The following is a 54,202-nucleotide window of genomic DNA, read 5'->3' as shown; positions in this document are numbered from 1 at the left end:
GACATGTTTGGTGGCCCGACCATCCGCCCGGTGCGTGTCTTCAACATGTGATCGAGGAAGGACCCTCCGATGTCGATTTCGCCCGAGCGCAAGACCGCGCTGGTTCAGGAATACGCCACCCACGAAGGTGACACCGGTTCGCCGGAAGTTCAGGTCGCCGTTCTGTCCGAACGGATTTCCAACCTGACCGAGCACTTCAAGACCCACAAGAAGGACAACCACTCGCGTCGTGGCCTTCTGATGCTGGTGTCGCAGCGCCGCCGCCTGCTGGACTATCTGAAGTCCCGCGACAACCAGCGCTACACCACCCTCATCACCCGCCTCGGCCTGCGCAAGTGAGCCTGCGGGCGGACGTCCGTCGCGTCGCTCCGCCCTTCGGCATTCAGGGGGCTCGGCAGGACACGCCCGCATCGTCGGGCGTGACCGTCGGGCCCCTTTCTCATTCCGGGGGGATACCCGGAACGCCCCGCGCGGAAGGTCCGGCGCGGTCATCGGGCAGGCGGCAGGGGCCGCAGGCCCAGGGTCCCGGCGCAAGGGCGCTCGCGACCCCGTAGGAAGGATAGAGAGATGTTCACCATTCACCGCAAGGAACTGACCTGGGGCGGCCGCAAGCTGGTTCTGGAAACCGGCCGGATCGCGCGTCAGGCCGACGGCGCCGTGTTCGTCCAGTATGGCGACACCACCGTGCTGGTCACCGCCGTCGCCGCCAAGTCCGTGAAGCCCGGGGTCGATTTCTTCCCGCTCACGGTGAACTACCAGGAGAAGGCCTATGCCGCGGGCAAGATCCCCGGCGGCTTCTTCAAGCGCGAAGGCCGTCCGACCGAGAAGGAGACCCTGGTCTCCCGCCTGATCGACCGCCCGATCCGCCCGCTCTTCGTCGACGGTTTCCGGAACGAGACCCAGGTCATCGCCACCGTGCTGTGCCACGACCTCGAGAATGATCCCGATATTCCGGCCCTGATCGGCGCCTCGGCGGCCCTGACGCTCTCGGGCGTGCCCTTCCTCGGCCCGATCGGCGCCGCCCGCGTCGGCTATATCAACGGCGAATACGTCCTCAATCCGCAGCTCGACGAACTGCCGACCTCGGACCTCGACCTCGTGGTCGCCGGTACGGGCGACGCGGTGCTGATGGTCGAATCCGAAGCCAAGCAGCTCAGCGAAGAAGTCATGCTGGGCGCCGTGATGTTCGGCCACCGCGAGATGCAGCCGGTCATCCAGGCCATCATCGAACTGGCCGAAGCCGCCGCCAAGGAGCCCTGGGCGCTGCCGGAAGAGGCGGACGAGACCGCTCTCGTGGCCCGCCTGAAGGACGCGGTCGAGGCCGACCTCCGCGCCGCCTATGGCATCCGCCAGAAGCAGCAGCGCTACGACGCCGTCGGCGCCGCCAAGAAGAAGGCGATCGCGGCCCTGGAAGCCGAAGGCTTCGACACCGCCCGCGTGATCGAGCAGTTCAAGAACCTCGAATCCTTCGTCGTCCGCAACGACATCCTGGACAAGGGCACCCGCATCGACGGCCGTGACCTGGTCACCGTGCGCCCGATCGTGGCCGAGGTCGGCGTGCTGCCGCGCGCCCATGGTTCCGCCCTGTTCACCCGCGGCGAGACCCAGGCCCTGGTCGTGGCGACGCTCGGCACCGGCGACGACGAGCAGATGATCGATGCCCTCGAGGGCACCTATCACGAACACTTCATGCTGCATTACAACTTCCCGCCCTTCTCGGTCGGTGAGACGGGCCGCATGGGTGCCACCGGTCGCCGCGAGATCGGCCACGGCAAGCTGGCCTGGCGCGCCGTGCGCCCGGTCCTGCCCAGCAAGGAAGCCTTCCCCTATACGCTCCGCGTCGTCTCGGAAATCACCGAGTCGAACGGCTCGTCGTCGATGGCGACGGTGTGCGGCTCGTCCCTCGCCCTGATGGATGCCGCCGTGCCGCTGGCGACCCCGGTGGCGGGTATTGCGATGGGCCTGATCAAGGAAGGCGATCGCTTCGCCGTCCTCTCGGACATCCTGGGCGACGAGGATCACCTCGGCGACATGGACTTCAAGGTGGCCGGCTCCGAAACCGGCGTCACCTCGCTCCAGATGGACATCAAGATCACCGGCATCACCGAAGAGATCATGAAGGTGGCGCTGGGCCAGGCCAAGGCCGGCCGCATCCACATCCTGGGCGAGATGGCCAAGGCGCTGACCGGTGCCCGCACCGAAGTGAACGCCTTCGCGCCGCGCATCGAGACGATCACGATCCCCAAGGACAAGATCCGCGAAGTGATCGGCACCGGCGGCAAGGTGATCCGCGAGATCGTGGAAAAGACCGGCGCCAAGATCGACATCCAGGACGACGGCACCATCAAGGTCGCGGCCTCCGACGCCAGTGCGATCGAAGCCGCGATCAAGTGGATCAACGGCATCGTCGCCGAAGCCAAGGTTGGCGAAGTCTATGACGGCAAGGTCGTCAAGGTCGTCGATTTCGGCGCCTTCGTGAACTTCATCGGCTCGAAGGACGGCCTCGTCCACATCTCGGAACTGGCGCCCAAACGCGTCGCCAAGGTGACCGACGTGGTCAACGAGGGCGACGCCGTGAAGGTGAAGGTCCTCGGCATCGACGAACGCGGCAAGATCCGCCTGTCGATGAAGGTCGTCGACCAGCAGACCGGCGCCGAGATCGTCCCCGAGAAGAACAAGTCCGAAGCCGATCAGCCCGTCTGATTGCGCCCGATCACTTTTCTGGAAAGGCGGCCCTCGCGGCCGCCTTTCTTTTGACTGGAACAACAACTATAAGTAGATTCCGTCCCGACTTATGCAGCGGTAGCGTCGATGAGCAGCAGTCTGTGGCGCAAGCTGGGCTTCGCCCTGCGTCAGGTGGCCAGCCTCGAAACCCTGGGCTGCGCGATCGCCTTTTGCGTGCCGGACATACTGATCTACGCCTTCATCGCGACTCCCAACGACCGTCTGCTCTGGAACGCCGGCACTCTCTCGCCCGAAATCGCCCATTGGCTGACGATCTCGCCGCTGGTCGCCGTGCCGGCCGTCGCCTTTCTGCTTTCGCGCTTGAATCGGCGCTGCTTCGCACGGCCGTTTCCGGTCGGGCTGGCGACGTCCGTTCTGCGTCTGATCAAGGCGAATATCCTGAGCGGCTGCACCCTGCTCGTCCTGACTGCCGTTCCGACCGCGCTGGCGATCGTCCTTCTCCGCCAGACCGGTTTCGATTCCCGGCTCGCGATGGCCGCCGTCATCTACGCTGCCGCCGCCGCGGCAGCCGTCCTGATCTTCCTTCACGTCTTCTATTACCATGAGATGGTCTATCAGGGCCGCGCAGGCTTCCATCGGGTCCGGTCCCTGTTGCGGGGCCACCGGCTGCAGCTGCTCTTGGCCATGCTCCTGTTGGCGGGCGCCGTCTTCGCCGTTGTCATCGCGCTGGGCGCCCTGTGGTACGGGCTGTTCCCCGAATGGCGATGGCTGCTCCCGGCGCTGTTGCAGGGACCTCTCCTGCTACCGGGCTTCGCCCTTATCAGCAGCTATTACTTCGACGCGCTGGCGGCCGAGGCCGCCGCCACCGGCAAACCCGTTTCTCGCCCGGGGACCTGATCGAGCCGCCCCAATGCCGATCCGCGGCCGCGCCGACGTGATCCGGAGCCGAGCTGAAATGAGCTTGCCGGCCCAGTCACCCCGATGTGTCGAGCGTGAAATGGCGGTGCAGGCGGAGGGGCCGGTGCACCCCCCGCGGGTCGCCGACGAACGGCAGGGCCAGGGTCGGGCGGGCCAGGACGGCGAGGTGCCAGCGCCTCTCGTCGATGAAATCGAAGCTGAGGCGCCCCGGGCCGTCGATCCGGGGGGCACGGAAGGTGCCGGTCACATAGGGCGCACCGATCCGCGCCCGGTCGAGCGGGCGAAGCCCGGCGTCGGTCAGGGTGATGGTCAGCATGTCTTCATAGGGCACGTCGTCCGTCATGAAGAAGAGCCAGCCCTGTATCGGGTCCTCGGCCTCGAGGACGACGGCGGCTTCCAGCACCACACCCTCGACGCGACCGGAATGGCCGTCCACGGCGATCGCAGACGAGCCCGCCGTGGCAGGTGCGACGCCGAGCTGCCGGTGATCGAGAAAACGCATCGCTCAAAAGACCATGGAAGCACCGAAAGCGGCCAGCGTGCCGCCCACGAAGGCGCCGATGGTGACACAGACCGGCGCCCCGGGGCCACAGGCGAGACCGGCCAGCGCCCCGGATGCCATGCTGCCGGCGATGCCGGCGCCGAGCACGGCGCCTTCGTGGCGGGCTGCCGCCGCCGGATCCTTCGCCGTCGCCACGGTGTAGACGGTGACCGCGATCGAGACCACCAGCAAGGCCCGGCCGGCCACCGAAAGCCCGCGCATCATGGCGGTGACGCGCGGATTGGACTTGCCCGCCGCCTCGACGATCGCGGCGAAGACGCGGTCGCGCTGGGCCGGCGACAGTCGGCCGAAATCGGCATCCGCGCCGAACAACTGCAGGGTCTTTCGGGCGATCAATTCGTTGAGACTGCGCCCCTGTGCCTTCAGTTGTTCCGCGAAGGCGCGGCCGACCGCGGTGCTGCGGCCGCGGATCGCATCCAGCGCCATATTGCGCAGCCGGTGCGCCCGATCCGCCGCCTCCGTCCAGGTCAGGCCACCCCGCTCGACCTCGAGGCGGGTCTGTTCGGAAAAGCCGCGGATCAGGCGGTCGTAGGTCGCGCGGGCAGCGCCGTCCAACGTCATGTGGGAAGCAGCGGCGGCGACATCGGCCCGCAGTATTTCGACCGTCCGATCGAATTCGCTACGAGCCGCGTTCTGGTCTGTGGTACCCGGGGCGACTGCCAGTGTCGACGCCATCGACCCTCCAAAAGCAATTATTGGTAATCAATTGATGAACAATACCATTGCAAGTGGCACACCGCAACGCTGCCCGACCCCCACCGGCCATTTCCTTTGTGCCCGCACAGACCGATTTGTATGATTGAGAGACACGAAGCCCATCTACCGGTGGCTGCCATGCGTGTCAGCAGCCTCGAGCTCGTAGCTTTCGCCCTGCGCCAAGCCTTCACCCTCGAAGGCATCGGCCTTGCCGTCGTTTCGGCTGTGCCGCCGCTGCTGACGCTGCATCTCCTGGAAGACGTGGCCGACCGCGTGCTGACGGGGCTCGGCGACACGCCGCAGCAGCATCTCGTTCTGCTGCAGACGCTTCTGTCTTTCCTGCTTCTGCCGCTCGTCGCCGCCCTCTATTCCCGCCTGAACAGGCGCCTGTTCGACCGCCCGCTGCCGGACGGTCTGTTGACGGCGACGGCGATGCTGATCAAGGCGCCGCTGATGGGCGGATTGATGTTGACCTGGGCGGTCGGCCTTCCGGCAGCCGTGGCCGCCGGTATCCTGAAACTGGCCGGTCTGCTCGACCTGACGACCGGCACCATCCTCGGCCTGGCGGCCGGCGGCACGGCGATCTGGCTGATCACCGATCACGGCTTCTATTTCCTCGAAACGCTGTACCGGCACCGCGCCCCCTTGGCCAGGGTACGCCGCATGACGCGGGGCAACCGGCTGCGCCTGTTCGGTGCGATCCTGCTGGTCACCCTTGCCTGGAGCCTCGTCGTTTTTGCCTTCGGGCTGCTGTGCCTCGCCGCCGAGGCTCCCCGAGCGACCTGCCTGCAGATCGGCCAAGCGATCTTCGGCCTCGTCCAGGCCCCGCTCTTTGCCGTCAGCAGTCGCATCTACTTCGAGGCGGAAGCGGCGCTCGCACTGCCGGTGCCGGATGCTTCGTGGTTGTGATCCGCCGCCATCCGGGTTAGCACGGGTTTCCTCGTTCGTTTACCGCCCGTGATCATGCCGCCCAACCTCCTCATCCTGATGTTTCAAAGCGCCTTTCGCGTCACTTTCGAGCGCGAGAGTCTGCGGCTGGCGGCATTGTTCGGGGTGGCGCCGGCACTGGCTGGCCTGGCGGGCAGCATGGTGGGCGCCCATGTCGCTGGGGCGACCGACGTCTGGATCATGGTCTGGGGCCTCGGCGGCGCCCTGGTCGGCGGGCTCACCATGGTGCCCTTCGCGGTGAGGGCAGCGGGCGATCTGCTGGCCCGTCTGCTGGACCGTGCCCCCATCGTGACGCCCGGCCGCGCCACTCTCCGCGCCTATCGCCTGTTGGGCGAGGCGGCGATCGTCATGTTCGGTTTCGGCCTGATCGTTTTCGCGGTCGGCCAGCTCCTGCCGGAGAACCAGGCTGCCCCCTATATCGGACTGGCGCTCGCCGTGATCGGCCTCTACTTGGCCCTGGGCATGACATTGCTGCCGCAGCTCGCCTTCTACGAGCCGCTGCCGGGCATCCGCCAGTCCTTCACCCTGATGAAAGGGGAACGACTCCGTGTCTTCCTGTTCATGCTGCTGGTCGCCCTGCCTTTCACCGCAGTGGCAGGCGTGCTGGACAATCTGGCCGGCGCCCAGCCCGATTCGTCGCCCCTGATCGCCCTCGCCGTCTCGCTGGTGGCGGGCTTCGTCAACGGCCTGTCGACCGGACCGCAATTGGTCGGCCTGACCCAGTTCTATTTCGCCAAGCTGGGCGAGGCGCCGCCCACGCTGCGCCTCCCGGAAGCCTGAACCCTACTGGTCCGGCTGGGCCCAGAAGCGGGCGACCTTCCAGGTCCCGCCGTCGCGCTTCAGCCAGACCTGCTCTGTCACCCTGGCGTCGGTGAAGTTTCCGTCGAACTGGACGTAGACATAGTCGCCCACCTGCCCCTGCAACTCGGTGAAGGGGAAAGTGGCGACCAGGCTGCGCCCGGTGAGGTCGCCGCCCCGCATGCTCTGCACCGTGTCGGCCCATTCGGTCGTATCGGGCGCGGGCGAGACCAGCAGCGCCTTGTTCACCGTGCCGTCGTCGAGGCCCTGGAACAGCTTGGTCGCGACGCCGACGGCGGCTTCCCGGTCGGCCGCCGAGAGCGGCTTGGCCGCGGCCTGGGTCTCGATGTCGGCGAGGACGTAGGAGCCGTCGCCGGTGTCGCGGAAGAACAACCCGTCGGCCACCGTGCCGCGCGACAGCCGGGTCTCGACCTGGACGTAGTAATAGGGTCCGCGCGACGCGGGCTGGAACGGCAATTCGGCCAGATGGACCACCGCGGTCACCACATGGTCGCCGCCCCCCGGGCCGAAGCGGGTCGCCCGATCGGCATAGAGGGCCAGGACCTGGGCCCGGTCCACCTTGTCCTTGGTGTCGGCGTCGAGCAGCTGGTCATAGACGGCGCCGCCGTTGCCCTGGTCGACGAAAGCGAAATAGCGCTGGAACACCGGCTGGATGTCATCCGGCAGATCGACCGCGGCCGCCGACGGTGAGGCCGGGGGCGGCGGCGGCGAGGCCGGTGCGACCGGCGGGGAGGCCGGCGGCGACGCGGGTGGTGATGCGGGCGGCGAGGCCGGTGGCGAGGCCGGTGGCGAAGTGGGCGTCGCCTGCGGCCCTTCGGCCACCACGGCGGGCGGCGTCGGGCCCGGGCCCACCGGCTTGTCCTCCAGCATGGGCAGGACGACGAAATAGGTCAGCGCACCGGCGGCCCCGGCCAGAGCGATCAGGCCACCCGCGACCAGGCCGGCATTGCCGCCCCCCTTCTTGCCTTCGCCCTTGGCCGCCGTGTCGGCGACCGGCGGCACCGGCTTTTCCACCGCGGGGCCGATTCGATAGTCGCCGCGGGGCGGCGGCGGGGGCGCCGGCGGCGAAACGGGAGGAGCGACCGGCGGCGCCGGCGGCGGTGCCGCGGGGGGCGAGGCTGGCGGCGATGCGGGAGGGGCCGGCGGCACCGTGGCCGCAGCGGGCGGCGTGGTGGCCTGGCCGCGCGGGGCGAAGACCGTCTGGTCCGCCTCGGGCGGGGCCTTCAGGGCGATGTTCAAGGTCGCCGCTACACCTTCGGCCAGGCGGTCGAGATATTGGGTGATGGGCGGCCGCCAGGCGTCGATCCATTGTTCCGACGAGACGAAGAGTTCGAGCGCGCGGGCCGGCGTGACCTCGCGGATGCGCACGGTGAAGACGTTCTTGCCCTTGGAGACCGAACGCTCGATCTCTTTCCGCACGAAGATCGACTTGTTGGAATTCTCGGACAGCAGGAAGACGATGGCGCCGGCGGCGTCCAACCCGTCGATGATCTGCTCGGCATAGTCGGCACCCGGGCGGATGTCTCGAGGCGCGATGAAACAGCGCACGCCCCGCTGCTCCAGATAGCTGGTGATCCGCTCGGCGAACTCCCGATCCTCGGATGCGTGACTGATGAAGATCGGCGCGCTCATGCCGTCTCGCCTCTTAACCTACCCTCGACGACGGGCAGTCTAGCGTGCACGAGCCGGCTTACCAGTGTCGAAGCGCACAGCACTCCGTGAATTTTTTTTCGGCGCAAAATGAAATTCTGCGGCGATTCGCCCCCCGAATTGATCTAGCCACCCTTTATTGATGATACCGATCCGCTATATGTAGGCATGGACAAAAGCGTCAAGGATCCGTCATGCGGGCGGGTTGACGCAGTACGACAGGAATTGGCAAGAGATGAAGGCGCTGAACGCGGTTCGTATCCAGGGTGTCGAGGTGCTGCCCCTGCTCGAGGGGGGCAAGGGCGTCTCGGCCACGAACGGCCAGTCGTCGGGCGCCTGGGCCGCTGCCGGCGGGATCGGCACCGTGTCGGCCGTGAATGCCGATTCCTATGATGCGAACGGCGACGTCATCCCGCAGATCTACCGCGGCAAGACCCGGCGCGAGCGGCACGAGGAACTGGTCGAATACGGCATCCACGGCGGCATCACCCAGGTCCAGCGCGCCCACGACGTCTCGGGCGGCAAGGGCCGGCTGCACATCAACGTGCTGTGGGAAATGGGCGGTGCCGAACGCGTGCTGAAGGGCGTGCTCGAAGGCGCCAAGGGCTTGGTGCACGGCGTCACCTGCGGTGCCGGCATGCCTTACCGCCTGGCCGAGATCGCGGCCGGCTTCGGCGTCAACTACTACCCGATCGTTTCTTCCGGCCGCGCCTTCCGGGCGCTGTGGAAGCGCGCCTATCACAAGTTTTCGAATTTCCTCGGCGGCGTCGTCTACGAGGATCCCTGGCTGGCCGGCGGCCACAACGGCCTGTCCAATTCCGAAGATCCGCTGACGCCGGAAGATCCCTATCCGCGCGTCGTCCAGCTCCGCCGCGACATGAACGAGGCGGGCCTCACCGACACGCCGGTGATCATGGCGGGCGGCGTCTGGTACCTGCGCGAATGGCAGCATTTCATCGACAACCCGGAAGTCGGGCCGGTGATCTTCCAGTTCGGCACCCGTCCCCTCCTGACCAAGGAGAGCCCGATCCCCGAGAGCTGGAAGCAGCGGCTGCTGAAGATCGCCAAGGGCGAGGTCGCGCTGCACCGCTTCTCGCCCACGGGCTTCTATTCCTCGGCCGTGCACAATCCCTTCCTGCGCGAGCTGGAAGAGCGTTCGGATCGCCAGATCGCCTATTCGAGCGAGCCGGTGGGCGACCACATGGCCGCCCTCGCCATCGGCGCCCGCGGCCGTCTCGTCTATGTCACCTCGCACGACAAGGAACGCGCGCAGGCCTGGATGGCGGCCGGCTTCACCGAAGCCATGCGCACGCCCGACCACACGCTGATCTTCGTGACGCCTGAAAAGGCGCACGAGATCCTGAAGGACCAGATCAACTGCATGGGCTGCCTGTCGGCCTGCAAATTCTCCAACTGGTCGCAGGGCGAGGAAGGCTCGACCGGCAAGAAGGCCGATCCGCGCAGCTTCTGCATTCAGAAGACGCTCCAGGATATCGCCCATGGCGGCGATCCCGAGCACAACCTGATGTTCGCCGGCCATTCGGCCTATCGTTTCGCCAGCGACCCCTTCTATTCCAACGGCTTCGTGCCGACCGTGCGCCAGCTCGTCGAGCGGCTGGTCACGGGCGATTGATCAGGGAGTAACGTCATGAGCAGGCCTGCCGGGCTCGAACGCCCCTTCCGCGACGCTCTCCAGCGGCTCAAGGCCGCCGGTCTGCGGCCGACCCGACAGCGCCTGGCCCTGACTCGCATCCTGTTCGAGGCAGGCCACCGCCACGTCACGGCCGAAACGCTGCACGCAGAGGCGAAGACCGCCGGCGTCGACGTCTCGCTCGCCACGATCTACAACACGCTGCACCAGTTCACCGGCGTCGGCCTGTTGCGCGAAGTGGTGATCGACACCGGCAAGGCCTATTTCGACACCAATACCGACGAGCACCACCACTTCTTCTATGAAGACTCGGGCAAGCTCTGCGACATTGCCGGCGGCGAGATCGCCATCGCCAACCTGCCGACAACGCCGCCGGGCATGGAAGTGGCCCGGGTCGACGTCGTCATCCGGCTCCGCGAGACGGCCGCCAGGGATCTTTGACGGCCTTCCGCAACGCACAAATTGTTATTATTCTTGTGTGACTTGTAACTGACATTCAATCAATTCCAATCTGTTGACGTGGACACCCGGCGAGCGCCATACTGTGCGCGGCCGGGTGTTCCGTTATCGGGGGGCGCCCGGCCCCAAAGGGGCCGGTCCCCACCGGGACTGACCCAGACCCGAAGCCCGCATCCGGGGAAGGAGTGACGCCATGTCGCTTGCTGGGACCAAGACTTGTGACAACCTGAAGGCCGCCTTCGCCGGCGAGAGCCAGGCGAACCGCCGCTATCTCTATTTCGCGCAGAAGGCCGACGTCGAAGGTTACAACGACGTCGCCGCGGTGTTCCGCTCGACCGCCGAGGGTGAGACCGGCCACGCCCATGGCCACCTCGAAATTCCTCGAGGAAGTGGGCGACCCCGCGACGGGCGAGCCGATCGGCCCGACCGACGCCAACCTGAAGGCCGCCATCGCCGGCGAAACCCACGAATACACCGACATGTATCCGGGCATGGCCAAGACGGCGCGCGAGGAAGGCTTCGACGAGATCGCCGACTGGTTCGAGACCCTGGCCAAGGCCGAGAAGTCGCACGCCGGCCGCTTCCAGAAGGCGCTGGACACGCTCGACTGAGGCTTTCGACGGGCTCGGCCTGCCCGGCCGGGCCCGCGTAATGCCGGGGGTGGCCGCCACCCCCGACTGCGCATCCGTTTCGGCAATGGGGGGACGGCATGAGGGAAGGTTCGCTCGGGGCGCCGACGCGCCATCCGCTGGCGTGGAACGACCCGGATTTCTATGACGAGGCCAAGCTCGACGCCGAGATCCGCCGCGTCTTCGACATCTGCCACGGCTGCCGCCGTTGCTTCAACCTATGCGACTCCTTCCCCCGCCTGTTCGATCTCGCCGATTCCTCTGAAGACGGCGAACTGCACGGGGTGAAGTCCGAAGCCTTCAAGCCGGTGGTGGATGCCTGCACCCTGTGCGACCTCTGCTTCATGACCAAATGCCCCTATGTGCCGCCGCATGAATTCAACCTGGACTTCCCGCATCTGATGCTGCGCTACCGCGCCGTCGAACATGCCAAGGGCAAGACGCCCTTCGTCCAGAAGCAGCTCGCCAAGACCGACCGCAACGGCAAGCTGGCCGGCGTGATGCCCGGCGTCGCCAATTGGGCGAGCAGCACGGAAAACCACTTCACCCGCAACCTGATGGAAAAGGCGGCCGGGATCGATGCCCATGCCGTGCTGCCCAAGTTCTGCGGCGACACGCTGAAGCGCCAGGCCGCCAAGACCCCGGCCGAGCCGAACCGCGACGCCCCCGCCTTCGGCCGCAAGGCGGTGATCTATGCGACCTGCTTCGCCAATTACAATGCGCCCGAGATCGGCATGGCGGCGCGCGCCGTTCTGGCCAAGAACGGCGTTTCGACCGAGGTGGTCTATCCCAAGTGCTGCGGCATGCCGATGCTGGAACACGGCAATCTCGAAGGCGTCGCCGCCAACGCCAAGGCGATCACGGCCGAACTTCTGCCCTGGGTCGACAAGGGTTACGACGTGATCGCCCTGGTGCCGTCCTGCGCGCTGATGATGAAATTCGAATGGGCGCTGCTGCTGCCCGGTGATGCCGAGATCAAGCGCCTCGCCAAGGCGGTCTACGACATTCCGGAATATGTCGTCGACATCGCCAAGAAGGAGGGGCTGGCGCCCGGCCTCGCCCCCCTCGAAGGCGGCATCGCGGTCCATATCGCCTGCCACGCCCGGGCGCAGAACATGGGCCAGAAGGCGGCCGAGATGCTGAAGCTGATCCCCGGCCAGGACCTCCAGGTGATCGAGCGCTGCTCGGGCCACGGCGGCTCCTGGGGCGTCTTGAAGGAATTCCACGAGGTCGCCCTCAAGGTCGGCAAGCCGGTGGCGCGCACGGCTGCCAAATCGGGCAAGGCCCATGTCGCCTCGGAATGCCCGCTCGCGGGCGCCCATATCATCGAGGGGATGAAGGCGCTCGGCCCCGCGGAAGCGGAAAAGGCGCCGGCCAAGGCGCCCCATCCGATCGAGCTTTTCGCCCGCGCCTACGGGCTCTGAACGAGGAAAATGCCATGCCCAAGGCGGCCCGGCTGATCACCGCCGACGACATCTTGCCCCTCGCCACCTATGCCGCCGAGCGGAAGGCGCGGCGGGCCGCCATCGTCGAGCTGAAGCGCCGGCGCCGGCTCGCGGTCGGCCCCTATGCCACCCTGCATTTCGAGTGTTTCGAGACCATGTGGATGCAGGTCCAGGAAATGCTCTACATCGAGAAGGGCGGCGACGCGCAACTGGCCGACGAGCTGGCGGCCTACAACCCGATGATCCCCAAGGGGGCCGAACTCACCTGTACCCTGATGTTCGAGATCGAGGACGAATTCCGCCGCGCCCGCATCCTGTCGCGCCTCGGCGGCATCGAGGACAGCCTGGTGATCCGGCTCGGGCCGATCACCGTGCGCGCGGTGCCCGAAGGCGACGTCGAGCGGACCAAGGCCGACGGCAAGACTTCCGCCGTCCATTTCCTGCATTTCCCCTTCACGCCCGAAGCGATCGCCGCCTTCAAGTCCCCCGTAGTCGAAGCCCTGATCGCCTTCGAGCACCCGGACTACGGCCACCTCGCCGTGATCCCCCCCGTCACCCGCGCCGCCCTGGCCGAGGATTTCGCGGGGTGACCAAGGGCACCACGACCGACGATGCCGGCGGGCCCGAATCACAGCGTCCGGCAAACGACGAGTCGAGGCTGAAGGCCCTGCGCGACGCCCTGCTCGAAGGCGAAGAGAGCGGCCCACCACGAGCGCTCGACATCGCGACGTTTCTGGCCGAACGACGGACCGAGAGTATCCATCCGGTGAGGACCGCGGGTTTCTCGGTCCATGATGAGGATCGCGTAGCGCGGTGATAATTCTATACGTCGAAGGCGGCGCGAGTTGCAGCCGCGGCGGCTCGGCGAAATCCCTCCTCTGACGAATTGATCTCGTCCCATTCAATCTGCGTCAGTATAACGAGGGTCGTTTCTATATGCCCCTGAAGTTCTAATAGAACCTTCTCTACGGCTTCGTGGATTGCGTTTTCATAATTTTCATTGTCTGGCCACTGAACGCGACTGATAAAGGCGTAAGGTCTAGGCGATTCGAACTGTAACGTCAGACCACCATGCATGAACATAGGACCAATGTGTCGTAAGTAGCCAAAACTGATCTTGACTTGCCCTGGGCCTTTTCGGTTGGTCATGCTCCCTCCTATCCACATGCCCTCGGTACCCAGTAGATGAATCTGGCGACGCTTGGCCATGACGGTGTTGGGCTACCGCAGTTTCGTTTAGCCTTCGCCATTTCCACGGCAGAAGCCCATTCTGTCAGCTCGCAGAATTTGCCTCAGCTATGGCTCCGGCACGCGGCCATTCAGTCCTCCCGGGTCAGGGCCATGATCTGATCGGTGGTCAGCCCGACGTCGCCCCTGCCCTTCAACCGCTCGATCAGGCGGGCGCCACGGGTGTCGGCGCGCCGTCCCGCGGCCTGCACGATGCGGACCGAGGTGCCGTCGAATTCGAAGGCGACTTCGGTATGGGGCAGCAAGCCCGCCTTCTCCCGGATTTCGACCGGGATGGTCACCTGTCCCTTGGCGGTGATGCGCATGGCGACCTCCGAATTCTCACGTCCCAAAGTAAGAATTCGCCGCCACCCCGGCAAGCCCTCAGCCCCCGCGGAGCCGGCCGAGCAGGCGGCCGGCGAGGGGCAGGGCACGGCTGCGGAAATGGCGTTTGGGGTCGTGTTCGCGCTCGGTCAGGAGATCGTCGAGGCCGGCCTCGACCGCTTCCTCGACCTCACGGCGAAGCGTCCAGGCATTGTCGTCGGTCACCTGGCCGTGGAAACGGGCGGTGTCGATCGCGGGGGCGAAGCGGAAATAATAGCGCTCGGGCCTGGGCAGGGCGGTGAGCCCGAGGCCGCGGTAGAGGCCCATGTAATCGGTCTTCAGCTTGAGACGCCTGGCCAGGGCTTCGGCGCCCGGGATCTTCATCAGGTCGTCGGACCCGGCCAGGATCGAATAGCTGTCGTCGGCGCCGACCGAGGCGAAGGGGATGACCGGGCAGCCGGCCTCGATGGCGAGGCGGGCGAAGCCGAGGCGCTGTTTCCAGCGCAGGCGATAGCGCTCGCCCCGGCGCTTGAACACTTCACCGGCCCCGCCGGGGAAGACCACGACATGGGCACCAGCCGCGATCAGGCCGCGGAAACCGTCCGGCGTGCCCTCGACGGCACCGGCGGCGGCGAAGATGTCGCGCCAGGCCGGCACCTTGAAATGGACATGGTCGGCCAGGCCGCGCGGCCAGATGCCGAGCCTTTCCTTGAGGCCGAAGACCATGACAGAGGCATCGAGCGTGCCCATCAGCCCGTGGTTGCCGACCAGCAGCGCCGGCCCCTGCAAGGGGATGTTCTCCAGCCCCTGGAAGACCGGATCGGTCAGCGCCGTCCAGAGATCGACCACCGGCCCGATCAGCTTGCGCAGCCTGGCGAAATCCGCCTCCGTATAGGGCTTCACCGGGGGGCGCGCGGCATCGGTCATGGGCGAGGGGTCCTATCCCCCGCTGCACACCGGGCAGGCAGGGTCGCGATGGAGACGGAGGGTCCGGAAACGCGCACTCAACGCATCATAGAGGACCAGCCGTCCGGCCAGCCCGTCACCGATGCCAAGCAACTCCTTCAACGCCTCGACCGCCATCAGGCTGCCGACCACGCCGGTAACCGCACCGAGAATGCCCTGGGCGGCGCAATTGGCCGCCGCCTGGGTGCCCTCGGGCACGAAGCAGTGGTAACAGGGATGGTCACCGGGCAAATGGCCCTTGAAGGTGGCGACCTGCCCTTCGAACTGCGCAACGGCACCGGATACCAGCGGCTTGCCCGCGGCCACGCAGGCGCGGTTCACCGCATGGCGCGTGGCGAAATTGTCGGTGCCGTCCAATATCAGGTCGTAGTTGTCCACCATTGCCCGGGCCGACGCATCCTCCAAATGCAGGGCATGGGCCTCGACCCTGATGCCGGGATCGAGCCGCGCCAGCGCTTCCCGGGCCGCCTCGACCTTGGGCCGGCCCACGTCTTCGGTCCGGTAGAGCACCTGGCGCTGGAGATTGGAGAGCGCGACCGTATCGGCATCGACGATCCCGAGGGTGCCGACCCCGGCCGCCGCGAGATAGAGCGCCACCGGCGCGCCGAGCCCGCCGGCCCCGACGATCAGCACGCGCGAGGCGAGCAGCCGCGCCTGCCCCGCCCCGCCTACTTCGCGCAGGATCAGGTGGCGGGCGTAACGGTCGAGCTGGTCGTCGGTCAGCATGCGTGGCACCTCCGGTCGGACGCCGAAGATGCCCCCGCTTCGCCGCCGTGAAAAGCGTCAGGCGGCGAGTGCCGTGCCATAGGCATCCATGGCCAGGATGCCATAGGTATAGGACTGGTGCTGGAGCAGCACCGCCTCCCCCGGCTCGGCGGCGCCCAGCACGGTGAAGAGGGGCAGGAAATGCTCCTCCGTCGGGTGGTTCTGGGGGCCGTAGGGCGCCTTGGCGCGGTAGTCGAGCAGGCTCTCGATGTCGCCCGCGGCGATCTTCTCGTGCACCCAGTCGGCGAAGGCCTTCACCCAGGGCTTGACCGGCTGTTCCTGCACCGGGCTCCGGAACTCGTAGAGATTATGGGTGAGCGAGCCTGAGCCGATGATCAGCACGCCCTCGTCGCGCAAGGGCCGCAGTGCCTGGCCGAGGGCGAGGGCGCCCTTCGGCCCGTCCGGAGTCTGGACCGAGAGCTGGGTCACCGGCACGTCGGCCGCCGGATAGGCCAGCTTCAGCGGCACCCAGGCGCCGTGGTCGAGGCCACGGGCAGGGTCGATCGTGGCGCCGGGCACCAGTTCCGCCACCCGGGCAGCGAGATCCGGGGCGCCCGGGGCTGGATATTGCATCTCGTAGAGGGCGCGGGGGAAACCGCCGAAATCATGGATGGTGCGCGGCTTTTCGACCGAAGAGACGCGGGGCGTCGCCGCTTCCCAATGGGCGGAGACCACCAGGATCGCCTTCGGGCGCGGCAGATGGCCGGCGAGGCCGGTCAGGAAGCGATGCGCCGGGCCATCGTCCAGCGCCAGCATGGGCGAACCGTGACCGACGAAAAGCACAGGCATGCGAGACATGATCCGATCCTCGAGGGGCCCCCGCGACCACCGCGGGGGCCTTTCAGCTTAGAGGGAGGCGAGCCGGCCGGGCAACTTCCGGCCGAGGGCGAAGGCGCCCGGGCCGATCAAGGCGGAGGCGACCAGCAGCACCGTCCAGACCACCGGGAATTCCCAGCCGCCGCCGGTGCCCGAGAAGAGCCAGCCGTTGCCGACATGCTGCAGCGTGGCGCCGATCAGGATGGGCAGCATGGCGATGGCGGCGAGGCGGGGCAGCACGCCGAAGATCAGGCCGAGGCCGCCCGCGATCTCGCCGATGATCACCAGATAGGCGAAGAAGCCGGGGTAGCCGATCGATTCGAAATAGCCCGCGGTGCCGGCGAAGCCGAAGGTCAGCGCCTTCAGGATGAAGCCGTGGGAGAAGGACAGCACGCCGAGGGTAACCCGCAGGATGAAGGCGCCGAGGGCGGCCGAGCCCACCTGTTCGGACGCGGCCGGAACGGCCAGGGAGGATTGAACGCTCATGATGGAAACTCCGTGAGGGATGATCCCTTCGCGTCCTCAAGATGCGTCCGGCTCGCACATTCTTGAAGTTGATATTTCTGAAATGCATTATTCACGATTATGATATTCCAGCAACTCGACCTCAATCTCCTCCGCCTGTTCGAGGCGGTGATGCAGTCCGGCAGCGTCACCCGCGCCGCTTCCCAGCTGGGCCTGACCCAGTCGGCCGCCTCCAACGGCTTGGCGCGGCTCCGTGATGTGCTGGGCGATCCCCTGTTCCTGCGCCGGCCGGGCGGTGTCGAACCCACGGCACGGGCGCGCGAATTGGCCGGCCCGGTCTCCGAAGCCCTGGCCGGGCTCCGTGCCGTGCTGGACGGCAGGGGCGATTTCGACCCCAAGGCGGCGACGGGCGAAGTGGTGATCGGCACTTCCGACCATGCCGAGCTGGTGCTCGGCCCTTGTCTCGCCGCCTTCTTCGAGGCGGAGGCGCCGGGCCTCGCCCTCACCTTCCGCCATTGCGACCGCTCCGATGCGCTGGATCTGGTCGATGCCGGCAAGGTGGAACTGGCCATGGGCGTGCTGCCGGAGCCGCCGGCCCGCATGGTGCGGCAATTCCTGCTGCGCGAGGGCTTCACCGTGCTGATGCGGGCGAGCCATCCGGCCGCGGCGGAGCCGGGCCTCGGCCTCGACTGCTACCTGCGCCATCGCCACCTGCTGGTCTCGGCGGTGGCGAGCCGGACCGGGGCGGTCGACCGCCTGCTGGCGGAGAAGGGCCTAGTCCGGCGCCTCGGCCCGGTCGCCTCCCACCATCTGGCGGCAGGCGCCATGCTGGCGGCGAGCGACCTCTTTCTGACCGTGCCGGACTCGGTCGGCCGCGTGCTCGCCGACGCCTTCCACCTGGTGGCACGGGCGGTCCCCCTCGACCTGCCAGCGGTGCGCCTGGCCGCGACCTGGGCCCGACGGAACGAGGAAGCGCCGCAGCACCGCTGGCTCCGCCATGCGCTGGCCCGGCTGGCGCAGCAGGTCCCCAAGGGATAGGATCCGCCGCCATGACCGAAACCACCCTGACCCAATTGGGCCATGCCGCCACAATACCGGAGAGCCCCGAGGCCGCGGTGCTGGAGCGGATCCCCAATCCGCACCCCGACACCCATTACCTGGTGCGCTTCGTCTGCCCGGAATTCACCTCGCTCTGCCCGGTGACCGGCCAGCCGGATTTCGCCCATCTGGTGCTCGACTTCGTGCCCGACCAATATCTGGTCGAGAGCAAGTCGTTGAAGCTCTTCTTCGGTTCCTTCCGCAATCACGGCGCCTTCCACGAGGATTGCACGGTCGCCATCGGCAAGCGGCTGGTCGACCTGCTGGCGCCGGTGTGGCTGCGGATCGGCGGCTATTGGTACCCGCGCGGCGGCATTCCGATCGACGTCTTCTATGCGACCGGGGCGCCGCCGGCCGGCCTCTGGCTGCCCGACCAGGGCGTGGCCCCCTACCGCGGCCGGGGCTGACATGCCCCGCCCCGCCGAACGCGCCGCCCCCTCGGCCGACGAGATCGAAGCTCGCGTCCTCTACAAGGACAGCCTGATCCTGGTGATCGACAAGCCGGCCGGCCTGCCCGTGCACCAAGGTCCCGGCGGCGGCCCGAACCTGGAGCAATCCTTCGTCCACCTCCGCTACGGCCTGCCGCGGGCGCCGGCCCTGGCCCATCGGCTGGACCGCGACACCACGGGCTGCCTCGTGCTGGGCCGCCACCCCAAGGCGCTGGCCAAGCTCGGCAAGATCTTCGCGGGCGGCCGGGCGGAGAAAGTCTATTGGGCCATCGTCCACGGCCGCCCGCCGGCCGAGGAAGGCCGGATCGATCTGCCGCTCGCCAAGCTGACGCCGAAGCGCGGCTGGCGCATGGCGGTGACACCCGACGGCCAGCCGGCGGTGACCGACTACAAGCTGATGGGCAGCAGCGCCGACGGCACGATCTCCTGGATCGAGTTCCGCCCGCACACCGGGCGCACCCACCAGATCCGCGTCCATGCCGCCGAGATCGGCTGCCCGCTGGTGGGCGAGCCGATCTATGGCCGGCCGGAAGGGGCGGAGCCGCCGGACGAGCCCCTGCACCTGCTCGCCCGCCAGATCACCCTGCCCCTCTATCCCAGCCGCGAGGCGGTCGAGGTGACGGCGCCGCCGCCCGAACACATGCTGGAAGCCCTGAAGGCCTGCGGCTACCGCGGCTGATCGGCGCCGGAGAGCAGGGCGGCCGCGCCGCCCACCCCGGCCCGGAAGGCGTCGTCGAAAGAAACCCCGGCGAGAGACCAGGGCGCAGCCTTGGAATCCGCCAGGGTCCAGGTGGCGCGCCAGCCGAGTGCCGCATCGTCCCAGTCGAGCGTGCCGGTCAGCAGCGCGTCGGCCCCGAGCTTTGCGGCCAGATCCGCCGGCAGGGGCGCCGCCGGATCGAGGCCGAGGCTCACGAGCGCAGCCTGTTCGGGCAGCGCCAGGGGCATGGCGAAGCGCCGCCCGGCATCGTCCAGCGCATCGACCTGGGCCCCCTTGGTGACACCCGGGATCCCGCGGGCGACGATCCAGGCCTGGCCGTCGCGCTTGCTCACGACGACGACACCCAGCACCGGCCGGTCCGCCCCCCAGGGCTTCAGGCCGAGTGCGGCCAGCATGTCCACCACGGTGCCGGCGCGGAAGGTGACGCGAAGGTAATAGGGCCGGTCCCGCGTGCCCTGCTCGTCGCCCACCGGCAGGTCCTTCATACGGTCTTCGTAGGCGATCGATTCGACCGCACCGGCCGCCGCCGGCAGCAGGCCGGCGAGGCGCGGATCATCCGCGAGGCCCGGGCGGGCCGCCACCTTGACCAAGACTTCGGTCAGGCAGATGCCGAGACCGCGGTTCCGTTCCGCCTCGCCCTGGCCGGTCACCGTGGTCTCGCAGCGGGTCAGCCCGTCCATCATCCGGGCCGTTGCCGGTGCCAACGGAACAACGAGGCCGAGGAGGAGCAAGATCGGTACGTGCGGCTTCATGATTCGAGGCATAGCATGAACCCGAAAAAGGGGGAGAAACGGCCGGCGCTGAAACAGATTTGTCACGGTAACGGGGTAGGAATCTGCTTGGCGCCGCGACGTAATGCGCTACGGTTTCTCCGGGCTTTTCGGGCGAAACCGGGCCTTTGATTCGCGGCTCGGGAGGACAAGAGTAGTCAAGAATGCGGAAAAAGCCCGCCTTGCGCCAATATGCTGCCCTGCCCATCGACCTCAGGTCGGGCGAGATGCGGATCATCCTGGTCACGTCCCGTACCACAGGGCGCTGGATCGTGCCCAAGGGGCGGCCGGAGCGCGGCCTTCCGGGTCACGAGGTGGCGCGTCGCGAGGCGTGGGAGGAAGCAGGCCTTCTGGGCACCTGCGCGCACAAGGCGCTGGGCCGCTTCGAGAGCGTGAAGGGCCAGGGACCGGGCAACGTCAGTCCGGCCACGGTTCTGGTCTATCCCTTCCGGGTCGAGGGCCAGCTCGAGGAATTCCCTGAAAAGGGCCAGCGGGAAATGCATTTTGCGAGCTTCCTGGACGCCCTGATGCTGCTCTCGGACGGCGGCTTGATCTCGCTCCTGCTCAAGAACGAGCACCGTCTTATCGATCTTCTGCCGCCACCGAGCCCGCCCGCCGGCTGAACCGCCGGGCGCGCCCTCGGCCAGCCTCCGTCAACCCGCCTTGGCGAAACAGCCGAGGGGGGCGACGCCGTTCACCAGGATGCGCACCAGTTCGGCCTGGCGGGTCACCCCGGTCTTGGCGAACATCGAGCGCAGATGGGCGCGCGCGGTGTTGTAGCGGATGTTCAACTCGGCCGCCGCCTCGTCCAGGCTCTCCCCCTTGGCGAGCTGGGTCGCCAGGGCCGATTCGGCCTGGGTGAAACCGAAGAGCTGTTTCAGGATCGTGGGATCGGCCCGGACGCCGCTCTCGGGATCGCGGATGAAGAGGGTGACCCCGGTACGCGAACGGTCGCCCATCTTGTTGCCGAGACGGATTGCATTGACCACGACGCCGAGATCGCGCGCACCCGATGCGCGGCTGATCGAGAGCGCCTGGGCCGGCGGGCGGCCCTCGCCGTCGGCGATCGCCTGGGCATCGACGAGCGCCGCGCGGATCATGGTCTGGAGCTGGCGGTCGTCCTGCGCCGAAACGGCGCGGATCTGGCCGTTGACCAGGGTCAGGCCGTCGCGCTGCTTCATCAGGTTGCCGGCGATTTCGTTCATCACCAGGATCTTGCCGTTCTCGTCGATGACGAGGCCGCCGACCGCCATGCGGTCCATGGCATCGGCATAGATCTGGTTCACCACCTCGTTCTGCGCGATGCGGGTGCGGATTTCCAGTGCGCGGGCGAAATGGGGGGCGATCAGCGAAATCAGATGCGCCTCTTCCTTCACGAAGGGATCGGCGTCGGTCGCCCGCATGATGCGGATGAAACAGTCGAGATTGTCGAGGCTGCAGACCCAGGCGCCCATGTAATGGTTGATGCCGCCGATCTCCAGCAACTCGTTGAACTTGCCGAATTCGGCCCGGTTCAGCGACAGCCAGTCGTTGATCGTATAGACCTCGCCCAGGCGGGTCTCCACATTGGGCCGGTACTTCTGGTATTCGGTCTCGTATTGCAGGAACTGGTCGAAGGCGATCGGGCCTGCGTTGATCGTCGCTTCCTGGCGAAGCGCCGATTTGGTGACCAGCGACAGGGTGACGAAACGCGCCCCGAGGAATTCGCGGATCAGCTCCAGCGTCTCCTTCCAGGAAACATCTTCGAGCGAGCCCTGATAGATATGGCCGATCAGCAGGCTCAATTGCTCCTGCGACAGACCCCGGGTGCTTTGGTCCAGCATGTCGAACCTCGTCAACATCGAACGCGATCGGGCGAAATGGCCGTCGGGCCATGACCACCCCCCGGCCGTTCGGCGACCGGGCCTTGCTTGCAACACCACCGAACGGAGACCTGCGCCCCCGTTCGAGACTTGAAGGTAGGATCGTGCCGGGCCCGATGTCCGGTGCGCCGTCATCCGTCGAGGTTAGCGGTGTCTGCCGCCAAAATATGGGATCGCCCCATCATTGGCGGGCGGGCCACCGAAGTGCCTCGTGCTCCCTCCGTCTCGCCTCGTCGATCCTCCATTTGGAGGTCGCCGATCGCTTTGTTTGTCGTTCAATGTAGCAGTGCCGAGGAGTGCGAACAATTCTACGAACTACCCGTTTCGGGGGAGACCCTGAGACGTGGTGGAAAATTACTGCACTCCGGATGAAAACATCAGGGGGAAGAGATGGCGGCGATCGAGGCGAGGGGAAGCGTTGCGGAAGCCCGCCCGGTGCTCTGGTGGGCCGCGCTGGGCACGCTCTTCGTCGGTTTCCAGATCTATCTCTTCGCCGCCTGGGCGCTGTCGCCGGGCTTCGCGCCGGTCGATCCCGGGCCCGATCCGCTGCCCGAGTCGAGCCGGCTCGTGATGTGGGGCCTCGGCCTTTCCTTCGGGCTGGCGGCGCTGGCGGGCTTCGGCTGGATCGCGGCGACGGTGCTGCGCGGCCGGCCGCTCCACATCGTCCAGGTGCTCATGGTCGGCTGCGCCTTCTGCCTGTGGCAGGACCCGACCATCGACCTGCTGCGCCCCGTCGCCATGTACAACACCCATTATCCCAACCTGGGAAGCTGGGCCGAGCATATTCCCTGGTGGTTCAGCCCGAACGGCGCGCGCAACGCCCAGCCGCTGATCTTCCAGTCCGCCCTCTATCCGGTCATGGTGCCCATCTGGGTGCTCACCGCTCTCGCCGTGATGGCGGGGATGCGGCACCTGTTCCCCCGCCTGTCCGGTCCCTTCCTGGTGATCGCGGCGCTGGCCGCCATCACCATCGGCCAGACCGGGGCCGAGGTCGCCATGGTGCGGGGCGAAATCTTCGCCTATGGCGGCGTGATCCGCGCGGGCTCCGTCTTCGCCGGCACGCGCTGGCAGTTCCCGGTCTATGGCGCCTTCCTGTGGGCGGTCGGCACGGTCGCCATGGCCTGTCTCCTGTTCTGGCGCGATCCGGACGGGCGCACGATGGTCGAGCGTGGGCTCGATCGCCTCGGTCTCGGGGTGCAGGCGGGCAACCTGCTCCGCTGCCTCGCCTTCGCGGGCGCCGCCAACCTGGCCATCCTCGCCTATTACCTGCCGTTCCAGATGATCTCGCTCTATTCCGATCCCTGGCCGGAGGGCTTTCCGAGCTATTTCATGAACGGCGTCTGCGGCCCCGGCACAGGCTATGCCTGCCCGGATCCCGTGCTACCGGTGCCGAGCAGACATACACCGCCCGGGACGACCGGCTGAAGCCGGTCGCCCCCGTTCCTCTCGGGCCTCAGGCGCCGGCGGGCCACCTCCGTGGCCTTGGGCTCGCGCCAAGGGTGGCGCGGGCGCTCAATGCGCCTGAATTTCCCGGCGGTCTGGATTGCGTCGGCCTGACGCGCCTTTTCCATGGACGGCGGGGACGGCATGAGTAAACTCCGCCCGCCATGACGGAATACGCCGCCCGCGCCCTGCTGCCCGAAGGCTTGCACGACGAACTGCCCCCCGCCGCCGAACACGAAGCGGCGGTGGTCGGCCGTCTGCTCGCCGTCTTCTCCGCCCACGGCTATCAGCGGGTGAAGCCGCCCCTGATCGAATTCGAGGAAAGCCTGGCGAGCGGCCCCGGCGCCGCCCAAGGCACCGCGATGTTCCGCCTGATGGACCCGGCCAGCCAGCGCATAATGGCGCTCCGCGCCGACATGACGGTGCAGGTGGCGCGCATCGCCGCGACCCGGCTGCAGAAGGCGCCGCGGCCGCTCCGTCTCTCCTATGCCGGCCAGGTGCTCCGCGTGAAGGGCACGCAGCTCCGCCCCGAGCGGCAGTTTCCCCAGGCCGGCGTCGAACTGATCGGCGTCCGCTCGACCGCGGCCGATGCCGAAGCGGTGCTGCTGGCGATCGAATCGCTCGCCGCCTGCGGCCAGCCGCGGCCGGTTACCGTCGACCTGACCCTGCCCACCCTGGTGCCGGCGATCGCCGCCGCCCTCGGCCTCGATCCCGCGACCGCGGCAAATGCGCGCGACGCCCTCGACGGCAAGGACGTCGGCGAGCTGGACGCCATCCCCGGCGAAGCGGGCATTCTGTTCCGCGGCCTCCTCGAGGCCGCCGGTCCGGCCGACAAGGCGCTGGCGGCGCTCGCCCGTCTCGACCTGCCGCCGGCCGCCCGGGCCGAGGTCGACGAACTGGCCGCCCTGGTCGAGGCGATCCGCGCCGGCAGCACGGCGCCGACCCTGACCATCGATCCCGGCGAATACCGGGCGCATGAATATCACACCGGCTTCGGCTTCACCCTGTTCGCCGCCGGCGTCCGGGGCGAGCTCGGCCGCGGCGGGCGCTACGACATGGTCGGCCCCGACGGCGGCACCGAGGAAGCGGTCGGCTTCACCCTCTATGTCGATTCGCTGCTGCGCGCCCTGCCCCTGCCGGCGCGGCCGGACTTCGTCTTTCTGCCCTTCGGCACCGACCCCGCCGAAGGCGCGGCGCTCCGGGCCGAGGGCCTGCGCACCGTGGCCGGCCTGGCGCCGGTCGAAGACCCGAAGGCCGAGGCCAAGCGCCTCGGCTGCAGCCATCTCTACGCCGGCGGGACCGTCGTCCCCCTCGGCGCCTGATCCGTTGATCGAGGACTGAACTCATGGCCAATGTCGCAGTGGTCGGCGCCCAATGGGGCGACGAGGGCAAGGGCAAGATCGTCGACTGGCTCTCGGAGCGGGCCGATGTCGTGGTCCGCTTCCAGGGCGGCCACAATGCCGGTCACACGCTGGTGATCGGCAATATCACCTATAAGCTCTCGCTGCTGCCCTCGGGCATCGTCCGGCCGGGCAAGCTCTCGGTCATCGGCAACGGCGTGGTGGTCGACCCCTGGGCCCTGTTCGCCGAGATCGCCCGCCTGGAAGCCCAGGGCGTGAAGATCGGCCCGGACAATCTGATGGTGGCCGACAACGCCTGCCTGATCCTGCCCGTGCACAGCGAGCTGGACGGTTTCCGCGAGGACGCCAAGAAGGGCGGCAGCATCGGCACCACCCGCCGCGGCATCGGCCCCGCTTATGAGGACAAGGTGGGCCGCCGCGCCGTCCGCGTCTCCGACCTCGCCGACCCCGAGACCCTGTCCCGCCGGCTCGACGCGCTTTGCGCCCATCACGATGCGCTGCGCTCCGGCTTCGGCGCCCCGCCGGTCGACCGCGCCGACCTCGAGAAGAAACTGGCCGAGGTGGCACCCCGCCTGCTGCCCTTCGCCAAGCCGGTGTGGCTGACGCTGGACGAGCTGCGTTCGGCCGGCAAGCGCATCCTCTATGAAGGCGCCCAGGGCACGATGCTGGACATCGACCACGGCACCTATCCCTTCGTCACCTCGTCCAACACCGCCTCGGGCCAGGCCGCGGCCGGTTCGGGCGTCGGCCCCAGGGCGATCGGCTATGTCCTGGGCATCACCAAGGCCTATACCACCCGCGTCGGCGGCGGCCCCTTCCCGACCGAGCTGACCGACGAAATCGGCCGCCGGCTGGGCGAGCGCGGCCATGAATTCGGCACGGTGACCGGGCGCGCCCGGCGCTGCGGCTGGTTCGACGCCGTGATGGTGCGCCAGGCCTGCAAGGTCGGCGGCATCGACGGCATCGCGCTCACCAAGCTCGACGTGCTGGACGGCCTTTCCGAACTGAAGATCTGCGTCGGCTACAAGCTGCGCGGCGAAGTGATCCGCCACTTCCCCTCCTCGGCCGGCGACCAGGCTGCGGTCGAGCCGGTCTACGAGATCCTGGAAGGCTGGTCGGAGTCGACGCAAGGGGCGCGCCGCTGGGCCGACCTGCCGGCGACCGCGATCAAATATGTGAAGCGGATCGAGGAATTGATCGAAGCCCCGGTCGCCCTTCTGTCGACCAGCCCGGAACGCGACGACACCATCCTGGTGCACGACCCGTTCCGCGACTGACCTCAGTCGCGTTTGACGAGGCCCCTTCGCGACTGACCTCAGTCGCGTTTGATGAGGCCCCTTCGCGACTGACCTCAGTCGCGTTTGACGAGGCCATAGAGCAGGAGCTGGAGGTGGGCCGCCTTCAGCTTCGAAACCTCGGGCACCGGCACGCCGATCTGCGCCATGATGATGGCCTGGAGCGAGGCCAGGATCGGCGCCGCCAGGATGGCATCCGGGCTCGCCGCCAGGATCGCCGCCGCGTCCGGGCGGAATTCGCCGGTCGCCGCACCCCGGTCGATCACCGACAGGATCAGGTCGGCGCCGCGGTTCGACAATTCGCGGAAGAAGAATTGCGCCAGTTCCGGCACCCGTGACGCCTCGCCCACCATGAGGCGCAGGAATTCGCGCGACTTAGGATTGCCGACGAGATCGTCGTAAGCCCGGTCGACCAGGGTTTCGAGCAGGAAGCGGCCTGAGACGTCCTTGGCTTCCGCGATCATCTTCATGCCGTCGATCAGCGGCAGGAGATGGGCCAGGACCATGGCCTTGAACAGGTCTTCCTTGCCCGGGAAGTAGTGGTAGATCGTGCCCTTCGACACGCCGACCCGCCGCGCCACGTCCTCGAGCCTCGTCGCGGCATAGCCCTTTTCCGAAAATTCGGCGAAAGCCGCCTCGATGAACTGGCCCGGCCGCGCCGCCTTCTGGCGCTGGCGGATCCCGGGTTCGGCGCGTTCGGCCGCCGAGGTGTCGTTCAGGGTCATGGCATTTGCGATAGTCATGGCACTTTTTTTCATTGACCGACGAGTTAGTCAATATACATCTACAGCATTGTCCTGCTGACGCGAGTAACCACCATGGCCAGTCCGAGCCGACGACCGACCCTTCTGCGCCACGGCGCCGCCGCCCTTCTGTGCGGCCTGGCTGCTATGGGTCTCGCCGCCTGCGACCAGCCCAAGGCAGCCTCGCCGGCGGAACGGCCGGTCGCCGCCACGGTCACCACGGTCGCGGTCGAATCGCGTTCACTGACCCGCCAGGTGGTCGCCTCCGGCACCGTGAAGCCCTGGGAAGAGATCGTCATCGGCGCCGAATCCCAGGGCCTCGCCGTGGTCGAGGTGACGGTGGACGAGGGCGACACGGTGACCCAGGGTCAGGTCCTGCTGCGCCTGAACGATGCCGTGCTGAAGGCCCAGTTCGATCAGCAGACCGCCAATCTGACCGCCGCCAAGGCCGCCCTGGCCGAAGCCCAGGCCAATCTCGCCCGCGCCCAGGACCTCCAGGCCCATGGCAACGTCAGCCGGCAGAGCCTGGACGAGCGCCTGGCCGCGCAGCGCACCGCCTCCGCCCAGGTCGCGGTCGCCGAGGCGGCCCTGACCGAGATCAAGACCCGGCTCGACCAGGCGGTGGTGAAATCGCCGGTCGCGGGCATCGTCTCCAAGCGTTCGGTCAACCTCGGCCAGGTGGTCAGCGTGGGCAACGAGCTGTTCCGCGTGATCCGCGACGGCCGCCTGGAACTCAATGCCGAAGTGCCGGAAGTCTCCTTCGCCGGGCTGCACGACGGGCTCGCGGCCCTGGTCCGGGCCGAGGGCCTGGGCGAGCAGGTGCAGGCCAGCCTGCGCCGCCTGTCGCCCACGGTCGACGCGCGCACCCGCCTCGGCATCGCCTATGTCGCCCTGCCCGCCGATTCGGGCCTGAAGCCCGGCATGTTCGCCACCGCGGTGATCGCCCTCGACACCGCACCTGTCCTGGTGCTGCCCGAAGCCTCTGTGGTCTGGCGCGAAGGCCGGGAAGGCGCCTTCAAGGTCGATGCCCAGGGCATCGTCCATTTCACGCCCGTCACCACCGGGCTTCGCCGCGACGGCATGGTCGAGGTCAAGTCCGGCCTCGCCGCCGGTGACCTGGTGGCCTTCCGGGGTGCCGGCTTCCTGGCCGACGGCGACCATGTCGACGTGGTGGAGGCGAAGTCGTGAACGGTCTTTCCTCCTGGTCGATCCGCAACCCGGTCCCGGTCATCGTCCTCTTCCTGGTGCTGACCATCGCCGGTATCGCCGGCTTCATCGAACTGCGTATCAACAACACGCCGGATGTCGACATTCCGGTCGTCATCGTCACCGTGGCCTTGCCCGGCGCCGCGCCGAGCGAGCTGGAAACCCAGGTGACCCGCCTCGTCGAGGATTCGGTCGCCGGCCTCGGTGCGGTCAAGCACATCACCTCGACGGTGAGCGACGGCATTTCCTCGACCACCATCCAGTTCCAGTTGGGCGTCAACCTCGATCGCATGACCAACGACGTGCGCAATGCCGTCGCCGGGATTCGCGACCGCCTGCCGGCCAACGCCGAAGAACCGGTGGTGAAGCAGCTCGACGCCGCGGTCGGCATCCTGTTCACCTATGCGCTGCGCGCCCCGTCCATGACCACGATGGAACGCAGCTGGTTCATCGACAACGACATCGCCAAGGCGCTGCTGGCGGTCAAGGGCGTGTCCTCGGTCACGCGCGAAGGCGGCGTCGACCGCGAGATCCGCGTTCGCCTCGATCCCGAGCGGATGGCCGCCCTCGGCGTCTCGGCGGCGACCGTGTCGCAGCAGCTCCGCAGCATCAATACCAACCTGCCCGGCGGCCGTGCCACCATCGGCACCAGCGAGCAGGTGATCCGCACCGTCGGCGCCGCCACCTCGGTCGAGGCGCTGGCGGCGACCAGCATCAACCTGCCCGACGGCCGCACGGTGAAACTGTCCGACCTCGGCACGGTCGAGGATTCCTTCGCCGAGAGCCGCGCCCGCGCCCGCTTCAACGGCGAGGAAGTGGTGGGCTTCAGCGTCTCGCGCACCCGTGGCACCTCCGAGGTTCACGTCGCCGAAGCGATCCGCCAGGCGCTGAAGGATTTCGCCGCCCAGCATCCGGACATCGAATTCGAAGAGGTGATGTCGGCGGTCGACTTCGTCGTGGAGAGTTACGACGCCTCGGTCGAGGCGCTGGCGCTCGGCGCTTTGCTCGCCGTGCTCGTGGTCTGGTGGTTCCTGCGCGACGGTCGGGCCACCTTCATCGCCTCGATCGCCATGCCGCTGTCGTTGATCCCGACCTTCGCCGTCATGCTGGCCCTGAACCAGTCGATCAATATCGTCAGCCTGCTCGCCCTCTCGCTCACTGTCGGCATCCTGGTCGACGATGCGATCGTCGAGATCGAGAACATCGTCCGTCACATCTCGCAGGGCAAACACCCCTATCGGGCCGCCCTCGAAGCGGCGGACGAGATCGGCCTCGCCGTGGTGGCGACGACCGCGACCATCATCGCCGTCTTCATGCCGGTCGGCTTCATGCCCGGCGTGGTCGGCCAGTTCTTCCAGTCCTTCGCCATCGCCGCCTGCGTCTCGGTCGCCTTCTCACTCTTGGTCGCGCGCATGCTCACGCCCCTGATGGGCGCCTATATGCTGCGGGGCGAGGAGTCCCATCCGCACCGCGAACCGCGCTGGATGAAGCCCTATCTCCACTTCCTCCATTGGTGCCTCGACCATCGCCTGGTCGTCGTGGTCGCCGGCCTCGCCATTTTCGCGGGCTCGATCGGGCTGACCACGCTGCTGCCCAACGACTTCGTGCCGGTCAGCGACCGCGGCCGTTCGGTGATGTCGGTCGAACTGCCGCCCGGCTCCACCCTCGACGAGACCGATGCCGCCGTCCTGCAGCTGACCGAGACGATCCAGCACCGGCCCGAGGTCAAATCGATCTATGTCTCGGTCGGCACCAATACGGTACAGGGAGCGCCGGGCGGCGGCGGCTCCCTGCTCGGCGAAGTGCGCCGCGCCACGGTGACGGTGAACCTGGTCCCCCGCGGCGAGCGCAAGCTGAGCCAGCAAGAGTTCGAGAGCGAAGTGGGCGTGCTGCTCCGCCAGGTGCCGGGGGCGCGCGTCCGTTTCGGCGCCGACGGTTCCTCCGGCGCCAAGCTGCAGCTCGGCCTGGTCGGCGACGATCCGGTCGCGGTGAACGAGGCCGGCCGCCGGCTGGAGCGCGAGATGCGCTCGATCCCGGGCCTCACCAATGTCGCCTCGACCGCCAACCTGGAACGGCCCGAGATCCGCATCGTGCCGAAGCCCGACAAGGCGGCCGCCCTCGGCGTCTCGGCCGAGGTGCTGGCCACCGTGGCCCGCGTCGCCACCCTCGGCGACATCGACCAGGCCTTGCCCAAGTTCAACCTGCCGGACCGCCAGATCCCGATCCGCCTGATGCTGACCGAACAATCGCGCAGCGATCCCGAGACTTTCGCGGCGCTGCGCGTGCCGACCGCCGACGGCGGCTCGGTGCCGCTGTCCTCCGTGGCCGATGTCCAGTTCGGCACCGGCCCTGCGCAGATCTACCGCCTGGACCGCCACAGCTCGGTCGCCATCGAGGCGGAACTGATCGACCTGCCCCTCGGCGTCGCGGCGGAGCGGGTGCACCAGCTCCCGGCCATGAAGGACCTGCCGCCCGGCGTGCGCGAACTGCCGACGGGCGACATCGAGAACCTGGCCGAGCTGATGACCGGCTTCCTGGTCGCCCTGGTGACCGGTGTCTTCCTCATGTATGTCGTGCTGGTGCTGCTGTTCAAAGGCTTCACCTATCCGGCCACCATCCTGACCGCCCTGCCGCTCTCGATCGGCGGCGCCTTCGGCTTGCTGTTCATCACCCGTGAGGCGCTGTCGATGCCGGCGCTGATCGGACTCCTGATGCTGATGGGGATCGCAGCCAAGAATTCGATCCTGCTGGTCGAATATGTCCTGACCCAGCGCCGCACCGGCATGTCCCGGATCGAGGCCCTGATCGAAGCGGCCCACAAGCGCGCCCGGCCGATCGTCATGACCACCGTCGCCATGGGCGCCGGCATGGCCCCGATCGCCGCCGGCATCGGCGCCGACACCGAGTTCCGCGCGCCCATGGCGATCGCCGTGATCGGCGGGCTGATCACCTCGACCCTGCTGAGCCTGGTCTATGTCCCCGTGGTCTTCACCCTGGTCGACGACGTCCAGGCCTGGCTCAGCCGCCACTTCGGCCACGGCCTGGCCCAACGGAGCCGGGAGGCGGAGAGCTACCGCCCCAAGCCCGTCCACCCGGCCCCGGGGGAGTGAGCTCTCACTTCCCCCGGTAGGCGGGCGGGCGCTTCTCCTTGAAGGAGGCGACGCCTTCCGCGGCATCCTCGGTCGCGGCGAGGCGGGCGGTCACCACCGGGAAATCGGCGATCGCGGCGCGCGGGCCTTCCAGCAGGGCGAGGCGGGCGCTGGCGATGCTGGCCTGCACCGCGAGCGGTGCCTGGGCCGCGATTCGCCGGCAGATCGCCAGGGCGGCCTCGACCTCCTGGCCGGCCGGCACGATCTCCTGCACGAAGCCGTAGTCCTTGGCCGTGGCGGCATCGAAATCGTCGCCGGTCAGGATCAGTTTCATGGCATTGCCCCAGCCGGCGCGCTGCGCCATGCGGATGGTGGCCCCACCGTAAGCCATGATGCCGCGCTTCACCTCGAGCTGGGCGAAGCGGCTGTTGTCGGCTGCGACCGCGATGTCGGCCGCCAGGATCAGTTCGATGCCGATCGTGAAGCAGATGCCGGCGGTCGCCACCACCACGGGCTTCACCCGTGCCCTGCCGTTGAGGCCCAGGGGATCGACCAGATGGTCGGGGAACAGGGGCTCGCCCGTCTGCTGGAAGGCCGCCATCTTGGGCAGGTCCAGCCCGCCGGTGAAATGGCCGCCCGCGGCCTGCAGCAGGCCGACCCGGGCCTCGGCCGATTCGTCGAGCGCGCTATAGGCTTCGGCCAGTTCGAGCAGCATCTTCGGGGTGAAGCCGTTCCGCTTCTCCGCCCGGTCGATGCAGATCGAGAAAATGCCGCCGTCGAGCAATTCGGTGGTGATCTGGCCGTCTTCGTGACGCTGGCGCATGCCGGCTCTCCTCCTTATAGTGCCCGGCGATGGTCCACAGCGCCGCCGGCTTTGCAAGCACAGGCGAAGATTGACAGGACCGGACGGTCCCATTATGGTCCGCGCACACCTCGGCGCCCTACGGCGCCGCCTTCGTTTATGGCCGCAGGGCCGGGTTGGTTGTCATGAAGATTGTCAATTCGCTGAAGTCGCTGAAGACCCGTCACCGTGACTGCCGCGTGATCCGCCGCCGCGGCCGCGTCTACGTCATCAACAAGACCCAGCCGCGCTACAAGGCCCGCCAGGGCTGACGCCGGGGCGCGAAGCGGTCGTGCCTGCCGTCGTCTTCGACCTCGGCAAGGTTCTGATCGACTGGGATCCGCGCTATCTCTACCGCCGGCTGTTCGCCGACGAGGCGGCGATGGAGGAGTTTCTCTCCTCCGTCTGCACCATGGACTGGCACAGGAATTGTGACGGCGGCCTGCCCATGGCCGAGAACGTCCGTGCCCTGTCCGCCCGCCATCCCGACAAGGCGGATCTGATCGAGGCCTGGGACCGCGACTGGTCCGCGATGTTCGCCGGTCCGATTCAGGGCAGCGTCGACATCCTGGAGCGGCTTCATGCGCAGGGCGTGCCGCTTTACGCCATCACCAATTACCCGGGCGACAAGTGGGAGCATGGGCTCGCCACTTTCCCCTTCCTCCGCCTGTTCCGCGATGTCGTGGTCTCGGGCAAGGAAGGGCTGACCAAGCCCGATCCGGCGATTTTCGATCTGGCCTGCGAACGTTTCGGCATCCGGCCCGAAGACGCCGTCTTCATCGACGATCTGCCGCACAATGTGGCGGCGGCACGGGCGCTCGGCTTCGATGCCCATCTCTTCACCGGGCCCGAGACCCTGGCCGATTGGCTGGCCGAAAGGGGCCTGCTCGAACCCGTCGCTTAAGCGGATATTAAGCAGGCCCGCCCTATCCCTGGTTGGGGGGGCCGGACCCAATTCCGCGACGGGACGACAATGCAAATGAACCAAGGCGCCGAGGCAGCGCTGATCCGGATTGCCGACGACGTCGGCAAACTGAGCGTCGAAATCGCCGATGTCACGGGCGCCATCGACAAGGCCGCCGCCGACACGGCACGGCAGGCCGATGCCTTCGCCGGCCTGCGCCAGGACGCCCTCGCCCTCGGCACCTCCAACCGCACCATCGTCGATTCCGTCGGCGCCGTCGCGGCCGACAGCCATGCCGCCGCCGAGGCCATGGGCCGGGGCGAGGCCGACGTGCGCGCCTCCCTGGCCGAGATCCGCGGCCTCGTCGCCACCACCGTCGACCTCGCGGCGCAATTGCGCGACCTGCTGACCGCGCTCGAAGGCGTGCGCAAGGTCGCCCGCGGCATCGACGGCATCGCCCGCCAGACCAATCTCCTCGCCCTCAACGCCTCGATCGAAGCGGCCCGCGCCGGTGAGGCCGGACGCGGCTTCGCGGTGGTCGCGGCGGAAGTGAAAGCCCTCGCCCGCTCGACCTCGAGTGCGACCGAGGAGATCGACGCCACCCTGGCCGATCTCGGCGCCCAGAGCGCCCGCTTGGTGAGCCAGAGCGCCGCCGCGGGCGAGCGTGCCGCCGCGGTCGAGCGGGGCACCACCACGATCGGCAGCGCGATCGGCGACCTGGCGCGGCGCTTCGCCACCGTCGACCAGGGTATTTCGGCGATCGCCGGGGCGGCCGACAGTATCGCGGGCCGGATCGACGGTGTGGTCGGCACCATCGGCGCCATGGCCGACGGGGTCGAAACCTCGTCGCAGACGCTGAAAGAGGCCAAGGGGCGCAGCAACGCCGTCCTCGGCATCGCCGAGCAATTGCTCTCCCGCACCCTGGTCCCTGGCGTGGAGACGGCGGATTCCCGCGTGCTCAGCCTCGCCCGCACCGCGCGCGACGCGATCGAGGCCGCTTTCAGTGCGGCCATCGCCCGGGGCGAGATCGCCGAGGCCGATCTCTTCGACGAGAATTACCAGCCGATCGCCGGCACCGATCCCCAGCAGCACATGACCCGCTTCACGGCCTTGTGCGACCGCCTCCTGCCGCCGATCCAGGAACCCCTGCTGAAGGCCGATCCGCAGATCGTCTTCGCCGTGGCGGTCGACCGGCGTGCCTATCTGCCGACCCACAACATGGTCTTTTCCAAGCCGCCGGGACGCGATCCGGCCTGGAACGCCGCCAACTGCCGCAACCGGCGGATCTTCGCCGACCGGGTCGGCCTGGCCGTCGCCCGCAATACCGAAGCCTTCCTGCTGCAGGCCTATCGCCGCGACATGGGCGGCGGGACCGTCGCCCTGATGAAGGACATGTCGGTGCCGATCCGGGTGGCCGGGCGGCATTGGGGCGGCTTCCGCGTCGGTTACCGGGTATGATGGATCCGTTTCCGAGGGGGCCAGTGACGAGTTGGGGGCGTTTGACGTTGCGGCGGGCAGCCGTGGCGTGCTTGCGTCATTCGAATGACGCGGGGTAAGGGCGATGGTGGCTGAACAGAAGCTACAGCAGGCGGCCGGCGATCCGGCGCGCCAGCGGGTCGTCCTGGTGCTGGACGATCACAATGCACTGCGTGAGGAACTGGCCGAATATTTCGCGGCCATGGGCTACCGGGTGATGCAGGCAGGCGACGGGCCCAGCCTGTCGGCGGCATTGCGCCGCCAGCGGCCGGACCTCGCCGTGCTCGACATCGACCTGCCGGGCTGGAACGGGATCGAGATCGCGCAGGCGATGCACCGGCGCGATCCCACGATCCGTATCATCCTGATGACCGGCAACCCCAATTGGGTGACGCCGGCCCTGACCACGCAGTCCGGCGCCTTCGCCGTGGTCGAAAAGCCGATCGACCTCACCCGCCTGTCGCGGGTCGCCAAGGCCGCCCTGCTCTAAGTCACCATTCCGCGACGGTACGGATCACCGGCCGATCGGCCTCGACCGGGGTGATGCCGATGTCCTGCAGCAGATGGGGCGAGGTCGCCGCCAGACGCTGCAGCTCGCGCTGGGTCGCACGCCTCGCGGCATGATTCTCGATCATGCGGCGGAGGCCCAGTCCGGCACGGGCGAGGAAGCCGTGACGAGGGGCGGTGGTGTGGACAATGGCGGTGAACATGGCTTGCATCCGTTACTCTGGACCCTGAATATGATGCCGGGGCACTTTCGCCGCCACGCAGTTCTGTTCATGAACTCATCAGTATTTCTCATGAGGGGGCGCGCCCTGCCATGAGTGGGCGGGGCGGCCTTCCCTCGCTCAACGCGCTGCGCGCCTTCGAGGTCGCCGGGCGACTGATGAACTTTTCGCGCGCGGCGGCGGAACTGGGGGTGACCCAGGGCGCCATCTCGCGCCAGGTGAAGCTGCTCGAAGGACAGCTCGGCATCGACCTGTTCCACCGCAGCGCGACCGGGGTGAGCCTGACCGCCGAGGGGGCCAAATTCCTGCCCGTGCTGACGGAATGTTTCCGCCGCATGGCCGAGGCGGCGGCGGCGCTGCGCGACGATCCCTGGCGCCTGTCGATCGGTGCGCCGCCCAGCTTCGGTATGCGCTGGGTGATGCCGCGCCTGCCGCGCTTCCAGGCCGAGCATCCGAAGATCGACGCACGCCTGACCATCACCACCGACGATATTTCGGAATTGTCCGGCTTCGACGTCGCGGTTCACTACGGGGCAACGCCGCCCCCCGGCCTGTTCGCTCTGAAACTGACGGGCGAGCGCCTGATCCCGGTCGCCGCGCCGCGTCTGCTGAACGGCGACCCGCCGCTCCGGGTGCCGCAGGACCTAGCCCACCACCGCCTGATCGACACGGCGCCCGACCGACGCTACTGGCGGCTCTGGCTCCAGGTCGTCGGGCTCGACCGCATGACGGGCGATACCGCCCAGGTGATCGCCATCCTGGACATGGCGCTGCGCATCGCCGAACAGGGTATGGGGGTCGCCATCGGCGACGTTGCCCTGATCGCCGACGACATCGCGCTCGGCCGCCTGGTGGCGCCCTTCCCGGTCGAAGTGCCGTCCGGCCTGTCCTACTGGCTGGTGGCGCGGCCCGAGGCGCGGGAACGGCCGAAGCTGCGCGCCTTTTTCCGCTTCATGGAGAAGGAGGCGCGGGCAGCGGCCGCCTTGAAGCTGACGCCGCCCGCCAAACAGTGATTATTCCGCCGCGGTGGGCAGCTCGGTGCGGGCGGTGGGCTTCAGGCGGCCGAGACCCTGGGCCAGGCGGCGCCAGCAGCGCTCGCCGGTAGCGCCCTTGCGCCAGACGAGACCGATGGTGCGGCCGGGCGCCGGATCCGGCAGGGGGCGCACGGCGGTGCCGTCGCCGGCGCGGCATTCGGTCGCCACGGCCATGGCGGGCAGCAGGGTGACGCCCTTGCCCCGCCCGACCAACCGGCTCAGCGTGGCCAGCGAGCCGCTGCGGATCGGGCCGCGCTGCTGATTGTCGCCGCAGAGCGCCAGGGCCTGATCGGCCAAGCAATGGCCTTCCTCGAGCAGGAGCAGCGGCCGGCTGGCCAGATCGGCGACCGGCACTTCGGCTTGGGCCGCCAGGGGATCGCCGGCCGGCACCAGGGCCAGGAAGGGTTCGTGGAAGGCCTCGGCGGCTTCGAGATCGCGCCCGAAGGCGCCGTCCGCCGGCAGGGCCAGCAGGGCGGCGTCCAGCGTGCCGGCGCGCAGGCCCGCCAGCAGGTCGGCGGTGCGGCCCTCGGTCAGCTCCAGCCCGTCCGGGGCATAGAGGCCGCCCAATTCCATCACGTCGGGCCCGAGATAGGGTGCCACCGTCGGGATGACGCCGAGGCGGAGCGGCCGGGCCGCGGCGGCGGCGCCCAGCGCCTTCAGGCTCTCGACCTCGCCCAGGATACCGCGCGCCTTGGCGATCACCGCCTCGCCCAGCGGGGTCGGGCTGACGCCGCGGCGCGAACGGGTGAGCACGAGGCCGTCCAGCGTCTGTTCCAGCAACTGGATCTGTGCGGTCATGGCCGGCTGGCTGACGTTCAACGCCGTGGCAGCCTTGCGGAAACTCTGATGATCAGCAACGGCGACCAGATAGCGGAGCTGACGCAGCGAGATCGACATGGCCTTCTTTCCCCCTTTTCGTCCCATATGCGGCGACATCGCCCGATTGCAAGGGGCAATCCGGCAGCCGTGGACCGTCGCTGCCGGATGATTCTCTAACAAACTTGCGAATGACTTGCAATTGCGTTTGCGAAACTCCTAATCTGTCGCCGGACAGACGAAGGGAAAACGTGATGCAGGAGGACGGGGAGATTCGCGTCGCGGCGGTGGCCGGCCCGCCGCCCGAGCAGGAGCCGGCGCTGTCGGACCTGCGCTTCGCCGGCCAACTGGCGCTCTGGGCGCTGCGCCAGGGGCGCGGCCTGTTGGCCGGCGACGCGGCGACGCGCCGCCTGCTGGCGGAAGCCTTGGCGGTGGCTGAGGTGCCGCGGGCGCTGGATCCGCTCGAAACCTTCGTCAGGGTGGTCGCGGCCGGGGCCTGCCGGCCGGTCGAACTGCGCATGCCGGCGACGCGCCGCCTGGGCCGGGACGAGGCCCTGATCCTGCGCGCCCTGGCGGCCTGCCAGTCGGGCCAGGCGGACCTGGCGCAGGGGCTGCTCGAAGCCATGCTGGCGCCGGCCGCGGCACGGGCCGGCATGGCGGCCTTGAGCGCCGTCGGCCAGGCCTTCGCTCTGCAGGGCCTGCGCCTGGCCGATACAACATGCGGCCGGCTGCGCGCCCTGGAGCCGCTGTTCGGCCGGGGCCCGCTCACCGCGCCCGGCCTGGCGCGGCTGCATTAGGGGGCCGCGAGGCTCAGAAGCGCAGGCGGCCTTCCTGGATGTCGGCATAGATGGCCGGCGTCAGGGCCTTGATGCCGCCCAGGTCCGGGTGCCGGATATAGAGCGGATCGGGCACCTTGCCGGGGTCGAAACCGTCCTTCACCAGGTCGACCTTGCGATGCTTGAAGGTGCCGGTCACCTCCATCTCGCCGCGCAGGCGCAGGAAATAGGGCTGGGCGTAGGCCGGCAGGGCCTTGGCGATATGGGCGTCCAAGGCTTCGAGGTCGAGGTCGTCGCTGGCGACCATGCAGGCCATGCCGGCCCGGCCGTCGGTATTCGGCACCTTCACGCCATAGACGTTGACTTCCTGGAGGCCCGGGAAACCCGCCAGGCCCTCCGCCACTTCCGCGGTCGAGACATTCTCGCCCTTCCAGCGGAAGGTGTCGCCGATGCGGTCGACGAAGTAGAAGTAACCTTGATCATCGCGCCGCATCAGGTCGCCGGTGCGGAACCACATGTCGCCCTTGGTGAAGACGTCGCGCAGGATCTTCTTCTCGGTCTCGCTCTTGCCCTTGTAGCCCTCGAAGCGGCCGACCGCCTTCTTCGGGTCCTGGGGGATCAGGCCGATGGTCTCGCCCGGCTCGTCGGGCTTGCATTCGATGCAGAAGCCGTCCGGGCCGCGCACCGGCTGCTCGGTCTCGACGTCGAAGCGGATGATCTTGGTGTTGAACACACGGTCCAGATAGAAGGGGATGCGGCCGATCGCGCCGACCTTGCCGTCGGCGTTGATGAGCGCCACGTTGCCTTCGGTCGCGGCATAGAATTCGATGACGCGCGGAATGGCGAAGCGCTCCTGGAAGGCCGGCCAGACCTCGGGCCGCAGCCCGTTGCCGCAGACGACGCGGAGATGGTGGGCCTTCTCCTTCTTGTGCGGCGGCGTGTTCAGCAGGTAGCGGCACAGCTCGCCGATATACTGGAAGCAGGTCGCCTTGTAGCGCACCACGTCGTCCCAGAACTGGCTGGCCGAGAAGCGCTTGCGCAGGATCACCGTGCCGCCGACCGTGAGCATCGAGCCGACCGCGATGATGCAGCCGGCCGAATGATAGAGCGGCAGCACGCAATACATGCGGTCGTGGCGGGTCGCGTCCATCGCCGCGCCGAAGGCGTTGGCGGCCTGGAGATAGCGGTAATGGCTGATATGGGCGGCCTTGGGATTGCCCGTGGTGCCCGACGTGTAGATGTAGAAGAGATTGTCACGCGCCGTCAGTCGCGGGCGCTTGGCGCGGGGCAGTTCGGTTTCCGGGAAGGCGGCGATCTCGGCGTCGAAATCCTTGGCCCCGGCGATCGGGCCGGCCGCGGCATAGACCGGCGGCAGGGTTTCCAGGAGGCCGCGGACGGAGTCGTAATTCTCGGCGAACTCGCCGTCGATGATGGCGAATTTGCAGCCGGCGACCATCAGGCTGTGGGTGAGCGGCCCGCCGGTCAGATTGGTGTTGATCAGGGCGATGGTCGCCCCCGCCTTGGCGAGGCCGAGCCAGGTGATGATGAATTCCGGCCGGTTGGCCATCATCAGGGCGACCACGTCGCCCTTCTCGACCCCGACCGACTGTGCCCAATGGGCGATCTGATTGGCCCGGGCATCGAGTTCGAGCCAGCTCGTCTCCTTGCCCTCGAAAATGATCGCGGGATGCTTGCGGGCGCGGCGGGCCTGCTGTTCGACCATCTGGACGACCGTATAGGGCCCGTCGAGGCGGATCGCCGCGATGCGGCGCAGTGCCTCGATCATGCTGCGCAGATAACGGACCTCGGTACTGGCGCGCTCGACCACGCCGGTCGGATCGAGCTTGGCGGCACTATCCAGAAATTGATCGAACATGGCGTCTCCTCATCGCCGAGTGCCGCCTTCCTACCCCGTTCCTGGCGTGGGGTCCAGCAGCCTCTTGACATTTTGTCAGTAGTGCGCGGACGCCCCGGCAGGGGCGCCACGGCGACGCAAAGCAACGGGAAACGGGGGCGTTCAGGCGGTGCGCGCGACCGGCACCGACTCGACGTAGAAATGGCGGACGGAGGGTTCGGCCGCCTTCACCGCGGCACCGAGGTCGCGGATCGCCGCTTCGACGTCGTCGGCCGAGAGGCGCGAGGCGAAGTCGAGAGTGACCAGGACGATGACGTCGTTGGGGCCGAAGTGCACGCTCAGGATCTCGCCCACGGCATCGATCCGGTCGTCCGCCGCCACCTTGGCCCGGATCGCCGCGACCACCTGGGGATCGGCGCCCTCACCGATCAGCAGGCCCTTGCATTCGACCGCCAGGATGAGCGCCGTACCGAGCAGCAGGAAGCCGATGACGATCGCGGCGATACCGTCGAACACCGGCATCTGCAGGACCTGGCCGAGCAGGATGCCGACGAGTGCCACCACGAGGCCGGCCATGGCCGCCGAATCCTCCAGCAGCACGGTGACCAGGCTCGGGTCCTTGGTGTCGCGGATCGCCCGCATGATCGACTTGCGGCCCCGGCCCTTGTTGAATTCCTTCAGTGCCACGGTGAAGGAGAAGGCTTCGAAGACGATGGCGGCGCCGAGCACCAGATAGTTGACCAGCGGATCGTGCAGTTCGGCCGGCGGATGCAGCACCGCCTCGATCCCCTCGTAGAGCGAGAGCCCGCCGCCCAGGGCGAAGATCAGGATCGAGACCAGGAAGGACCAGAAATAGAGTTCCTTGCCATAGCCGAAGGGATGGCGGTCGTCCGACGGCCGGGCCGCACGGCCGAGGCCGTAGAGCAGGAGGAACTGGTTGCCGACGTCGACCAGGGAATGGATGCCTTCGGACAGCATGGCGGAGGAGCCGGTCCACAGCGCCGCGCCGAATTTGGTCACCGCGATCCCCGCATTGCCCAGCGCCGCAGCGACGATCGCCTTCTTGGAAGAACCCGACATGCCTGAACCCGCCCCTGTTGCAGCCTATCGGCACTCTAGGAGGTCCGCAGGCGCTTGTGCAGGGGCAGCATGAAAAAAAGGGGGGCGTCGCCGCCCCCCCGATTCCGCCCCCAGGCTTTCGCCGCAGGCGCGATGGCCGGGGCGGCCGGAGCCGCCCCGTCGCATCAGTTGTAGGCGCGCTCGCCGTGTTCGGCGAGGTCCAGGCCCTCGCGCTCGGCATCCGCCGGGACACGCAGGCCGATCACCAGATCGACGATCTTGTAGAGGATGAAGGAGCCGATACCCGACCAGGCGAGCGTCAGCAGCACACCCTTCGCCTGATTGATCACCTGGGTCGCCGTGCCCGGATAGCCGGCCGCGAAGTCGGCGGTCGAATAATCGACGATGCCGGCGCCGCCGAGGGCGGGGTTCACCAGGATGCCGGTCGCGAGCGCGCCGACGATGCCGCCGACGCAGTGCACGCCGAAGACGTCCAGGCTGTCGTCATAGCCGAGCGCGTTCTTCACCGTGGTGACGAAGAAGAAGCAGATCACGGCGACCACGAGGCCGAGGATGATCGAGCCCATCGGGCCGGCGAAACCGGCCGCCGGGGTGACCGCGACCAGACCGGCGATGACGCCCGAGGCGGTGCCGAGCAGGCTGGGCTTGCCCTTCACGATCCATTCGACCATCAGCCAGCCGAAGCCGGCCGCCGCGGTGGCGACGAAGGTGTTCATGGCCGCCAGCGAGGCATAGGAGTTGGACTCGAGGTTGGAACCGGCGTTGAAACCGAACCAGCCGACCCACAGCAGCGAGGCGCCGACCATGGTCAGGGTCAGCGAATGGGGAGCCATCGCTTCCTTGCCGTAGCCGATACGCTTGCCGAGCACGAGGCAGCCCACCAGACCGGCGATACCGGCGTTGATGTGCACCACGGTGCCACCCGCGAAATCGATCGCACCCCAGGTGAAGATCTGGCCGGCCGGGGCCGAATAGGCACTCGGACCACCCCAGAACCACACCATGTGGGCCATCGGGAAGTAGATGAAGGTCACCCACAGGGCGACGAAGACCATCAGGGCCGAGAACTTGATGCGTTCGGCGAAGGCGCCGACGATCAGGGCCGGGGTGATGCAGGCGAAGGTCATCTGGAACATCACGAAGCTGAGTTCCGGCACCGCGACGCCCTTGGTGAAGGTCTCGGACAGCGTCGTCGTGTCGACGCCGGCGAGGAAGGCCTTCGACAGGCCGCCGACGAAGAGGTTCATCGAACCGCCGTCGGTGAAGGCCATGCTGTAGCCGTAGAGGCACCAGATGATCGCGACCATGCAGACGATGGCCAGGCACTGGGTCAGGACCGACAGCATGTTCTTGGCGCGGGTAAGGCCACCGTAGAACAGCGCCAGGCCCGGCACCGACATCATCAGAACCAGGACGGAAGAGAGCAGCAGCCAGGCATTGTCACCCTTGTCCACGGTCATGGCGGGCGCCGCGGCGGCAGCATCGGCGACCGGAGCCGCGGCAGTGGCCGCATCGGCCGCGGGCGCCGCCGCATCCTGCGCGAAGGCCGCGAGTTCAGGCACCGCCAGCGCAGCACCCGCCACCCCGACCAGGAGCGGAAGTTTCCAGTTGAGCTTCATGGGAAGGACCCTCTCGTCGGAACTCAGAGCGAATCCGGGCCGGTTTCCCCGGTGCGGATACGGATGGACTGCTGCAGGTCGACGACGAAGATCTTGCCGTCGCCGATCTTGCCCGTGTGGGCGGCCTTCTGAATGGCTTCCACGACCTGCTCGACGATCTCGTCGGCGACCGCGGCCTCGATCTTCACCTTGGGCAGGAAGCTCACGGTGTACTCCGCACCGCGGTAAATTTCGGTGTGGCCCTTTTGGCGCCCGAAACCCTTCACTTCGCTAACCGTGAGCCCAGGCACGCCAACAGCGGCCAGAGCTTCGCGCACGTCATCCAGCTTGAACGGTTTGATGACGGCCATCACGAGTTTCATGGTGTTCCCCTCACGATTGACCTCAGGTCGCGCCGGCCCCGACCACGCCAAGAAGGCGGAGGCCGGACACGCCACCCGAGCCCCCCTGACTCAAGAACCATGCCAAGAGGTACGGGGGGCGGGTTGCCGCCTTCCAAATCGGCCCGGCGCCCTGGAATGATCGCCGCAATTCGGACAAATTGCTGCACAAAAGACCAGCAATGCACAAAAAACACGCAACATACGTTTGGGCCGATCCCCCAACCTCAGGCCAAACTCCAGTGGCGCCGCGGCCCGTGGCCGATTAGCTTCCGGCCATGTCCACAGACCGCAAATTCCCCGGACGGGATCGCCCCGAGGGCGGCAACCGCCCCGCCCCCCACACGGCCCGGCGCCCGTTCCGCCACCCGCGCCCGAAGCCCGAGGCCGAGATCGCGGCCGCCGCGCTCGACGCGCTGATCGCCGTCGATTCCGGCCGCGCCGCCGACCGCGTGCTGAAATCCGCCTTCGACCGGCGCAAGTGGCAGCCGCCCCAGCGCGCCCGGATCGCCCGCCTGGTGTTGGGAGTCGCGCGCAACCGCGGCCAGCTCGACTGGTGGCTCGATCACGTCGGCTGCCGGGCGCAGTCCCTGTCGCGCCTGGTCGCCGCCCTCACCCTGCTCGAAGGCGCCGACAAGTCGACGGTGCGCAAGCACCTGCCCGATTTGCCGGCACCCGAGACCAAGGCGATGGAACAATTGATCGGCCGGAGCCTGAGCCACCCGGACCAGCCGGCCGCGGTCCAGGCCAATCTGCCCGGCTGGCTGATGCCCCATTTCGAGCGCCGCTTCGCCGCCCGCCTGGTGCCCGAGGCGGCGGCACTGTGCGGCGAGGCCGGCCTCGACCTCCGCGCCAACAGCCTGAAGACGACGCGGGAGGGTGCCATCGCGGCGCTGGCCGAAGACGGCATCATCGCCCAGCCGACGCCGCTCTCCCCCGTCGGCCTCAGGGTCGAGGGGCGGCCGCCGATCGCGCGGACAAGGGCCTGGCGCGAAGGCTTGGTCGAAGTGCAGGACGAAGCCTCGCAGCTCGCCGCCCTGCTGCTCGGCGCCCGGGCGGGCGAGCGGGTGCTCGATCTTTGTGCGGGCGCCGGCGGCAAGACCCTGGCGATCGCCGCCGCGATGGAGAACAAGGGCCGCCTGATCGCCACCGATGCCGACGAGCGCAGGCTCGAGGAAGCGGTCACCCGCCTGCGCCGGAACGACGTCCATAATGTGACGCGGCGCGCCGTCGGCGCCGAGGGCGATGCCTGGCTGTCGCGCCACAAGGGCGGCTTCGACCGCGTACTGGTCGACGCGCCCTGCACCGGCACCGGCACCTTCCGCCGCAACCCGGACGCCAAATGGCGCTCCAGCCCGGAGGAACTGACCCATCTGACGGCGCTCCAAGGGAAACTGCTGGCCCGTGCCGCGGCCCTGGTGAAGCCGGGCGGCCGCCTCGTCTACGCCACCTGTTCGGTCCTGGCCGAGGAGGACGAGGATCAGATCGACGCCTTCCTGGCCGCCCATCCCGAGTTCCGCCCGGTGCCCCTGGCCGAGGCATGGGCCGCGGTCGGCTCGCCCCGGCCGGCGCCGGTCGCCGGTCCCTATCTGCTGCTGAGCCCGGCCCGGCATTCGACCGACGGCTTCTTCGCCGCCGTGCTGGAACGCCAAGCCGCCGCATCATGAACTATCGCCACGCGTTCCACGCCGGCAATGCAGGCGACGTCCTGAAGCATCTGGTGCTGGCCGCCGTGCTGGAACGCCTGAAGGCCAAGCCGGCGCCGATCACCGTGCTCGACAGCCATGCCGGCGCCGGCCTCTACGAACTCGACGAGGCGGGCGGCGAATGGCAGCAGGGCATCGGCCGGCTGGCCCGCCACCCGGCCCCGACCTGGCCGGCGGTGGCCGGCCCCTATGCCGCCGTATTGGGTGACGACTGGAGGCTCTATCCGGGCTCGCCCCTGGTGGCGCTGCGTTGCCTCCGCGAGCAGGACCGCCTGATCGCCTGCGAGACCGAAGCCGAGGTGGCGGACGACCTGGCCGCGGCGATCGGCCGCGACCCCCGCGCCGCGGTGCACCGGCGCGACGGTTGGAGCGCCTTGCGCGCCTTCCTGCCGGTCAAGGCCGGACGTGCGGTCGTACTGATCGACCCGCCCTTCGAGGCGGCGGGGGAATTCGACCTCCTGGCCCGCCATCTGGTCGAGGCGGCCAAGCGGGCCTCGACCGCGATCGTGATCGGCTGGTATCCGGTCAAGGGCCGGGCCGCCGCCGACCGCCTGCACCAGGCGCTGCGCGGGGCCGGCGTGGCCAAGACCCTGGCGGTCGAATTGCTGACCCAGCCGGACCATGATGCTACGCGTTTCGCGGGCTCGGGCCTGATCGTGATCCGCCCGCCCTGGCAGCTCGACGAGGCGCTGGCGGCGGACCTGCCCGGCCTGCTCGCCCTCATGGGTTACGCCGGCACGGGTTCGACCCGGATCGAATGGCTGACCGGCGAAATGCAGGCGGAAGACTGAAGGCCGGCGCCGCCTCGCCGAAACGTCCTGTCGGGCGGCCGGTACGACGGCCTTCGGGGCGTCAGTCCTTGGTTTCTTCCGGTTCGGCCTTCTTGGCGATACCGTCGAGCTGGCGCTGCATGGCCTCGATCTGGGCACGCAACGCGGCGATCTCGCCCTCGCCCGAGGTGCCCGGGGGAGATGCCGGAAGTTCCTCTATCGCGCCGCCCTCGCCGGTCGCGGCGCGCAGGGCGGCGAAGGGCGAGAAGGCGCGGATCGCGCGCTCGAACAGCTGGAAATTCTGCCGTGCCAGTTCCTCGAAGGTGCGCAGCGGATTCTTGCCCGAGAACGCCTCGGTGATCACGCTCTTCACTTGTTCCTGGTTCTTGGCGAAACTCTCCATCGAGAGTTCGAGATAGTTGGGCAGCACGCCCTGGAGCTGGTCGCCGTAGAAGCGGATGAGCTGGCGCAGGAAGCGGATGGGCAACAGGTTCTGCCCCTTGCCTTCCTCTTCGAAAATGATCTGGGTGAGCACCGAGCGGGTGATGTCGTCCCCCGTCTTGGCGTCGTAGACGACGAAGTCCTCACCGTTCTTCACCATCTGGCAGAGGTGGTCGAGGGTGACGTAGCTCGAGGTCGCCGTATTATAGAGCCGCCGATTGGCGTACTTCTTGATGGTGACGGGAGCCTCGCCGGTCGGTTTTTTTGCCACAGCCGTGCCATTCTTTTCGAGGGACGTTGCCGCATTCTCGCTTGTTGCGGTGCCGAGATGCAAGCCCTCGCTGCGCAGCATGGCGCGTTGCAGACCCACGACTAATTTCTCGTTTACCGCGGTGGAGCGGTCATGCAATGTGGCGCCGCGACGGCCTGACGCCGCCGTCAGACCAGATTTCCAAAGGCGCCGTAGGCTCGCGGTGCCCAAGCATTCCGGGAGTGAACCATGACCGACGTCGTCATCGTCGCCGCCGCCCGCACTCCGGTCGGCTCCTTCAACGGCTCCTTCGCCGATGTTCCTGCCCATGTCCTCGGCCAGACCGTGATCACCGAACTCCTGAAGCGCAGCGGCGTCGCGGCGTCGGATGTCTCGGAAGTGATCCTGGGTCAGATCCTGTCCGCCGGCCAGGGCCAGAACCCGGCCCGCCAGGCCGCGGTCAACGCCGGCCTGCCGGTCGAAGTGCCGGCCTGGGGCATCAACCAGCTCTGTGGTTCGGGCCTGCGCGCCGTGGCGCTGGGCTTCCAGGCGGTGAAGAACGGTGATTCGGCGGTCGTCATCGCCGGCGGCCAGGAGAGCATGAGCCAGGCTCAGCACGCCGCCCACCTGCGCACCGGCACCAAGATGGGCGACATGAAGCTCGTCGACACCATGCTGAAGGACGGCCTGACCGACGCCTTCTACGGCTATCACATGGGTGTCACGGCCGAGAACGTGGCGCGCCAGTGGCAGCTCACCCGCGAGGAGCAGGACGCCTTCGCCCTCGCCTCGCAGAACAAGGCCGAGGCCGCCCAGGTGGCCGGCAAGTTCAAGGACGAGATCGTCCCCGTTACCATCAAGACCCGCAAGGGTGACATCGTCGTCACTGAGGACGAATACATCCGCAAGGGCGCCACGATCGAGATGATGGCCAAGCTGAAGCCCGCCTTCGACAAGGAAGGCACGGTGACCGCCGGCAACGCCTCGGGCATCAACGACGGCGCCGCCGCGGTCGTCCTGATGAGCGCCGAAGAAGCCAAGAAGCGCGGCCTGAAGCCGCTCGCCAAGATCGTCTCCTGGGGTCAGGCCGGCGTCGACCCGAAGATCATGGGCACGGGCCCGATCCCGGCTTCGCGCGCCGCGCTGAAGGCGGCCGGCTGGACCGTCGCCGACCTCGACCTGATCGAGGCCAACGAAGCCTTCGCCGCCCAGGCGCTGGCCGTGAACAAGGACCTCGGCTGGGATACCTCGAAGGTCAACGTGAACGGCGGCGCCATCGCCCTCGGCCATCCGATCGGCGCTTCGGGCGCCCGCGTCCTGGTCACCCTGCTGCACGAGATGCAGAAGCGCGACGCCAAGAAGGGCCTGGCCACGCTCTGCATCGGCGGCGGCATGGGCATCGCGCTGACGGTCGAGCGCGAATAATCGTCTCTGTCTTGCGTTCCGGCCGGGGGCGGGCCCCGGCCGGCACCTTTCGTCTAATCTAGGGCATTGGAGGAAAACATGGCTCGGGTTGCGGTCGTTACCGGCGGCACGCGCGGTATCGGTTGCGCGATTTCGGTCGCGCTCAAGGACGCTGGCTACAAGGTCGCGGCGAATTACGCCGGCAACGACGAAGCGGCCGCCAAGTTCAAGGAAGAGACCGGCATCGACGTCTACAAGTGGAACGTTGCCAGTTTCGCGGAATGCAAGGAAGGCCTGGCCGCGATCGAAGCCGAACTCGGCCCGATCGACGTCGTCGTGAACAACGCCGGCATCACCCGTGACGCCGTGCTGCACAAGATGAGCCCGGAGCAGTGGAACGCGGTGATCGACACCGACCTGACCTCGCTCTTCAACATGTGCCGCAACGTGATCGAAGGCATGCGCGAACGCGGCTTCGGCCGCATCGTCAACATCTCGTCGATCAACGGCCAGAAGGGCCAGATGGGCCAGACCAACTATTCGGCCGCCAAGGCGGGCCTGATCGGCTTCTCCAAGGCCCTGGCCCAGGAAGGCGCCTCGAAGGGCATCACCGTCAACGTGGTGGCGCCGGGCTATATCAACACCGAGATGGTCGCCGCCGTGCCGGAACCCGTGCTGGCCAAGATCATCGGCCAGATCCCGGTGGGTCGCCTCGGCAAGGCGGAAGAGATCGCCCGCGCGGTCACCTTCCTCGCTTCGGACGACGCCGGCTTCATCACCGGCGCCACGATGACCGTCAACGGCGGCCAGTATTACGCCTGATCCCACATGACGCATGAGACGACGCGCGGCCCGAAAGGCCGCGCGACGCTTTTCGGGGCCGGCGCCATCGCACTCTGGTCCGTGCTCGCCGTGCTCACCGCCTCGGCCGGCGAACTGCCGCCCTTCGAGATGACCGCGATCACCTTCGGGATCGGCGGCCTGCTGCTCGCGGTCGCCAACGCGCTCCGGGGTGAAGGTTTCGCACCCTATCGCCAGCCCTGGCCGGTCTGGGCGGTCGGGATCGGCGGGCTGTTCGGCTATCACGCACTCTATTTCACGGCGCTGACCTCCGCCCCGCCGGCCGAGGCGAGCCTGGTCTGCTACCTCTGGCCGCTGCTGATCGTGCTCGGTTCCGCCCTGCTGCCGGGCGAGCGGCTGCGCCCGAACCATGTGATCGGCGCCCTGCTCGGCCTCGGCGGCGTCGCCTTCCTGCTCGGGCCCAAGGCGCAATTCTCGTTCGATGCCATGGGCGGCTATCTCGCGGCGCTGGCCGCGGCCGTCACCTGGGCGGCCTATTCGCTCGCCTCGCGCCGCTTCGCCGGCGTGCCCAGCGCCATCGTCGCCGGCTACGCCCTGGGCACCGCCGTGCTCGCGGCGATCGCCCATTTCCTGTTCGAGAGCTGGGTGCCGCCCGCCGGCTTCGGTGCCTGGGCGGCGCTGGCCGGCCTCGGCCTCGGGCCGGTCGGGGCCGCCTTCCTGGTCTGGGACATCGGCATGAAGCGGGGCGACCCGCGCCTGCTCGGCGCACTCGCCTATGCCGCCCCTCTGGTCTCGACCCTGATCCTGGTCGCCACGGGCAAGGCGGCGGCCAGCCTCGGCCTCGGCGTCGCCTGCGTGGCGATCACCGCGGGCGCCGTGCTGGCCGGCCGCAAGGCGCCGGCCTGAGCGGCCTCAGTCCTTGTTCTCCATCATATAGGCGAGTTCGACCACCTTCCGCATGATGACGTCGCGGACAGGTGCGGTGGCTGCCACCTCGGCCCAGGCATGGGCGAAGCAGAGCAGCCAGCCGTCGCGCTCCTCCTTGCCGATCGAGAAGGGCAAGTGGCGGGCGCGCAGCATGGGATGGCCGTATTTCTCGGTATAGAGGGGCGGGCCGCCCAGCCAGAAGCTCAGGTAATCGAACAGTTTCGCGGCACTGCCGGAGAGATCGGCCGGATGTACGTCGCGGCACGCCTTGGCCTGGGGCAGCGTATCCATCAATTCGTAGAAGCGGTCGACCAGGCGGCGCACCCCGGCTTCTCCGCCGATCTGTTCATAGGGCGTGCTGGTGACCGTTGCCTGTTCCATCTCGATCTCTCCCGGTTTCGGGTCCCTATAGCAGATGGCGGGGGCGCCGCCCCTGCTCCATTCGTCGCAGCGGATCAGGCGAAACTGTCGATCACCAGCCAGATGTTGGCGGCGCTGATCGCCCCGAAAAGCAGCCAGGCGACCAGCGCCACCGGCTTCGCCGTGACGAAACCGCCCATCAGCCGGCGGTCGCCGGTCACCCGGATCAGCGGATAGATGGCGAAGGGCAATTGCAGCGACAGCACCACCTGGGTCAGCACCAGGAGCTTGCCGACCGCGCCCTCGCCCAGCCACAGGATGCCGATCAGGGCCGGCACGATCGCTGCCACCCGGGTGATCACCCGGCGCTGCCAACAGGGAATACGCAGCTTCATGAAACCTTCGAGCACGATCTGCCCGGCGATCGTGCCGGTGAAGGTCGAGCTCTGCCCCGAGGCGAAGAGGGCGACGGCGAAGAGCACGCCGGCCGCCGCCGCCCCGGTCAGGGGTTCGAGCAGACGGTGGGCGTCGGCGATGTCGGCGACGGCCGTATTGCCCGCGGCATGGAAGGTCGCCGCCGCCAGCATCAGGATGGCACCATTGACCAGGGCCGCGAGCAGGAGCGAGCCGATGGTGTCGAGCCGGGCGAAGGCCACCGCCGAACGGATCGCCGCCGGTCCGGTGCCGATCCGCCGGGTCTGCACGATCGAGGAATGGAGATAGAGATTATGGGGCATCACCGTCGCCCCCAGGATGCCGATCGCGGCATAGAGGGCGCCCGGCTGGCCGAGCCGGGCGACATCGGGCACCAAGCCCGCCGCCGCCGCGGCGCCGTCCGGTCGGGCCAGCACGAGTTCGATCAGGAAGCAGGCCCCGATGGTGGCGACCAGACCGAGCACGATCGCCTCGACCTCGCGGAAGCCCTGGCCCTTGAGGCCCAGCACGAGGAGCATGTCGAGGGCGGTGAGCACGACGCCCCAGGCCAGCGGCAGGCCGAAGAGGAGATTGATCGCCAGCGCCGCCCCCAGGACTTCGGCGACGTCGGTGGCGACGATCGCCGCTTCCGCCATCAGCCAGAGGAAGATCCGCGCGGTCTTGCCATAGCGCGCGCGGCAGGCCTGGGCGAGGTCGACGCCGGCGACGATGCCGAGGCGCATGGCCAGTGTCTGCAACAGCATGGCGGCCAGGCTGGAGAGCGCCACGACGAACAGGAGGTCGTAGCCATAGGCCGAGCCCGCCTCGAGATCGGTCGCCCAATTGCCCGGGTCCATATAGCCCACCGCGACCAGGAGGCCGGGGCCCGCGAAGGTCGCCAGCCGCCGCCCGAGCGAGGCATTGGGCGGGATGACGACGGTTCCCCGCACTTCACCGGGGCAGAAGGGGGCGGTCGCCACGCGGGGCAGGTGGAGGGTTCGGGCAAGGCGGTCCAGCAGCATTCCCGATATATGGCAGGCGCCACCGGGCTTGCCCAGCCCGAGGCACCCGGCAAAATCTGCCCGGCAAATTCGGCCGGGTCGGCAATTTTTGCCGACCTCCCTGGGCAAAATCTACCCGGCAGGAGTCAAAACATCCGCCCAAAATGGCGGTAATCTGCGGATATCACCAATCCGGTTTGATTGGCACGTTCGGTGCATTGCATTGAGCGGAGCCCAGAAGGGCTTCGACATCGGGACCAGAAGGACCATAGAACATGTCTGACATTCGCCTGACCGCGACCTCGCGCACCAATCTCCTCTCGCTGAACGAAACGACCAGCCTGGCCAACCGGACGCAGAACCGTCTGTCGACCGGCCTCAAGGTCTCGAGCGCGATCGACGACGCGACCGCCTATTTCGCCTCCAAGTCGCTCTCCGACCGCGCTGCCGACCTGACTTCGCGCAAGGACGATATCGACCAGGGCATTTCCTCGCTGAAGGCCGCCTCGAACGCGACCGACTCGGCGGAAAAGATCCTGAAGCAGATCAAGGGCGTCGCGATTTCGGTGAAGACCGCGGACGACACCACCAAGGCCGACCTGACCAAGCAGTTCACCGACCTCCTGAGCCAGCTGAACTCGCTCGTCAACGACGCCTCCTACCAGGGCACCAACCTGGTGAACAGCACCGCTGCCACGCTGACCGTCCAGTTCTCTGAAAAGACCACTGCCTCGCTCACCGTGACCGGCCGTGACCTGCGCGCCGGTGCCCTGCTCACCGCGGCCAACGGCGGCACCGTCGGCGGCGCCAATGCCTCGGCCGTGTTCAGCCTGCTGATCGCCGCCGCCGGCACCACGGGCAAGAGCTTCACCAACATCAAGGCCTCGAACCTGGTCAAGGTCATCGACAAGCTGACCGGCTTCCTCGACGGTGCGGTCTCGACGGTGCGTGCCGCAGCCTCGAACCTCGGCACGAACATCACTCTGCTGCAGACCCGCTCGGACTTCACTGCGGCCTACGCCGAGTCCCTGTCGGCCGGTTCGGACAAGCTGACCCTCGCCGACCTCAACACCGAAGGCGCCAACCTGGTCGCCCTGCAGACCCGCCAGCAGCTCGCCCTGAAGGCGCTGAGCTTCGCCGGCCAGAGCCAGCAGGCGATCCTGTCGCTGCTCCAGTAAGCAGCGGCTTCACGGCACTCCGGGAGGGGGCGGCTTCGGCCGCCCCTTCTTTTTTTCGTTTTACCGGGAATTAAGGAAGACGGGCACACTCTCTCGCTGTCGAACAGCCCGGAGTATGCCGCGTGCCCCTCAAGCTCACCCTGGCGCCCGAAGAGAAGATCATCGTCAACGGCGCGGTGCTCACCAATGCCGGCAGCCCCGCCACGCTCACGGTGCTGAACCAGGCTCAGATCCTGCGCGGCAAGGACATCCTGACCGAACAGGATGCGACCTCGCCGGCGACCCGCGTCTATTACGTCGTCCAGTGCGCCTATCTCTTCGCCGACCACGCCGCCGACTATCTGAAGGCTGCGGCGAGTTTCCTCGACGACTATGCGACCGCGGCGCCGAGCGGCGCCCCCATCGTCTCCAAGATCAAACAGCAATTGGCCGACGGCACCGTCTATCAGGCGCTGCGCAGCGCGAAGAAGCTGCTGGCCCACGAGAAGGAGGTTCTCGCACATGTATCCCACGCAGCGCCGACCCGCCTATAGCAAGGCCCCGCCGGAAGGCGACCCCCGCCGCACCGAGGGCTGGGCCCTGACCGAGGCGGCGCGGCGCTTGTCCGAGGCACAGCGCAACCCCGAGAATGCCGACGCCTTCATGGACGCCGTGCGCCGCAACTGGCGCCTGTGGACCATTTTCCAGGCCGGTGTCGCCTCGCCCGACTCGCCGATGCCGCCGGACCTGAAGGCCAATGTGCTGTCGCTGTCCAATTTCATCGACCGCCACACGGTCGGCATCCTGGCCGACCCGACGCCGCAGAAGCTGGACATCCTGATCCGCATCAACCGCGAGATCGCGGCCGGCCTGCTGGCGACGCCCGCCGACGCGGCGCCGACGCCGGCCACCCCGGTCTCGACCCCGCCGGCGCCGAGCGGCGGCATCAACCAGTCGGTGTGACGCCGTGACGAGTCTCACGCCGCTGGCCGCCGTTCCGGCCCGGGGGATCGGCGCCGACCTGTCGATCGCCCCCTTCGTCGCCGACGTCGTGCCCCTGGTCGATTCGGGCGACCTCGAGGCGGCGATCGAGAGGATCGAGCAACGCCTGGCCGGCCGGCCGGAAGACGCTGCCGCCCTGCTCGCCATGGCCTATGTCGCCTTCCGTGCCGATCAGGTCGTGGTGGCGCTCGACGCCCTCGCCCGCGCGCTCGACAGCGCGCCGGGCAGTGCCGCCATCGCCGATTCCCTGGCCGCCTTTTACGCCCTCGCGGGCGAAGTAGCGGAAGCCACCTATTACGCCAAGCTGGCGCAGGCCAACGGCCTCGGTGACGGCAAGGCGGTGGCCCGGCCGGCCGGCTGGCCCGCCTTCGCCGACGCCTTCCTGGCGATACGCGATCGCCCCTTCATGGCGCGCGGCATCGAAGCCCTGAACCAGGGCAAGATCGAGATCGCGCTCCGCCTGCTCGAAACCCAGGCCGCCTTCAGCCCGAACGACGGCGAGACCCAGCGCGCCCTGGGCGACGCCCTGGCCGCGGCCGGACGGCCCCGCGCCGCCGCCGACGTGCTCGCCCGCTTCGCGGCCAATGGCACGGCGGATGCCTTCGACCTCGCGCGGCTCGCCCGCTATCTCGCGCTGGCCGGCGAATTCGCCCCCCTCGAAGGCATCCTCGAAGAAGCCCGTGCAGCCGCGGCCGCAGAGCCCGAGGCGGCACCGGAAGTTGCCTGCGCCCTGCTCGCCGCCGCCGTGCTGGCGCCCGGCGACCCGGGCCGGCCGGCGCGTGCGGCGGAGACCGCGGCCGCGCTGCTGGAGTCGGCACCCGTCCTGGTGGCGCCGGGATCGGACCTGCCGGAGCGGCCACGCATCGGTGTGCTGGCGACCAGTCTCGGCCAGGACGGCGACGCCGAGACCATATCGGTCCTGGCGCGCGGCCTGCGCGAGATCGGCGCCGGCGGCATCGTCCTGTTCGGTGCCGGCCCGATCGAGGCCGAGCACAACGCCCTGCTCCAGGGCATGGTCGAGCGCTATGTCGACGCCGGGGCGACCGACGGCGCCACCCTGGCCTATATGGTGGCCGGCGAAGGCGTGGACCTTCTGCTGGATGCCGGCGGCCTGGCCGCGCCGATCCATGCCGTCGCCATGGCGCATCACCCGGCCGGCCGCTGCCTGGCCTGGCTGAGCGCCCCCTGCGACCTGCCCTGGACCGACGGCCGGGTGGCCGGAACGCCCGCCCGGCTGGACCGGATCGAACGGCCGGCGCGACCGGAAGGCCCGCCGACGATCGGCGCCGATATCACCCCCGGCCAGCTCCACGACGATTTCCTGGCCGCCCTGGCCGCCATCCTGACGCGCGTGCCCGATGCCCGCCTGGCCCTGCACGACCGCGAGTTCAGCCATCCCGA

Annotated in this window: 58 protein-coding genes and 1 pseudogene (1 of these 59 cut by a window edge); 37 read left to right on the top strand and 22 right to left on the bottom strand. The window is 68.2% G+C overall.

Annotated features, from left to right (window positions below):
• The 4 genes from truB to WC493_RS03465 form a co-directional block, all read left to right on the top strand.
• Positions 1-51, top strand: the final stretch of a protein-coding gene (truB, locus tag WC493_RS03480; RefSeq protein ID WP_373062557.1) for a tRNA pseudouridine(55) synthase TruB. The gene continues 891 nt to the left of window position 1, outside the view; only the last 51 of its 942 coding nucleotides appear in the window; the start codon falls outside the window, past its left edge; it ends in the stop codon at positions 49-51.
• Positions 52-69: 18 nt separating this feature from the next.
• Positions 70-339 (top strand): 30S ribosomal protein S15, encoded by a 270-nt coding sequence (gene rpsO / locus WC493_RS03475; RefSeq protein WP_373062555.1) that lies wholly within the window; start codon positions 70-72, stop codon positions 337-339.
• A 228-nt stretch (positions 340-567) separates the two neighbouring features.
• On the top strand, positions 568-2,703 hold the full coding sequence (pnp, locus tag WC493_RS03470; RefSeq protein ID WP_373062552.1) for a polyribonucleotide nucleotidyltransferase: 2,136 nt from the start codon (positions 568-570) through the stop codon (positions 2,701-2,703).
• A 108-nt stretch (positions 2,704-2,811) separates the two neighbouring features.
• On the top strand, positions 2,812-3,582 hold the full coding sequence (locus WC493_RS03465; RefSeq protein WP_373062550.1) for a hypothetical protein: 771 nt from the start codon (positions 2,812-2,814) through the stop codon (positions 3,580-3,582).
• 76 nt (positions 3,583-3,658) lie between these two features.
• Here WC493_RS03465 and WC493_RS03460 read toward each other — a convergent pair whose 3' ends face one another.
• Positions 3,659-4,105, bottom strand: a complete 447-nt coding sequence (locus WC493_RS03460) for a hypothetical protein (protein ID WP_373062548.1) — start codon at positions 4,103-4,105, stop codon at positions 3,659-3,661.
• Between the two features lie 3 nt (positions 4,106-4,108).
• Positions 4,109-4,840 carry a hypothetical protein gene (locus WC493_RS03455; RefSeq protein ID WP_373062546.1) on the bottom strand — a complete coding sequence of 244 codons (732 nt, stop codon included), beginning with the start codon at positions 4,838-4,840 and terminating at the stop codon, positions 4,109-4,111.
• A 159-nt stretch (positions 4,841-4,999) separates the two neighbouring features.
• Between WC493_RS03455 and WC493_RS03450 the strand changes: the two genes are divergently transcribed.
• Both WC493_RS03450 and WC493_RS03445 read left to right on the top strand, forming a co-directional pair.
• Positions 5,000-5,770, top strand: coding sequence for a hypothetical protein (locus WC493_RS03450; RefSeq protein ID WP_373062544.1), 771 nt, complete (start codon positions 5,000-5,002; stop codon positions 5,768-5,770).
• Positions 5,771-5,824: 54 nt separating this feature from the next.
• Positions 5,825-6,589: a hypothetical protein gene (locus WC493_RS03445; protein ID WP_373062542.1), complete on the top strand. Its 765-nt coding sequence runs from the start codon at positions 5,825-5,827 to the stop codon at positions 6,587-6,589.
• A gap of 3 nt (positions 6,590-6,592) precedes the next feature.
• Here the strand turns inward: WC493_RS03445 and WC493_RS03440 are convergent, their stop codons facing one another.
• Entirely contained in the window at positions 6,593-8,260 is a 1,668-nt protein-coding gene (locus WC493_RS03440) for a toll/interleukin-1 receptor domain-containing protein (RefSeq protein WP_373062540.1), read from the bottom strand.
• Between the two features lie 253 nt (positions 8,261-8,513).
• On the opposite strand from WC493_RS03440, the gene WC493_RS03435 reads away from it, so the two are divergent.
• The 7 genes and pseudogenes from WC493_RS03435 (at position 8,514) to WC493_RS03405 (ending at position 13,279) form a co-directional block, all read left to right on the top strand.
• Entirely contained in the window at positions 8,514-9,911 is a 1,398-nt protein-coding gene (locus tag WC493_RS03435; protein ID WP_373062538.1) for an NAD(P)H-dependent flavin oxidoreductase, read from the top strand.
• 15 nt (positions 9,912-9,926) lie between these two features.
• A complete protein-coding gene (irrA, locus tag WC493_RS03430) occupies positions 9,927-10,370 on the top strand; it encodes an iron response transcriptional regulator IrrA (RefSeq protein WP_373062536.1) in 444 nt (147 codons plus the stop codon).
• A gap of 211 nt (positions 10,371-10,581) precedes the next feature.
• Positions 10,582-10,707: pseudogene (locus WC493_RS03425) on the top strand (ferritin family protein); the annotation flags it as partial.
• A 43-nt stretch (positions 10,708-10,750) separates the two neighbouring features.
• On the top strand, positions 10,751-10,999 hold the full coding sequence (locus WC493_RS03420; protein ID WP_373062534.1) for a rubrerythrin family protein: 249 nt from the start codon (positions 10,751-10,753) through the stop codon (positions 10,997-10,999).
• Between the two features lie 98 nt (positions 11,000-11,097).
• The gene (locus WC493_RS03415) at positions 11,098-12,441 is read left to right on the top strand and encodes a (Fe-S)-binding protein (RefSeq protein WP_373062532.1); all 1,344 of its coding nucleotides are present in this window, start codon (positions 11,098-11,100) and stop codon (positions 12,439-12,441) included.
• A gap of 14 nt (positions 12,442-12,455) precedes the next feature.
• Positions 12,456-13,052: a DUF3501 family protein gene (locus tag WC493_RS03410; RefSeq protein WP_373062530.1), complete on the top strand. Its 597-nt coding sequence runs from the start codon at positions 12,456-12,458 to the stop codon at positions 13,050-13,052.
• Entirely contained in the window at positions 13,049-13,279 is a 231-nt protein-coding gene (locus tag WC493_RS03405) for a type II toxin-antitoxin system ParD family antitoxin (RefSeq protein ID WP_373062528.1), read from the top strand. The genes WC493_RS03410 and WC493_RS03405 overlap by 4 nt, the downstream gene beginning before the upstream one ends.
• A 5-nt stretch (positions 13,280-13,284) precedes the next feature.
• Here WC493_RS03405 and WC493_RS03400 read toward each other — a convergent pair whose 3' ends face one another.
• The 6 genes from WC493_RS03400 to WC493_RS03375 all read right to left on the bottom strand — a co-directional run bounded on the left by WC493_RS03400 (position 13,285) and on the right by WC493_RS03375 (position 17,046).
• Positions 13,285-13,611, bottom strand: coding sequence for a hypothetical protein (locus tag WC493_RS03400; protein WP_373062526.1), 327 nt, complete (start codon positions 13,609-13,611; stop codon positions 13,285-13,287).
• Between the two features lie 170 nt (positions 13,612-13,781).
• Complete coding sequence (locus WC493_RS03395) at positions 13,782-14,015, bottom strand: AbrB/MazE/SpoVT family DNA-binding domain-containing protein (RefSeq protein ID WP_373062524.1); 234 nt, start codon at positions 14,013-14,015, stop codon at positions 13,782-13,784.
• Between the two features lie 58 nt (positions 14,016-14,073).
• Entirely contained in the window at positions 14,074-14,940 is an 867-nt protein-coding gene (locus tag WC493_RS03390) for a lysophospholipid acyltransferase family protein (RefSeq protein ID WP_373062523.1), read from the bottom strand.
• A 12-nt stretch (positions 14,941-14,952) separates the two neighbouring features.
• A complete protein-coding gene (locus tag WC493_RS03385) occupies positions 14,953-15,705 on the bottom strand; it encodes a ThiF family adenylyltransferase (RefSeq protein WP_373062521.1) in 753 nt (250 codons plus the stop codon).
• Positions 15,706-15,762: 57 nt separating this feature from the next.
• Entirely contained in the window at positions 15,763-16,542 is a 780-nt protein-coding gene (locus tag WC493_RS03380) for a class III extradiol ring-cleavage dioxygenase (RefSeq protein ID WP_373062519.1), read from the bottom strand.
• Between the two features lie 48 nt (positions 16,543-16,590).
• A complete protein-coding gene (locus WC493_RS03375) occupies positions 16,591-17,046 on the bottom strand; it encodes a DoxX family protein (RefSeq protein WP_373062517.1) in 456 nt (151 codons plus the stop codon).
• Between the two features lie 99 nt (positions 17,047-17,145).
• Here WC493_RS03375 and WC493_RS03370 point away from each other — a divergent pair, with 99 nt between their 5' ends.
• From WC493_RS03370 to WC493_RS03360, 3 genes are read left to right on the top strand one after another with little or no spacing between them, the layout of a single operon-like run.
• Positions 17,146-18,063 (top strand): LysR substrate-binding domain-containing protein, encoded by a 918-nt coding sequence (locus WC493_RS03370; protein WP_373062515.1) that lies wholly within the window; start codon positions 17,146-17,148, stop codon positions 18,061-18,063.
• Positions 18,064-18,074: 11 nt separating this feature from the next.
• Positions 18,075-18,530: a preQ(1) synthase gene (queF, locus tag WC493_RS03365; protein ID WP_373062513.1), complete on the top strand. Its 456-nt coding sequence runs from the start codon at positions 18,075-18,077 to the stop codon at positions 18,528-18,530.
• A 1-nt stretch (position 18,531) separates the two neighbouring features.
• Positions 18,532-19,251, top strand: coding sequence for an RluA family pseudouridine synthase (locus tag WC493_RS03360; protein ID WP_373062511.1), 720 nt, complete (start codon positions 18,532-18,534; stop codon positions 19,249-19,251).
• Here the strand turns inward: WC493_RS03360 and WC493_RS03355 are convergent.
• On the bottom strand, positions 19,239-19,973 hold the full coding sequence (locus WC493_RS03355; RefSeq protein ID WP_373062509.1) for a DUF2066 domain-containing protein: 735 nt from the start codon (positions 19,971-19,973) through the stop codon (positions 19,239-19,241). The genes WC493_RS03360 and WC493_RS03355 overlap by 13 nt on opposite strands.
• Positions 19,974-20,224: 251 nt before the next feature.
• Here WC493_RS03355 and WC493_RS03350 point away from each other — a divergent pair, with 251 nt between their 5' ends.
• Positions 20,225-20,683 carry an NUDIX hydrolase gene (locus WC493_RS03350; RefSeq protein ID WP_373062507.1) on the top strand — a complete coding sequence of 153 codons (459 nt, stop codon included), beginning with the start codon at positions 20,225-20,227 and terminating at the stop codon, positions 20,681-20,683.
• A 30-nt stretch (positions 20,684-20,713) separates the two neighbouring features.
• Here the strand turns inward: WC493_RS03350 and WC493_RS03345 are convergent, their stop codons facing one another.
• The gene (locus WC493_RS03345) at positions 20,714-21,883 is read right to left on the bottom strand and encodes a helix-turn-helix transcriptional regulator (RefSeq protein ID WP_373062505.1); all 1,170 of its coding nucleotides are present in this window, start codon (positions 21,881-21,883) and stop codon (positions 20,714-20,716) included.
• A 429-nt stretch (positions 21,884-22,312) separates the two neighbouring features.
• On the opposite strand from WC493_RS03345, the gene WC493_RS03340 reads away from it, so the two are divergent.
• The 3 genes from WC493_RS03340 (at position 22,313) to WC493_RS03330 (ending at position 26,003) form a co-directional block, all read left to right on the top strand.
• On the top strand, positions 22,313-23,347 hold the full coding sequence (locus tag WC493_RS03340; protein WP_373062503.1) for a spirocyclase AveC family protein: 1,035 nt from the start codon (positions 22,313-22,315) through the stop codon (positions 23,345-23,347).
• 182 nt (positions 23,348-23,529) lie between these two features.
• Positions 23,530-24,687, top strand: coding sequence for an ATP phosphoribosyltransferase regulatory subunit (locus WC493_RS03335; RefSeq protein WP_373062501.1), 1,158 nt, complete (start codon positions 23,530-23,532; stop codon positions 24,685-24,687).
• 23 nt (positions 24,688-24,710) lie between these two features.
• Positions 24,711-26,003 (top strand): adenylosuccinate synthase, encoded by a 1,293-nt coding sequence (locus tag WC493_RS03330; protein WP_373062499.1) that lies wholly within the window; start codon positions 24,711-24,713, stop codon positions 26,001-26,003.
• A 74-nt stretch (positions 26,004-26,077) separates the two neighbouring features.
• Here the strand turns inward: WC493_RS03330 and WC493_RS03325 are convergent, their stop codons facing one another.
• Positions 26,078-26,764 carry a TetR/AcrR family transcriptional regulator gene (locus WC493_RS03325; RefSeq protein WP_373062497.1) on the bottom strand — a complete coding sequence of 229 codons (687 nt, stop codon included), beginning with the start codon at positions 26,762-26,764 and terminating at the stop codon, positions 26,078-26,080.
• Positions 26,765-26,839: 75 nt separating this feature from the next.
• On the opposite strand from WC493_RS03325, the gene WC493_RS03320 reads away from it, so the two are divergent.
• Together WC493_RS03320 and WC493_RS03315 are read left to right on the top strand one after the other, a co-directional pair.
• Positions 26,840-27,952: an efflux RND transporter periplasmic adaptor subunit gene (locus WC493_RS03320; RefSeq protein WP_373062495.1), complete on the top strand. Its 1,113-nt coding sequence runs from the start codon at positions 26,840-26,842 to the stop codon at positions 27,950-27,952.
• Positions 27,949-31,080, top strand: coding sequence for an efflux RND transporter permease subunit (locus WC493_RS03315; protein ID WP_373062493.1), 3,132 nt, complete (start codon positions 27,949-27,951; stop codon positions 31,078-31,080). Before WC493_RS03320 ends, WC493_RS03315 begins: the two co-directional genes overlap by 4 nt.
• A gap of 4 nt (positions 31,081-31,084) precedes the next feature.
• On the opposite strand, the gene WC493_RS03310 is transcribed toward WC493_RS03315, so the two are convergent.
• The gene (locus WC493_RS03310; protein ID WP_373062491.1) at positions 31,085-31,882 is read right to left on the bottom strand and encodes a crotonase/enoyl-CoA hydratase family protein; all 798 of its coding nucleotides are present in this window, start codon (positions 31,880-31,882) and stop codon (positions 31,085-31,087) included.
• A gap of 164 nt (positions 31,883-32,046) precedes the next feature.
• Between WC493_RS03310 and ykgO the strand changes: the two genes are divergently transcribed.
• From ykgO to WC493_RS03290, 4 genes are all read left to right on the top strand, one after another.
• A complete protein-coding gene (ykgO, locus tag WC493_RS03305; protein ID WP_373062489.1) occupies positions 32,047-32,172 on the top strand; it encodes a type B 50S ribosomal protein L36 in 126 nt (41 codons plus the stop codon).
• Between the two features lie 20 nt (positions 32,173-32,192).
• Positions 32,193-32,804 carry an HAD family hydrolase gene (locus tag WC493_RS03300; protein ID WP_373062487.1) on the top strand — a complete coding sequence of 204 codons (612 nt, stop codon included), beginning with the start codon at positions 32,193-32,195 and terminating at the stop codon, positions 32,802-32,804.
• A 75-nt stretch (positions 32,805-32,879) separates the two neighbouring features.
• On the top strand, positions 32,880-34,262 hold the full coding sequence (locus tag WC493_RS03295; protein WP_373062485.1) for a methyl-accepting chemotaxis protein: 1,383 nt from the start codon (positions 32,880-32,882) through the stop codon (positions 34,260-34,262).
• A gap of 103 nt (positions 34,263-34,365) precedes the next feature.
• The gene (locus tag WC493_RS03290; RefSeq protein WP_373062483.1) at positions 34,366-34,770 is read left to right on the top strand and encodes a response regulator; all 405 of its coding nucleotides are present in this window, start codon (positions 34,366-34,368) and stop codon (positions 34,768-34,770) included.
• Position 34,771: 1 nt separating this feature from the next.
• On the opposite strand, the gene WC493_RS03285 is transcribed toward WC493_RS03290, so the two are convergent.
• Positions 34,772-34,990: a DUF1127 domain-containing protein gene (locus WC493_RS03285; protein WP_373062481.1), complete on the bottom strand. Its 219-nt coding sequence runs from the start codon at positions 34,988-34,990 to the stop codon at positions 34,772-34,774.
• A 110-nt stretch (positions 34,991-35,100) separates the two neighbouring features.
• On the opposite strand from WC493_RS03285, the gene WC493_RS03280 reads away from it, so the two are divergent.
• A complete protein-coding gene (locus WC493_RS03280) occupies positions 35,101-36,021 on the top strand; it encodes a LysR substrate-binding domain-containing protein (protein ID WP_373062479.1) in 921 nt (306 codons plus the stop codon).
• Here the strand turns inward: WC493_RS03280 and WC493_RS03275 are convergent, their stop codons facing one another.
• Complete coding sequence (locus WC493_RS03275) at positions 36,022-36,939, bottom strand: hydrogen peroxide-inducible genes activator (protein WP_373062477.1); 918 nt, start codon at positions 36,937-36,939, stop codon at positions 36,022-36,024.
• A gap of 173 nt (positions 36,940-37,112) precedes the next feature.
• On the opposite strand from WC493_RS03275, the gene WC493_RS03270 reads away from it, so the two are divergent.
• Positions 37,113-37,655, top strand: coding sequence for a hypothetical protein (locus tag WC493_RS03270; protein ID WP_373062475.1), 543 nt, complete (start codon positions 37,113-37,115; stop codon positions 37,653-37,655).
• 13 nt (positions 37,656-37,668) lie between these two features.
• Here WC493_RS03270 and WC493_RS03265 read toward each other — a convergent pair whose 3' ends face one another.
• From WC493_RS03265 to glnK, 4 genes are all read right to left on the bottom strand, one after another.
• The gene (locus tag WC493_RS03265; protein WP_373062473.1) at positions 37,669-39,510 is read right to left on the bottom strand and encodes a long-chain-acyl-CoA synthetase; all 1,842 of its coding nucleotides are present in this window, start codon (positions 39,508-39,510) and stop codon (positions 37,669-37,671) included.
• Between the two features lie 141 nt (positions 39,511-39,651).
• Positions 39,652-40,569 (bottom strand): cation diffusion facilitator family transporter, encoded by a 918-nt coding sequence (locus tag WC493_RS03260; protein ID WP_373062471.1) that lies wholly within the window; start codon positions 40,567-40,569, stop codon positions 39,652-39,654.
• Positions 40,570-40,733: 164 nt separating this feature from the next.
• Positions 40,734-42,188: an ammonium transporter gene (locus WC493_RS03255; RefSeq protein ID WP_373062469.1), complete on the bottom strand. Its 1,455-nt coding sequence runs from the start codon at positions 42,186-42,188 to the stop codon at positions 40,734-40,736.
• Positions 42,189-42,211: 23 nt separating this feature from the next.
• Positions 42,212-42,550 (bottom strand): P-II family nitrogen regulator, encoded by a 339-nt coding sequence (gene glnK / locus WC493_RS03250; RefSeq protein WP_119780517.1) that lies wholly within the window; start codon positions 42,548-42,550, stop codon positions 42,212-42,214.
• Positions 42,551-42,846: 296 nt separating this feature from the next.
• On the opposite strand from glnK, the gene WC493_RS03245 reads away from it, so the two are divergent.
• Both WC493_RS03245 and WC493_RS03240 read left to right on the top strand, forming a co-directional pair.
• Positions 42,847-44,235, top strand: coding sequence for an RsmB/NOP family class I SAM-dependent RNA methyltransferase (locus WC493_RS03245; protein ID WP_373062466.1), 1,389 nt, complete (start codon positions 42,847-42,849; stop codon positions 44,233-44,235).
• The gene (locus WC493_RS03240) at positions 44,232-45,065 is read left to right on the top strand and encodes a 23S rRNA (adenine(2030)-N(6))-methyltransferase RlmJ (protein ID WP_373062464.1); all 834 of its coding nucleotides are present in this window, start codon (positions 44,232-44,234) and stop codon (positions 45,063-45,065) included. The genes WC493_RS03245 and WC493_RS03240 overlap by 4 nt, the downstream gene beginning before the upstream one ends.
• A gap of 61 nt (positions 45,066-45,126) precedes the next feature.
• Here WC493_RS03240 and phaR read toward each other — a convergent pair whose 3' ends face one another.
• Positions 45,127-45,855 (bottom strand): polyhydroxyalkanoate synthesis repressor PhaR, encoded by a 729-nt coding sequence (phaR, locus tag WC493_RS03235; protein ID WP_373062462.1) that lies wholly within the window; start codon positions 45,853-45,855, stop codon positions 45,127-45,129.
• Positions 45,856-45,984: 129 nt separating this feature from the next.
• Between phaR and WC493_RS03230 the strand changes: the two genes are divergently transcribed.
• The 3 genes from WC493_RS03230 to WC493_RS03220 all read left to right on the top strand — a co-directional run bounded on the left by WC493_RS03230 (position 45,985) and on the right by WC493_RS03220 (position 48,846).
• Complete coding sequence (locus WC493_RS03230; RefSeq protein WP_373062460.1) at positions 45,985-47,160, top strand: acetyl-CoA C-acetyltransferase; 1,176 nt, start codon at positions 45,985-45,987, stop codon at positions 47,158-47,160.
• Between the two features lie 78 nt (positions 47,161-47,238).
• Complete coding sequence (gene phbB, locus WC493_RS03225; protein ID WP_373062458.1) at positions 47,239-47,961, top strand: acetoacetyl-CoA reductase; 723 nt, start codon at positions 47,239-47,241, stop codon at positions 47,959-47,961.
• Positions 47,962-47,967: 6 nt separating this feature from the next.
• Positions 47,968-48,846 carry a DMT family transporter gene (locus WC493_RS03220; RefSeq protein WP_373062456.1) on the top strand — a complete coding sequence of 293 codons (879 nt, stop codon included), beginning with the start codon at positions 47,968-47,970 and terminating at the stop codon, positions 48,844-48,846.
• Between the two features lie 6 nt (positions 48,847-48,852).
• Here WC493_RS03220 and WC493_RS03215 read toward each other — a convergent pair whose 3' ends face one another.
• Positions 48,853-49,248, bottom strand: a complete 396-nt coding sequence (locus tag WC493_RS03215) for a group II truncated hemoglobin (RefSeq protein ID WP_373062454.1) — start codon at positions 49,246-49,248, stop codon at positions 48,853-48,855.
• 74 nt (positions 49,249-49,322) lie between these two features.
• Positions 49,323-50,663, bottom strand: a complete 1,341-nt coding sequence (locus WC493_RS03210) for an Nramp family divalent metal transporter (protein ID WP_373062452.1) — start codon at positions 50,661-50,663, stop codon at positions 49,323-49,325.
• A gap of 254 nt (positions 50,664-50,917) precedes the next feature.
• Here WC493_RS03210 and WC493_RS03205 point away from each other — a divergent pair, with 254 nt between their 5' ends.
• From WC493_RS03205 to WC493_RS03190, 4 genes are all read left to right on the top strand, one after another.
• Complete coding sequence (locus WC493_RS03205; RefSeq protein WP_373062450.1) at positions 50,918-51,820, top strand: flagellin; 903 nt, start codon at positions 50,918-50,920, stop codon at positions 51,818-51,820.
• 122 nt (positions 51,821-51,942) lie between these two features.
• Positions 51,943-52,353: a flagellar biosynthesis repressor FlbT gene (locus tag WC493_RS03200; RefSeq protein ID WP_373062448.1), complete on the top strand. Its 411-nt coding sequence runs from the start codon at positions 51,943-51,945 to the stop codon at positions 52,351-52,353.
• A complete protein-coding gene (gene flaF, locus WC493_RS03195; protein ID WP_373062446.1) occupies positions 52,322-52,762 on the top strand; it encodes a flagellar biosynthesis regulator FlaF in 441 nt (146 codons plus the stop codon). Before WC493_RS03200 ends, flaF begins: the two co-directional genes overlap by 32 nt.
• Positions 52,763-52,766: 4 nt before the next feature.
• A partial coding sequence (locus WC493_RS03190) for a hypothetical protein (RefSeq protein WP_373062444.1) occupies positions 52,767-54,202 on the top strand: 1,436 nt, incomplete at its 3' end.

The sequence above is a fragment of the Zavarzinia sp. genome, from assembly GCF_041650655.1.
In the GTDB taxonomy this organism is placed as follows: Bacteria; Pseudomonadota; Alphaproteobacteria; order Zavarziniales; family Zavarziniaceae; genus Zavarzinia.
The sequence above is the reverse complement of the archived record's forward strand: the minus strand, read 5'-3'. Positions and strand labels throughout refer to the sequence as shown.

Bases quoted from the DNA above. Each gene is read 5' to 3' on its own strand.
- rpsO (WP_373062555.1), top strand. From the start codon at position 70: ATGTCGATTTCGCCCGAGCGCAAGACCGCGCTGGTTCAGGAATACGCC.
- pnp (WP_373062552.1), top strand. From the start codon at position 568: ATGTTCACCATTCACCGCAAGGAACTGACCTGGGGCGGCCGCAAGCTG.
- WC493_RS03465 (WP_373062550.1), top strand. From the start codon at position 2,812: ATGAGCAGCAGTCTGTGGCGCAAGCTGGGCTTCGCCCTGCGTCAGGTG.
- WC493_RS03460 (WP_373062548.1), bottom strand. From the start codon at position 4,105: ATGCGTTTTCTCGATCACCGGCAGCTCGGCGTCGCACCTGCCACGGCG.
- WC493_RS03455 (WP_373062546.1), bottom strand. From the start codon at position 4,840: ATGGCGTCGACACTGGCAGTCGCCCCGGGTACCACAGACCAGAACGCG.
- WC493_RS03450 (WP_373062544.1), top strand. From the start codon at position 5,000: ATGCGTGTCAGCAGCCTCGAGCTCGTAGCTTTCGCCCTGCGCCAAGCC.
- WC493_RS03445 (WP_373062542.1), top strand. From the start codon at position 5,825: ATGCCGCCCAACCTCCTCATCCTGATGTTTCAAAGCGCCTTTCGCGTC.
- WC493_RS03440 (WP_373062540.1), bottom strand. From the start codon at position 8,260: ATGAGCGCGCCGATCTTCATCAGTCACGCATCCGAGGATCGGGAGTTC.
- WC493_RS03435 (WP_373062538.1), top strand. From the start codon at position 8,514: ATGAAGGCGCTGAACGCGGTTCGTATCCAGGGTGTCGAGGTGCTGCCC.
- irrA (WP_373062536.1), top strand. From the start codon at position 9,927: ATGAGCAGGCCTGCCGGGCTCGAACGCCCCTTCCGCGACGCTCTCCAG.
- WC493_RS03420 (WP_373062534.1), top strand. From the start codon at position 10,751: ATGGCCACCTCGAAATTCCTCGAGGAAGTGGGCGACCCCGCGACGGGC.
- WC493_RS03415 (WP_373062532.1), top strand. From the start codon at position 11,098: ATGAGGGAAGGTTCGCTCGGGGCGCCGACGCGCCATCCGCTGGCGTGG.
- WC493_RS03410 (WP_373062530.1), top strand. From the start codon at position 12,456: ATGCCCAAGGCGGCCCGGCTGATCACCGCCGACGACATCTTGCCCCTC.
- WC493_RS03400 (WP_373062526.1), bottom strand. From the start codon at position 13,611: ATGACCAACCGAAAAGGCCCAGGGCAAGTCAAGATCAGTTTTGGCTAC.
- WC493_RS03395 (WP_373062524.1), bottom strand. From the start codon at position 14,015: ATGCGCATCACCGCCAAGGGACAGGTGACCATCCCGGTCGAAATCCGG.
- WC493_RS03390 (WP_373062523.1), bottom strand. From the start codon at position 14,940: ATGACCGATGCCGCGCGCCCCCCGGTGAAGCCCTATACGGAGGCGGAT.
- WC493_RS03385 (WP_373062521.1), bottom strand. From the start codon at position 15,705: ATGCTGACCGACGACCAGCTCGACCGTTACGCCCGCCACCTGATCCTG.
- WC493_RS03380 (WP_373062519.1), bottom strand. From the start codon at position 16,542: ATGTCTCGCATGCCTGTGCTTTTCGTCGGTCACGGTTCGCCCATGCTG.
- WC493_RS03375 (WP_373062517.1), bottom strand. From the start codon at position 17,046: ATGAGCGTTCAATCCTCCCTGGCCGTTCCGGCCGCGTCCGAACAGGTG.
- WC493_RS03370 (WP_373062515.1), top strand. From the start codon at position 17,146: ATGATATTCCAGCAACTCGACCTCAATCTCCTCCGCCTGTTCGAGGCG.
- queF (WP_373062513.1), top strand. From the start codon at position 18,075: ATGACCGAAACCACCCTGACCCAATTGGGCCATGCCGCCACAATACCG.
- WC493_RS03360 (WP_373062511.1), top strand. From the start codon at position 18,532: ATGCCCCGCCCCGCCGAACGCGCCGCCCCCTCGGCCGACGAGATCGAA.
- WC493_RS03355 (WP_373062509.1), bottom strand. From the start codon at position 19,973: ATGATGGACGGGCTGACCCGCTGCGAGACCACGGTGACCGGCCAGGGC.
- WC493_RS03350 (WP_373062507.1), top strand. From the start codon at position 20,225: ATGCGGAAAAAGCCCGCCTTGCGCCAATATGCTGCCCTGCCCATCGAC.
- WC493_RS03345 (WP_373062505.1), bottom strand. From the start codon at position 21,883: ATGCTGGACCAAAGCACCCGGGGTCTGTCGCAGGAGCAATTGAGCCTG.
- WC493_RS03340 (WP_373062503.1), top strand. From the start codon at position 22,313: ATGGCGGCGATCGAGGCGAGGGGAAGCGTTGCGGAAGCCCGCCCGGTG.
- WC493_RS03335 (WP_373062501.1), top strand. From the start codon at position 23,530: ATGACGGAATACGCCGCCCGCGCCCTGCTGCCCGAAGGCTTGCACGAC.
- WC493_RS03330 (WP_373062499.1), top strand. From the start codon at position 24,711: ATGGCCAATGTCGCAGTGGTCGGCGCCCAATGGGGCGACGAGGGCAAG.
- WC493_RS03325 (WP_373062497.1), bottom strand. From the start codon at position 26,764: ATGACTATCGCAAATGCCATGACCCTGAACGACACCTCGGCGGCCGAA.
- WC493_RS03320 (WP_373062495.1), top strand. From the start codon at position 26,840: ATGGCCAGTCCGAGCCGACGACCGACCCTTCTGCGCCACGGCGCCGCC.
- WC493_RS03310 (WP_373062491.1), bottom strand. From the start codon at position 31,882: ATGCGCCAGCGTCACGAAGACGGCCAGATCACCACCGAATTGCTCGAC.
- ykgO (WP_373062489.1), top strand. From the start codon at position 32,047: ATGAAGATTGTCAATTCGCTGAAGTCGCTGAAGACCCGTCACCGTGAC.
- WC493_RS03295 (WP_373062485.1), top strand. From the start codon at position 32,880: ATGAACCAAGGCGCCGAGGCAGCGCTGATCCGGATTGCCGACGACGTC.
- WC493_RS03290 (WP_373062483.1), top strand. From the start codon at position 34,366: ATGGTGGCTGAACAGAAGCTACAGCAGGCGGCCGGCGATCCGGCGCGC.
- WC493_RS03285 (WP_373062481.1), bottom strand. From the start codon at position 34,990: ATGTTCACCGCCATTGTCCACACCACCGCCCCTCGTCACGGCTTCCTC.
- WC493_RS03280 (WP_373062479.1), top strand. From the start codon at position 35,101: ATGAGTGGGCGGGGCGGCCTTCCCTCGCTCAACGCGCTGCGCGCCTTC.
- WC493_RS03275 (WP_373062477.1), bottom strand. From the start codon at position 36,939: ATGTCGATCTCGCTGCGTCAGCTCCGCTATCTGGTCGCCGTTGCTGAT.
- WC493_RS03270 (WP_373062475.1), top strand. From the start codon at position 37,113: ATGCAGGAGGACGGGGAGATTCGCGTCGCGGCGGTGGCCGGCCCGCCG.
- WC493_RS03265 (WP_373062473.1), bottom strand. From the start codon at position 39,510: ATGTTCGATCAATTTCTGGATAGTGCCGCCAAGCTCGATCCGACCGGC.
- WC493_RS03260 (WP_373062471.1), bottom strand. From the start codon at position 40,569: ATGTCGGGTTCTTCCAAGAAGGCGATCGTCGCTGCGGCGCTGGGCAAT.
- WC493_RS03255 (WP_373062469.1), bottom strand. From the start codon at position 42,188: ATGAAGCTCAACTGGAAACTTCCGCTCCTGGTCGGGGTGGCGGGTGCT.
- glnK (WP_119780517.1), bottom strand. From the start codon at position 42,550: ATGAAACTCGTGATGGCCGTCATCAAACCGTTCAAGCTGGATGACGTG.
- WC493_RS03245 (WP_373062466.1), top strand. From the start codon at position 42,847: ATGTCCACAGACCGCAAATTCCCCGGACGGGATCGCCCCGAGGGCGGC.
- WC493_RS03240 (WP_373062464.1), top strand. From the start codon at position 44,232: ATGAACTATCGCCACGCGTTCCACGCCGGCAATGCAGGCGACGTCCTG.
- WC493_RS03230 (WP_373062460.1), top strand. From the start codon at position 45,985: ATGACCGACGTCGTCATCGTCGCCGCCGCCCGCACTCCGGTCGGCTCC.
- phbB (WP_373062458.1), top strand. From the start codon at position 47,239: ATGGCTCGGGTTGCGGTCGTTACCGGCGGCACGCGCGGTATCGGTTGC.
- WC493_RS03220 (WP_373062456.1), top strand. From the start codon at position 47,968: ATGACGCATGAGACGACGCGCGGCCCGAAAGGCCGCGCGACGCTTTTC.
- WC493_RS03215 (WP_373062454.1), bottom strand. From the start codon at position 49,248: ATGGAACAGGCAACGGTCACCAGCACGCCCTATGAACAGATCGGCGGA.
- WC493_RS03210 (WP_373062452.1), bottom strand. From the start codon at position 50,663: ATGCTGCTGGACCGCCTTGCCCGAACCCTCCACCTGCCCCGCGTGGCG.
- WC493_RS03205 (WP_373062450.1), top strand. From the start codon at position 50,918: ATGTCTGACATTCGCCTGACCGCGACCTCGCGCACCAATCTCCTCTCG.
- flaF (WP_373062446.1), top strand. From the start codon at position 52,322: ATGTATCCCACGCAGCGCCGACCCGCCTATAGCAAGGCCCCGCCGGAA.